General features: G+C 69.9%; 51 protein-coding genes and 7 pseudogenes (1 of these 58 only partly in view). 28 read left to right on the top strand and 30 right to left on the bottom strand.

Translation table 11 applies throughout. The features are described from left to right. The 3 genes in view from ACZ5ON_RS31905 to ACZ5ON_RS31895 are tightly spaced (at most 29 nt apart) and all read right to left on the bottom strand, a layout consistent with a single transcriptional unit that may run on beyond the window. Positions 1-299: the 5' portion of an arsenate reductase ArsC gene (locus tag ACZ5ON_RS31905; RefSeq protein ID WP_465599970.1), read on the bottom strand. 121 nt of this gene lie to the left of the window's left edge; 299 of the gene's 420 nt are visible here — the first part of the coding sequence; it begins with the start codon at positions 297-299; its stop codon lies off the left edge, out of view. A gap of 29 nt (positions 300-328) precedes the next feature. After that, entirely contained in the window at positions 329-1075 is a 747-nt protein-coding gene (locus tag ACZ5ON_RS31900; RefSeq protein WP_465599968.1) for an aquaporin, read from the bottom strand. Then, positions 1072-1464: an ArsR/SmtB family transcription factor gene (locus ACZ5ON_RS31895; protein ID WP_465599966.1), complete on the bottom strand. Its 393-nt coding sequence runs from the start codon at positions 1462-1464 to the stop codon at positions 1072-1074. The genes ACZ5ON_RS31900 and ACZ5ON_RS31895 overlap by 4 nt, the downstream gene beginning before the upstream one ends. Positions 1465-1551: 87 nt before the next feature. Between ACZ5ON_RS31895 and ACZ5ON_RS31890 the strand changes: the two are divergent. After that, positions 1552-1925, top strand: a pseudogene (locus ACZ5ON_RS31890) (ArsI/CadI family heavy metal resistance metalloenzyme); the annotation flags it as partial. 82 nt (positions 1926-2007) lie between these two features. After that, positions 2008-2307: a hypothetical protein gene (locus tag ACZ5ON_RS31885; protein ID WP_465599964.1), complete on the top strand. Its 300-nt coding sequence runs from the start codon at positions 2008-2010 to the stop codon at positions 2305-2307. Between the two features lie 281 nt (positions 2308-2588). On the opposite strand, the gene ACZ5ON_RS31880 is transcribed toward ACZ5ON_RS31885, so the two are convergent. After that, on the bottom strand, positions 2589-2717 hold the full coding sequence (locus tag ACZ5ON_RS31880; RefSeq protein ID WP_465599962.1) for a hypothetical protein: 129 nt from the start codon (positions 2715-2717) through the stop codon (positions 2589-2591). On the opposite strand from ACZ5ON_RS31880, the gene ACZ5ON_RS31875 reads away from it, so the two are divergent. The 3 genes and pseudogenes from ACZ5ON_RS31875 to ACZ5ON_RS31865 form a co-directional block, all read left to right on the top strand. Then, complete coding sequence (locus ACZ5ON_RS31875; RefSeq protein ID WP_465599960.1) at positions 2716-4122, top strand: SWIM zinc finger family protein; 1407 nt, start codon at positions 2716-2718, stop codon at positions 4120-4122. The two genes, ACZ5ON_RS31880 and ACZ5ON_RS31875, sit on opposite strands and share 2 nt — an antisense overlap. Beyond that, entirely contained in the window at positions 4119-6698 is a 2580-nt protein-coding gene (locus tag ACZ5ON_RS31870) for a DUF7825 domain-containing protein (RefSeq protein ID WP_465599958.1), read from the top strand. Before ACZ5ON_RS31875 ends, ACZ5ON_RS31870 begins: the two co-directional genes overlap by 4 nt. 455 nt (positions 6699-7153) lie before the next feature. Further along, positions 7154-7842, top strand: a pseudogene (locus ACZ5ON_RS31865) (helix-turn-helix domain-containing protein); the annotation flags it as partial. 101 nt (positions 7843-7943) lie between these two features. Here the strand turns inward: ACZ5ON_RS31865 and ACZ5ON_RS31860 are convergent. Further along, on the bottom strand, positions 7944-8693 hold the full coding sequence (locus ACZ5ON_RS31860; RefSeq protein ID WP_465599956.1) for an SDR family NAD(P)-dependent oxidoreductase: 750 nt from the start codon (positions 8691-8693) through the stop codon (positions 7944-7946). 89 nt (positions 8694-8782) lie between these two features. Here ACZ5ON_RS31860 and ACZ5ON_RS31855 point away from each other — a divergent pair, with 89 nt between their 5' ends. Continuing rightward, positions 8783-9193, top strand: a complete 411-nt coding sequence (locus ACZ5ON_RS31855; RefSeq protein ID WP_465599954.1) for a winged helix-turn-helix transcriptional regulator — start codon at positions 8783-8785, stop codon at positions 9191-9193. A 220-nt stretch (positions 9194-9413) separates the two neighbouring features. Here the strand turns inward: ACZ5ON_RS31855 and ACZ5ON_RS31850 are convergent, their stop codons facing one another. Both ACZ5ON_RS31850 and ACZ5ON_RS31845 read right to left on the bottom strand, forming a co-directional pair. Then, a complete protein-coding gene (locus tag ACZ5ON_RS31850; protein WP_465599952.1) occupies positions 9414-10025 on the bottom strand; it encodes a lytic polysaccharide monooxygenase auxiliary activity family 9 protein in 612 nt (203 codons plus the stop codon). Positions 10026-10416: 391 nt separating this feature from the next. Then, positions 10417-11817, bottom strand: coding sequence for an IS1380 family transposase (locus ACZ5ON_RS31845; RefSeq protein WP_465599950.1), 1401 nt, complete (start codon positions 11815-11817; stop codon positions 10417-10419). Positions 11818-11974: 157 nt separating this feature from the next. Between ACZ5ON_RS31845 and ACZ5ON_RS31840 the strand changes: the two are divergent. Beyond that, a pseudogene (locus ACZ5ON_RS31840) lies at positions 11975-12275 on the top strand (transposase); the annotation flags it as partial. Positions 12276-12330: 55 nt separating this feature from the next. Here ACZ5ON_RS31840 and ACZ5ON_RS31835 read toward each other — a convergent pair. Continuing rightward, on the bottom strand, positions 12331-13320 hold the full coding sequence (locus tag ACZ5ON_RS31835; RefSeq protein WP_465599948.1) for a helix-turn-helix transcriptional regulator: 990 nt from the start codon (positions 13318-13320) through the stop codon (positions 12331-12333). 92 nt (positions 13321-13412) lie between these two features. Here ACZ5ON_RS31835 and ACZ5ON_RS31830 point away from each other — a divergent pair, with 92 nt between their 5' ends. The 4 genes from ACZ5ON_RS31830 to ACZ5ON_RS31815 all read left to right on the top strand — a co-directional run bounded on the left by ACZ5ON_RS31830 (position 13413) and on the right by ACZ5ON_RS31815 (position 15961). Beyond that, positions 13413-13811: a VOC family protein gene (locus tag ACZ5ON_RS31830; RefSeq protein WP_465599946.1), complete on the top strand. Its 399-nt coding sequence runs from the start codon at positions 13413-13415 to the stop codon at positions 13809-13811. A 132-nt stretch (positions 13812-13943) separates the two neighbouring features. After that, positions 13944-14363 carry a helix-turn-helix domain-containing protein gene (locus ACZ5ON_RS31825; RefSeq protein WP_465599944.1) on the top strand — a complete coding sequence of 140 codons (420 nt, stop codon included), beginning with the start codon at positions 13944-13946 and terminating at the stop codon, positions 14361-14363. Next, positions 14363-14935, top strand: a complete 573-nt coding sequence (locus ACZ5ON_RS31820; RefSeq protein WP_465599942.1) for a GNAT family N-acetyltransferase — start codon at positions 14363-14365, stop codon at positions 14933-14935. Before ACZ5ON_RS31825 ends, ACZ5ON_RS31820 begins: the two co-directional genes overlap by 1 nt. Before the next feature lie 87 nt (positions 14936-15022). Then, a complete protein-coding gene (locus tag ACZ5ON_RS31815; protein ID WP_465599940.1) occupies positions 15023-15961 on the top strand; it encodes a MerR family transcriptional regulator in 939 nt (312 codons plus the stop codon). A gap of 39 nt (positions 15962-16000) precedes the next feature. On the opposite strand, the pseudogene ACZ5ON_RS31810 reads toward ACZ5ON_RS31815, so the two are convergent. The 9 genes and pseudogenes from ACZ5ON_RS31810 to ACZ5ON_RS31770 form a co-directional block, all read right to left on the bottom strand. Continuing rightward, positions 16001-17255: pseudogene (locus ACZ5ON_RS31810) on the bottom strand (IS256 family transposase). A gap of 435 nt (positions 17256-17690) precedes the next feature. Then, positions 17691-18158 (bottom strand): hypothetical protein, encoded by a 468-nt coding sequence (locus ACZ5ON_RS31805; protein WP_465599938.1) that lies wholly within the window; start codon positions 18156-18158, stop codon positions 17691-17693. 122 nt (positions 18159-18280) lie between these two features. Continuing rightward, positions 18281-18547, bottom strand: coding sequence for a hypothetical protein (locus ACZ5ON_RS31800; protein ID WP_465599936.1), 267 nt, complete (start codon positions 18545-18547; stop codon positions 18281-18283). Continuing rightward, positions 18544-18747: a hypothetical protein gene (locus ACZ5ON_RS31795; protein ID WP_465599934.1), complete on the bottom strand. Its 204-nt coding sequence runs from the start codon at positions 18745-18747 to the stop codon at positions 18544-18546. Before ACZ5ON_RS31795 ends, ACZ5ON_RS31800 begins: the two co-directional genes overlap by 4 nt. Further along, the gene (locus tag ACZ5ON_RS31790) at positions 18725-19186 is read right to left on the bottom strand and encodes a hypothetical protein (protein WP_465599932.1); all 462 of its coding nucleotides are present in this window, start codon (positions 19184-19186) and stop codon (positions 18725-18727) included. The genes ACZ5ON_RS31795 and ACZ5ON_RS31790 overlap by 23 nt, the downstream gene beginning before the upstream one ends. Positions 19187-19435: 249 nt before the next feature. After that, positions 19436-19597: pseudogene (locus tag ACZ5ON_RS31785) on the bottom strand (DUF4097 family beta strand repeat-containing protein); the annotation flags it as partial. Between the two features lie 79 nt (positions 19598-19676). After that, positions 19677-20486 carry an alpha/beta fold hydrolase gene (locus ACZ5ON_RS31780; RefSeq protein WP_465599931.1) on the bottom strand — a complete coding sequence of 270 codons (810 nt, stop codon included), beginning with the start codon at positions 20484-20486 and terminating at the stop codon, positions 19677-19679. Between the two features lie 104 nt (positions 20487-20590). Further along, positions 20591-21253: a DUF4097 family beta strand repeat-containing protein gene (locus ACZ5ON_RS31775; RefSeq protein WP_465599929.1), complete on the bottom strand. Its 663-nt coding sequence runs from the start codon at positions 21251-21253 to the stop codon at positions 20591-20593. 444 nt (positions 21254-21697) lie between these two features. After that, positions 21698-21865: a hypothetical protein gene (locus ACZ5ON_RS31770; RefSeq protein WP_465599927.1), complete on the bottom strand. Its 168-nt coding sequence runs from the start codon at positions 21863-21865 to the stop codon at positions 21698-21700. 1077 nt (positions 21866-22942) lie between these two features. Between ACZ5ON_RS31770 and ACZ5ON_RS31765 the strand changes: the two genes are divergently transcribed. Next, on the top strand, positions 22943-23866 hold the full coding sequence (locus ACZ5ON_RS31765; RefSeq protein ID WP_465599926.1) for an NADP-dependent oxidoreductase: 924 nt from the start codon (positions 22943-22945) through the stop codon (positions 23864-23866). Positions 23867-24044: 178 nt separating this feature from the next. Continuing rightward, the gene (locus ACZ5ON_RS31760) at positions 24045-24959 is read left to right on the top strand and encodes an NADP-dependent oxidoreductase (RefSeq protein ID WP_465599924.1); all 915 of its coding nucleotides are present in this window, start codon (positions 24045-24047) and stop codon (positions 24957-24959) included. 162 nt (positions 24960-25121) lie between these two features. Here ACZ5ON_RS31760 and ACZ5ON_RS31755 read toward each other — a convergent pair. Then, positions 25122-25527 (bottom strand): annotated as a pseudogene (locus tag ACZ5ON_RS31755) (winged helix-turn-helix domain-containing protein); the annotation flags it as partial. Positions 25528-25932: 405 nt separating this feature from the next. Here ACZ5ON_RS31755 and ACZ5ON_RS31750 point away from each other — a divergent pair. Together ACZ5ON_RS31750 and ACZ5ON_RS31745 are read left to right on the top strand one after the other, a co-directional pair. Next, complete coding sequence (locus ACZ5ON_RS31750) at positions 25933-26934, top strand: LamG domain-containing protein (RefSeq protein WP_465599922.1); 1002 nt, start codon at positions 25933-25935, stop codon at positions 26932-26934. Between the two features lie 377 nt (positions 26935-27311). Then, a pseudogene (locus ACZ5ON_RS31745) lies at positions 27312-27569 on the top strand (MFS transporter); the annotation flags it as partial. 76 nt (positions 27570-27645) lie between these two features. Here the strand turns inward: ACZ5ON_RS31745 and ACZ5ON_RS31740 are convergent. Next, positions 27646-28284: an NAD(P)-dependent oxidoreductase gene (locus tag ACZ5ON_RS31740; protein ID WP_465599920.1), complete on the bottom strand. Its 639-nt coding sequence runs from the start codon at positions 28282-28284 to the stop codon at positions 27646-27648. Positions 28285-28320: 36 nt separating this feature from the next. Further along, positions 28321-29223 (bottom strand): EamA family transporter, encoded by a 903-nt coding sequence (locus ACZ5ON_RS31735; RefSeq protein WP_465599918.1) that lies wholly within the window; start codon positions 29221-29223, stop codon positions 28321-28323. A 133-nt stretch (positions 29224-29356) separates the two neighbouring features. Between ACZ5ON_RS31735 and ACZ5ON_RS31730 the strand changes: the two genes are divergently transcribed. From ACZ5ON_RS31730 to recD2, 9 genes are all read left to right on the top strand, one after another. Beyond that, positions 29357-29854 carry a MarR family winged helix-turn-helix transcriptional regulator gene (locus tag ACZ5ON_RS31730; protein WP_465599916.1) on the top strand — a complete coding sequence of 166 codons (498 nt, stop codon included), beginning with the start codon at positions 29357-29359 and terminating at the stop codon, positions 29852-29854. A 281-nt stretch (positions 29855-30135) separates the two neighbouring features. Beyond that, positions 30136-30543, top strand: coding sequence for a YciI family protein (locus ACZ5ON_RS31725; RefSeq protein WP_465599914.1), 408 nt, complete (start codon positions 30136-30138; stop codon positions 30541-30543). A gap of 7 nt (positions 30544-30550) precedes the next feature. Further along, positions 30551-31696 (top strand): RNA polymerase sigma factor, encoded by a 1146-nt coding sequence (locus ACZ5ON_RS31720; RefSeq protein ID WP_465599912.1) that lies wholly within the window; start codon positions 30551-30553, stop codon positions 31694-31696. A 186-nt stretch (positions 31697-31882) separates the two neighbouring features. Further along, positions 31883-32413 (top strand): hypothetical protein, encoded by a 531-nt coding sequence (locus ACZ5ON_RS31715; protein ID WP_465599910.1) that lies wholly within the window; start codon positions 31883-31885, stop codon positions 32411-32413. Between the two features lie 86 nt (positions 32414-32499). Further along, a complete protein-coding gene (locus ACZ5ON_RS31710; RefSeq protein WP_465599908.1) occupies positions 32500-33153 on the top strand; it encodes a TetR/AcrR family transcriptional regulator in 654 nt (217 codons plus the stop codon). 240 nt (positions 33154-33393) lie between these two features. Then, positions 33394-34653, top strand: coding sequence for a serine hydrolase domain-containing protein (locus ACZ5ON_RS31705; protein ID WP_465599906.1), 1260 nt, complete (start codon positions 33394-33396; stop codon positions 34651-34653). A 675-nt stretch (positions 34654-35328) separates the two neighbouring features. Next, the gene (locus ACZ5ON_RS31700; RefSeq protein WP_465599904.1) at positions 35329-36060 is read left to right on the top strand and encodes a hypothetical protein; all 732 of its coding nucleotides are present in this window, start codon (positions 35329-35331) and stop codon (positions 36058-36060) included. A 395-nt stretch (positions 36061-36455) separates the two neighbouring features. Continuing rightward, positions 36456-37556: an alpha/beta hydrolase gene (locus tag ACZ5ON_RS31695; protein WP_465599976.1), complete on the top strand. Its 1101-nt coding sequence runs from the start codon at positions 36456-36458 to the stop codon at positions 37554-37556. 1022 nt (positions 37557-38578) lie between these two features. Further along, a complete protein-coding gene (gene recD2 / locus ACZ5ON_RS31690) occupies positions 38579-40903 on the top strand; it encodes an SF1B family DNA helicase RecD2 (RefSeq protein WP_465599902.1) in 2325 nt (774 codons plus the stop codon). Between the two features lie 511 nt (positions 40904-41414). Here recD2 and ACZ5ON_RS31685 read toward each other — a convergent pair. Both ACZ5ON_RS31685 and ACZ5ON_RS31680 read right to left on the bottom strand, forming a co-directional pair. Continuing rightward, a complete protein-coding gene (locus tag ACZ5ON_RS31685; protein ID WP_465599900.1) occupies positions 41415-41696 on the bottom strand; it encodes a hypothetical protein in 282 nt (93 codons plus the stop codon). A 263-nt stretch (positions 41697-41959) separates the two neighbouring features. Then, positions 41960-44134 carry a potassium transporter Kup gene (locus ACZ5ON_RS31680; protein ID WP_465599899.1) on the bottom strand — a complete coding sequence of 725 codons (2175 nt, stop codon included), beginning with the start codon at positions 44132-44134 and terminating at the stop codon, positions 41960-41962. 509 nt (positions 44135-44643) lie between these two features. Here ACZ5ON_RS31680 and ACZ5ON_RS31675 point away from each other — a divergent pair. Next, a complete protein-coding gene (locus tag ACZ5ON_RS31675) occupies positions 44644-45210 on the top strand; it encodes a hypothetical protein (protein ID WP_465599897.1) in 567 nt (188 codons plus the stop codon). 135 nt (positions 45211-45345) lie between these two features. Here the strand turns inward: ACZ5ON_RS31675 and ACZ5ON_RS31670 are convergent, their stop codons facing one another. From ACZ5ON_RS31670 to ACZ5ON_RS31640, 7 genes are all read right to left on the bottom strand, one after another. Next, positions 45346-45681: a hypothetical protein gene (locus ACZ5ON_RS31670; protein ID WP_465599895.1), complete on the bottom strand. Its 336-nt coding sequence runs from the start codon at positions 45679-45681 to the stop codon at positions 45346-45348. 219 nt (positions 45682-45900) lie between these two features. Further along, positions 45901-46749: a GNAT family N-acetyltransferase gene (locus ACZ5ON_RS31665; protein ID WP_465599893.1), complete on the bottom strand. Its 849-nt coding sequence runs from the start codon at positions 46747-46749 to the stop codon at positions 45901-45903. Positions 46750-46952: 203 nt separating this feature from the next. Beyond that, positions 46953-47210 (bottom strand): hypothetical protein, encoded by a 258-nt coding sequence (locus ACZ5ON_RS31660; protein ID WP_465599891.1) that lies wholly within the window; start codon positions 47208-47210, stop codon positions 46953-46955. Next, positions 47200-47430, bottom strand: coding sequence for a hypothetical protein (locus tag ACZ5ON_RS31655; RefSeq protein WP_465599889.1), 231 nt, complete (start codon positions 47428-47430; stop codon positions 47200-47202). Before ACZ5ON_RS31655 ends, ACZ5ON_RS31660 begins: the two co-directional genes overlap by 11 nt. A 364-nt stretch (positions 47431-47794) precedes the next feature. Continuing rightward, positions 47795-48304 carry a hypothetical protein gene (locus tag ACZ5ON_RS31650; RefSeq protein WP_465599887.1) on the bottom strand — a complete coding sequence of 170 codons (510 nt, stop codon included), beginning with the start codon at positions 48302-48304 and terminating at the stop codon, positions 47795-47797. 33 nt (positions 48305-48337) lie between these two features. Next, a complete protein-coding gene (locus ACZ5ON_RS31645; RefSeq protein WP_465599885.1) occupies positions 48338-49927 on the bottom strand; it encodes an MFS transporter in 1590 nt (529 codons plus the stop codon). Positions 49928-49934: 7 nt separating this feature from the next. After that, complete coding sequence (locus ACZ5ON_RS31640; RefSeq protein ID WP_465599883.1) at positions 49935-50654, bottom strand: TetR/AcrR family transcriptional regulator; 720 nt, start codon at positions 50652-50654, stop codon at positions 49935-49937. A gap of 236 nt (positions 50655-50890) precedes the next feature. Between ACZ5ON_RS31640 and ACZ5ON_RS31635 the strand changes: the two genes are divergently transcribed. The 3 genes from ACZ5ON_RS31635 (at position 50891) to ACZ5ON_RS31625 (ending at position 54286) form a co-directional block, all read left to right on the top strand. Then, positions 50891-51100, top strand: a complete 210-nt coding sequence (locus tag ACZ5ON_RS31635) for a hypothetical protein (RefSeq protein ID WP_465599881.1) — start codon at positions 50891-50893, stop codon at positions 51098-51100. 165 nt (positions 51101-51265) lie between these two features. Then, on the top strand, positions 51266-51781 hold the full coding sequence (locus ACZ5ON_RS31630; protein WP_465599879.1) for a DinB family protein: 516 nt from the start codon (positions 51266-51268) through the stop codon (positions 51779-51781). A gap of 1551 nt (positions 51782-53332) precedes the next feature. Next, positions 53333-54286 carry a hypothetical protein gene (locus ACZ5ON_RS31625; protein ID WP_465599877.1) on the top strand — a complete coding sequence of 318 codons (954 nt, stop codon included), beginning with the start codon at positions 53333-53335 and terminating at the stop codon, positions 54284-54286. Between the two features lie 99 nt (positions 54287-54385). On the opposite strand, the gene ACZ5ON_RS31620 is transcribed toward ACZ5ON_RS31625, so the two are convergent. Next, on the bottom strand, positions 54386-55552 hold the full coding sequence (locus ACZ5ON_RS31620) for an alanine--tRNA ligase-related protein (RefSeq protein ID WP_465599875.1): 1167 nt from the start codon (positions 55550-55552) through the stop codon (positions 54386-54388). Positions 55553-56094: the final 542 nt, after the last annotated feature.

Raw genomic sequence — 56094 nt, 5'->3', positions numbered from 1 at the left:
AGGTACCGCTTGCCGGGGAAGTACGGGCAGGCGTCGCCGCAGCCCATGGTGATTACCACGTCGGAGGCCTGCACGGCCTCGACGGTCAGGACCTTCGGGGTCTCGGCGGAGATGTCGATCCCGACCTCCTTCATGGCCTCGACCACGGCCGGGTTCACGGTGTCGGCCGGGGCGGAGCCGGCCGAGCGAACCTCGACCCGCTCGCGGCCGAGGTGGGTGAGGAAGGCGGCGGCCATCTGGGAGCGGCCGGCGTTGTGGACGCAGACGAACAGCACAGACGGGACGACGGGAGAGCTCACGGGTTCTTCCTTCAAGAGCGGGGCGGGGTTCAGCGGCCAGAGGCGACCGGATGGTGCTCGCCGTGCGGAACCAGGACGTCCTCCGCGGCGGGTGCGGGGCGGCCGAACAGCACGGCGACCAGGGCGACGCCGACGAGCAGGCCGACGAGCTGGGCGGCGATGAACGGCAGCACGGAGGCGGGGGCGATGCCGGCGAAGGTGGGGGTGAACGCCCGGCCGATCGTGACGGCCGGGTTGGCGAAGGACGTGCTGGAGGTGAACCAGTAGGCGGCGCCGATGTAGGAGGCGACCGCGACCGGCGCGAAGTGCGCCCGGCCAGCGCGGGCCAGGCCGAAGATCAGCAGGACCAGCCCGGCGGTCGCCACGACCTCACCCAGCCACAGGTGCGGGGCCCACCGGGCATGGGTGGACCAGCGCACCAGCGGCTCGGCGAACATCGCGTCCGCCAGCAGCGCCCCGCCGATCGCCCCGAGGATCTGCGCGGGCAGGTATACGGCGACCTCCCGCAGGGTCGGGCCTTCGCAGCCGCGGCGACCGGTCCACCAGGCGGCCAAGGTGACGGCCGGGTTGAAGTGGGCGCCGGAGACGGGGCCGAGCAGCGCGATCAGCACGCCAAGGCCGAAGACGGTGGCCAGGGAGTTGGCCAGCAGTTGCACGCCGACGTCCTGGGACAGCTTGGTGGCCTGGATGCCGGAGCCGACTACGACGGCGACCAGCGCCCCGGTCCCGACGAACTCGACCGCTGCCCGGCGCCCGAGCGGAGCTATCTGGGTCATCTCACAACTCCCGCCGCCGCGGCAGTGGTGTCGGCCGGGGCCTGGAGCAGGGAGGAGAGCTGGGCCAAGGCGGCGGGCAGCACCCAGTAGTAGACCCAGGTCCCGCGGCGCTCGGAGCCGACCAGGCCGGCCTCGCGCAGCACCTTGAGGTGGTGGGAGATGGTCGGCTGGGACACGTCGAACGGGCCGGTCAGGTCGCAGACGCACGCCTCGCCGCCCTCGTGCGAGGCGATCAGCGACAGCAGCCGCAGCCGCACCGGGTCCGATAGCGCCTTGAACATCCGGGCCAGGTCGACGGCGGCCTCCTCGCCCAGTGGCTCGCGGACCATCGGCGAGCAGCACACCATGGCGTTGTCCTGCCCGAGGACGACCAGCTCTGATTTCGACATACGCCTATGTTGACAGCCATCTAATCAGAGAGCAAGGTCGCTGTATCGACAGATGTCGACACAAGACCTCGGATCGGAAAAGCCCCCGTGTCCCGTGTTCAGCTCGCTCTGCGCGTCGCCAACCTCGACTCGAAGGCTCCGTCGCCTTCTACTCCGAGCTGTTCGGCGTCGAGCCGGCCACGCGCCGTCCCGGCTACGCGAACTTCGCCATTGCCGAGCCGCCGCTCAAGCTCGTCCTCATCGAGGGCGAGGCCTGCGAGGACACCCGGCTTGACCACCTCGGAGTCGAGGTCGAGTCCACCGAGCAGGTCGCCGCCGCCACCGCCTGGCTGAAGGATTCCGGCCTGGCGACCTTCGAGGAGAACGACACCTCCTGCTGCTACGCGCTCCAGGACAAGACCTGGGTGACCGGCCCGGGCAAGGAGCCGTGGGAGGTGTACGTGGTCAAGGCCGACGCCGACATCTCCTGAACCGCACCGGCCCGGCCCGGCCCGTACCCTCATCCTCGACGAGCTCACCCTCACCCTCACCCTCCTGCAACGGATGCTGCGCGAACGCCACCGCCGCTGGCCGCGCTGCTCCAACCTCCACCTGATCACCAGTCAGATCACCGCCGCCAATCCCGCCGGCCCGCCCGCGGGCCTGTCGTTCTTCTACGACCTCTACACCGCCGCCGGCGTATCGGGCCAGCACCTGCGTCGCGACCGCATCCTCGACGAGGCCCGCCACACCGGCGACCCCGTCCACCTCATGCACCTGTTCGCCGTCTCGGCCAGCACAGCCGTCGCCTACACCCGCGCCGCCCACCCCGAACGCTTCACCACCGACCCCGCGCAGCCGTAGGCCCCCACGCCGAGGGCGGATGACACCGGGCAGGAGAGGCTTGGGCGGGTTGGAGGAGTAGGGCGGCCGAGCGGGCCTACGTGGAGCCGTTGCCGTTGTTCTCTGGGCAGATCTTCTTCGGCTGCCCGCACCGGAGGCCGCACGGCCCGTACCCGTACAGGCCTCTGCCCCGGGGCAGCGCGGGCTCGTTCCCGCTCGTGATCAGGTGGTCTGGAACTTCCACGTACCGAGGGTGGCCCAGTTGCTCCAGGTGCTGCCGCTGGCGCTGTACGCGTGGGAGATCAGGCTGTCTGCGCGATGGCGAAGACCTCGGCAGCGTTCGAGGCGGACTCGTAGACCGCGGCCGGGGCGCCGGCGAACTTGTACTGGCGCCGAGCGCTGTCAGTCCCCTGCTCTAGCGTTCCCGACATGACGCAAGCCGCTCACACGTACCGCTATCTGCGCTCCTCCGTGCTGGACGACCTGCACGGGCGCCTCGGGCTGGAGACCTCCGGCGGGGCCACGCCCTTCGGCGAGGTCGCCCATCCCCACTTCTTCGAGGGGGTGCTGACGGCCCCTTCAGCGGTGGCCGCCGGGCTGCTCGCGGTCGCGGACGTGGCCGCCGCACGCTACTACCAGCCCCGGCTGCCCGCTTCGCTGGACCCGGTGGTCACCGCCAACGGCGACCGGCTGCGCTTCGAGTCCTTCTCCGGCTGCGGCGGCGTCTACGCCCGGCTCGACGTGCTCGAGTCCGGCCTGGACAGCGGCGAGATGGGCCACGGAACCACCAATGTCGACATCAACGTTCCGCTGCGGGACGCCCTCGGCCGCATCGGCCCGGCCGAGCCGCTGCGGCTCGCGGTCGGTCCGGAGGCGCTGGAGGTCACCACGCTGGACGGACCGCTGGTGGAGAAGAAGGTTCCGCTGCCGGACCGCTGGCTGCGCGGCTTCGCCGAGACGCAGGTGGTGGCCGCCGGTTTCGACCTGCGCGCCGAGTTGCCCGCCGCCGAGGCGGTCCGCTTCCTCCGCTCGCTGACGGCGGGAAGTGCGGGGAGCGCGCGCGGCACGGCCGGCCCGACGCAGTGGGTCATCCCCACCGGGCGTCTGCTGCGGCCGACCAGCCGGCCCGTGCCCGGCGCCGTCTGCCTGCCCGGCCCGCAGCGGCTGGTCGCGCTGCAGCGGGTGCTGCGCCACGCTCGCGCGCTGCGCATCTACGGCCCGCCGCTGACGGCCGGAGACAGCCGGCCGACCAGCTCAGCCTGGGAGGTCGAGCTGCCCGGCATGCGGCTGACGCTCATTCTCTCCCCCGACCCGGCCCGCGGCTTCTCCGGCGAGGGCGGCGTGCTGGACGCGCTGGCCTCGGCCGGCAGCGAGCAGGACGCGGAACTGGTCGCGGTGCTGCTGGCCTGGGAGCCGCGTATCGACGTGGGGGAGCTGGCCGAGCAGGCCGGCCTGTCGTCGCAGCGGGTCCGCGCGGCGTTGACGCGGCTGGGCACCGCCGGGCAGGTCGGCTACGACACCGCCGAGGCGGCCTTCTTCCACCGCCAGCTCCCCTATGACGCGGGCCGCGCCGAGTCCCGCAACCCGCGGCTGCGGGCCGCCCGCACACTGGTCGCCGCCGGGGCGGTCCGCCCGGAGGCGGACGGCGGCGCACTGGTGCACGTGGAGGATCATGTACAGCGGGTCCGCCGCGCGGCGGACGGCTCGCTGGGGTGCACCTGCCTCTGGTGGGCCAAGTACCGCGGCGGGCGCGGACCGTGCAAGCACGTGCTGGCGGTCGGGTTGGCGGCGGAGGCGACGGCCTCCGCCGAGCTGAAGGAGGTGGCGGCGCGATGAGCCTGCTGGACTGTGTGGACGCCGGGGATGCCAACGGCGTCGTGGCTGCGCTGGCCGCACTGGGCCCGGCGGAGCGCCGCGCCCTGCTGCCTGAACTCAAGCGCCGCCGCAAGGAGATGTCCGTCGCCTGGTGGGAGCACTCGGGAGGCCACAAGCTGGCCCTGCTGGTGGCCGGCCTCGGCTGTCACACGGCGCCTTCCTCCGCGTTCTCCTGGGCGAACGGCATCGGCTCCCCCGCCGGGATCGTGGTCTGGCAGAACGAGACGGTCCTGGCCGTCGTCGACCGGCAGAGTCCGCAGTGGCAGGCGGAGGTGCTGCGCCGGATCGCCGACCGGCGGCCCGGTTGGTTCGGCGACGAGTACCCGGCCGTCGAGCGCCTCGCCCGCGCCGCGGGTGAGCCGGTGCCGGTCACTGACGGAGTGGTACTTGCGTGGCAGCACCACCACGTCCCGCCGTACGCGACCGAGGAGTACCGGCGCGAGCTGGTGCCCCGGCTGGCCCAGGTGCCGTCGACCCCCTCGCTGCTCCTCGGGATGTTCGACGTCGTCGGCGCGGGCGACCAGCTGGGCGAGGCGTGGCGTGGCGCGGTCCTCGGGCTGATCGAGGCCGGCGTGGTCGAGCGCGACGAGATACTCGACCGCTGCCTGGCCCGGCTGGCGCGCAGCGGACGGCCGGGCGACCAGCGCGGCTTTCAGCGGCTGCTGGAGCAGCTCGCGCCGACCCCGGAGGAGATCGCCGCACGGATCCGCGCCTACCTGCCGCTGCTGGACAGCCTGTCGCCGGTGGCCGCCCTCGGCCAGGCACAGCTCGCAGAGGCGGACGCCGCGGGCCTGCTGGAGCCGGAGCACCTGACCGAGGCCTCGGCCACGGTCTTCTTCCGCAGCGAGAAGAAGCTGCTGCGCGCCCAGCTCACCTGGCTGGACCGCTCCGGTCGGCGCTCCCCGGACTGGGCGGCGGCGGCCGTGCGCGGCGCGGCCCTGGCCTTCGGGCAGAGCGACGCGGAACTGCAGGAGCGGGCGCTCAAGGTGGCGGCGCGTCACCTGAAGGTGGCGGGTCCTGCCCTGCTGCCCGAACTGCAGGCGGCGACCGAGCTGCTCGGTCCGGCCCAGGCCGCCAGTGCGGTGGCGCTCTTCGGCCTGGACGCCCCCGCCGCGTCGGACGCGGCCGCGCCCTACGAGGAGTTGCTGCCGCCGCTCCCCCAGCCCCTGCCGCTGGCCGAGCCGCTGGACGGTCCCGCCGCCGTGGCCGAGGAGCTGGCCGCCGTGCTGGCGGGCGACGGCAGTGTCGCCGCCTTCGAGCGGACGCTGGCCGGCCTGGTCCGCGAGGCGTTCCGGGACGGAGAGGCGCTCCGGGCGGCGCTGAAGCCGGTGCTGGGCGAGGAGCAGTGGGCCGAGACGCTCAGCGTCTGGTCTCCGGACTACACCTGGATCGCCCTCGCCGCGGCCGCGGCTGCAGGTCAGGTCACCGAGGCGCGGGCGCACGCCATGCTGCAGGGGCAGGGCCCGCTCCGGACGGAACATCAGGAGCGCCTCAGCGCGGTCCACGCCACCCGGGTGCACGAGGCCGCCGCTCTCATCGTGCTCGGACGCACGCCTTTCCTCGTCGCCACGCCCAGCTACGCGGACGGCGGGCTGGAGGCGGCCGTGCTGGTGGAGCGCCTCGCCGCCCTGGAGGCGGCGGAGGGCGAGGTCGGCGCGGCCGACTTCAGCCAGGCGCTGCTCCGCGTCCTGCCGACGGACGATCCGGAGGTGCAGGCGGCAGCCGTGCAGCTCCGCTCGGCGGAGGGCCGACGGCTGGCTCGGTGGCTCGCCCAGGGCGGGCTGCCCGGCCAGCGTACCGAGCGGCTGCCGGCCGGGGCGGGGCCGCGTGCGTGCCCGCGCGTCACCCAACCCGGGCTCGCGCCGGATCAGGAGCCCCTGCTCCACCCGGACATACGCCGGATGCTCAACCCGATGCTGGACGGGGAGGGGCGCCACATCCCCTCCTACGGCGGCATCGCGACGCCCTACGCCCTCGCCGTGCTGCCCTGCCACCGCGAGGAGCTGGCGGTGCGGCTCGGCAGCGCGATCATCGAAGCCGCCCAGTATGGCGCCAAGGGCGCGCAGCTGCTGCCGCAGCTGGTCGAGGCGGGCGGCCCGGCCGGCCCCGGGGTCCACCTGACGGTGGCGTGCGCACTCGGCGCGGCGACGGCGGAGGACCGCACGGCGGCCGTCGACTCCCTGCTGCTGCTCGCCGCCCAGGGCGCGCTCGACGCGGACCGCCTGGGCTCGGACCTCGCCGAGGCGGTCCGCTGCGGCGTGGCCCCGCTGAACCGGCTGCCGCTCAGCCTCCGCCAGGCCGCCGAGTCCGGCGCGTACGGGACGGTCTGGTCGGTCCTCCGCTCCGCCCTGCCGGGCCTGCTGGCGCCGGAGCCGATACGCGGCGTCCCGGAGCTGCTGGCCATCGCCACCGACTGCGCCGCCCGTAGCGGCGCGACCGGCGCGCTGCCGGCGGTCGAGGCGCTTGCGGCGCAGCGCGGCTCCTCCCGCCTGCTGAAGGAGGCCCGAGCACTGCACGCCGTGCTGACGGCGAGCTGAGAGGCGGCTCACCCCAGCAACGCGTAGACCGCCGTCCCCTGCGCGGCGAGGGCGCCTTTGCCCTCCGGCGCGACCGGATACCCACCGAGGTCGGTCGAGGCGCGGCGAGGCGGCAGAATGCGTTGTGGCCCGTTCCCGGCAGCTCTAAATGCCGGGAACGGGCCCATGTGCTCTCCTCCTGGTCGGGCCCTACGGTTCCATGACGCCGGCCATGTCGTGCAGGTGGTGGACGACGTCATCCCAGCCCTGGCCGTACCAGTGCGGGCTGGTCAGCGCAGTGGGTACGTCCGGGACGGCCGCGATCTGGTCCGCGGCCTGCCTCCACGCCGTGGCACCTAGCTGTACTGACCACGGAGGTTGGTGACAGGGGTCACGGCTTGGTGATCTTGAAATGAGTGAGGGCCTCCTGGCTCGGTGTGGATTGCGACATCCACCCGGCGACCAGAAAGGCCCTCATGCCACACCGTAACTCCCCGCTGACCGACCGGACGCCTACGTCTGGCACGCTGCGCGGTCGAGGACGGCTGGCCGCTGCGGCGGGCCGCCGGGCGCTTCCAGGTCTCACCGACCACCGCTAAGCGTTGGGCGGACCGCTACCGCGCGCTCGGCGAGGCCGGCATGAGCGACCTCTCCAGCCGGCCGCACCGCAGCCCGCACCGGACCCTGACACGCACTGAGCGACGGATCATCAAGATCCGTGTGCTCCGCCGCTGGGGACCGGCCCGCATCGCCTACCTGCTGCGACTCAACCCCGCCACCGTGCATCGCGTGCTGACCCGCTACAAGCTCGCCCGCCTCGCGCACCTCGACCGGGGCCACGGGCCGGGCGATCCGACGCTACGAGCGTTCCGCGCCAGGCGAGTTGGTCCACGTCGACATCAAGAAGCTCGGCAACATCCCCGACGGCGGCGGCCACCACGTCCTCGGCCGCGAGGCCGGCCGCAAGACCCGCTCCGGGGTGGGCTACAGCTACCTGCACAACGCCGTCGACGACCACTCCCGCCTGGCCTACAGCGAGATCCTGTCTGACGAACGCAAGGAGACCGCCGCCTTCTGGGCCCGCGCCCAGGCGTTCTTCGAACAGGCCGGGATCACCGTCCAGCGGGTGCTGACCGACAACGGCTCCAGCTGTGCGGGCCACGCCGCGGCCACCGCACGCACCTCCTGCGGACGATCACCGATTGGGCTGCAGGAGCCTGCCGACTGCAGGCAGGCGGCGGAGCCCGTAGCCGAACGGACGGGGCGTCAGCGCATGCCGCCGGAAGCGAGGATGACATCCCCGGTGATCCAGCGCGCGTCGTCGGAAGCCAAGAAGGCCACCAGCGGCCCGTAGTCGTCCGGGGTACCCGTTCGGCCCAGCGGGGTGCCGGCGATCGCCTGTGCTTCCTGAGCCGAGCCGGGGAATCCCATGGCCCTGGTGCCCTCGGTGTCCGACGGTCCGGGCATGATCGCGTTGACCCGGATGCCACGCGGGCCCAGTTCCTTGGCCGCAACGATGGTGAACGCGTTGACAGCGCTCTTGGACGCGACATAGAGCGAGGCGTACGGCGGGTGGGTGAGCGTGCCGGCCGTCGAGACGTTGATGATCGACGCGGCGCTGATGTCGTCCTGCGCGGCCAGGGCCTGCGTAGTGAGGATCGTACCCAGCAGGTTCGTGGTCATCTCGCGCTGGAACTCCTCTTCGGTGATGCCCGACAGCGGCGCGAAGGCGGCGACGGCCGCGTTGTTCACGAGCACCTCGACCGGTCCGTACTCCTCGCGCGCCCGATCGAACAGACGGCGCACATCGTCGCCGCGGGCCACGTCCGCCCGGACCGCGATCGCCCGGCCGCCCTTGGCTGTGATGCCCTCGACGACCCGCTCGGCGCCTTTCGCATCCTCCCGGTAGTTCACCACGACGGCTGCACCGGTCCCGGCCAGCGCCTTGGCGATCCCCGCACCCAGGCCCTTCGATGCGCCCGTGACGATCGCCGTACGTGCGTTGCTGCTGCTCACAGTGACTCCTCGAACGTTGGTGCTTGCGAAGTCACCGTAGGAAAGCCCGTTACTGCTGGGAAGTACCTACTTTTTTGTAAGCTCCTGCGGTGATAGAAACTCAGCAGGTCGCGACGGCCACCCGGCTCCTGGCCCACGACACGTTCGACAACAAGTGCGCGCTCAGGCCGATCATGGACCAGACGACAAGCCGCTGGGCGACACTGATCATCTCGGCCCTCATCGCTGGCCCGCACCGCTTCGCGCAGTTGCACCAACGAGTCGGTGGCATCAGTCAGAAGATGCTGTCGCAGAACCTCAAGGCACTGGCCCGGGCCGGGCTCGTCGGCCGCCATGTCGCGCCCACCAACCCGCCCCAGGTCACCTACAGCCTGACGGAACTCGGTGTCAGCCTGGCCGGGCCGCTGACCGAACTCATCCGATGGTTCGGCCAGCACGGAGCCGAGCTCCTCGCCGCCCAGGAGCACTACGACAGCCAGCAGTCGTCACCGCGCGGGTAACGGACCGGTCCCATGGGTCGGGTCGGCGGAGTCTTGCGGCAGCACCAGCCGCCCTAGCCGGAGAGCACAGGTCCCGTCCGCCAGCTCCAGGGCGCGGGCGAGGACGGCTTCCCGCTGTGTGGTGCAAGCACCCATGTCAGAGGAGGCGCCGCTGCCGCCTCGTTCAGGCGGCGGCGGGGAGGTTGCCTCTCCGTAACCGGGGGCAACCTCCCCTGCGGAATTACCGGGTGAAGTTGACATCAATCACCTGGTAGAAGGCATGACCTGTGTCGGCAACCTCCCACACGCCAAGGATCACGTGATAGCCGGAACGCTCCGGCAGCTTGATCGGGTGCGGCTTATCGAGGTGCGGATCGTCCTTGGCCGGCGGCATTTCCGGGTACGGGAGGTCGCCGTACGGCTTGTACGTCGCGAACGGCTCAGGCTCGAACTGGGCGCGGCCCAGCGGAGCGCTCGGATCCCAACCCTCCTTGGTCACGAAGTAGTTGTAGCGGCGCGTCCTGTGCTTCATCGAAAAGTTCCACTGGAAGGGAACCTCCGTGCCCGACGGAAGATCGACCTTCGGCCAGTCCCGCAGCTCATCGAGCGCCGCACCGGCTGGCTCACTTCCCCCGCTGGCGATCAGGCCGTCCGGCGGCACGGGCTTGGGCCCACTCACGACATCCGTCGGCACGTCCGGGTCCGTCAGCCCGACACGCGTCGCCGGGAAGAACTTGCCCGCTTCCAGACCGTTGGACGGCCAGCCGCCGTTGAACAGAATGTCGGCGCGAGAGCGAGGATTTGTCATCCATCCGTGCCTGGGGGCCGCCTCGCCATGATTTTGCGCAGCCACTTCCGCTTCCTCTCCGAGTCGACAAGCAGGGCAAGGTCACGGCTGTTCAGTGGACCGAAGAAGATTCAGCTGGTGAGCAGTAGCCCTTTGCCCGGCCGAGATTGATGCTTCGGAGACTATCTATCCGCACGACTGAAAGTGCGTCATGTCACTCATAAGAGGCCATCGTGTTGTGACCATCACCCGGGAATCCGCCCTCGGACAGCATGCTCGGCGAAGCCGCCCAACAGCACTAACCTCCGCCTTTCAGTTGGGTCTGACTGAGCCGGGTTGATGGCGGTGATGGCGCCTTCCTGGTGGTGTGCGGTGGCTGGGCATGCCAAGGGCCCGACGCGCTGGCCGGGGGCCCCGAGGGTCCTTGGTCGTTGGTGGGCAGCGCCAGGGTGCCGGTTCAGGTGACGGGTCGAGGTAGGGCCTGGAGCCGGGTGAAGGCGGCCGCGAGGTCGTGGCGCCAGGGCCAGGTGGCGGCGATCCGCAGGTGCAGTCGGCGGGCGCCGTGGCTGATGCGGGCGGCGGCGTGCAGCAGCCGGTAGCGGAGCTTCTTCGGCTCAGCGGTGGCCAACTCACCGTCCAACAGGAGGGTTTGCATCCAGGCGAGGAGGTCGATGGCGGCCAGGGAGAGTTCCAGCCAGGCGGTGTTGATCGGGAAGTGGCGGGAGGGGAAGCGGCCGAATCCGGTGGTTTTGCCGCAGCGGATGCGGTCCTCGATGCGGGCGCGCGCGGTGGCGGACCTCCAGTAGTTGCAGGGAGCCTTGGCCGTAGGGGGTGTCGGTGAGGAAGACCTGGTGGCGCATGCCCTCGTCCAGGTCGAACAGGGACAGTTGGGCGCCGGGGTGGGGTCGCTCGCGGCGGACGATGATCCGGGTGCCCTCGGGCAGCCCGGGCGGGTTGACCATGGCGGTAGTTCGGCGACCTGGGCGCCTTCACGAATGGAGCCGTCCTGCTCGAGGGCCGGGTGCCAGACCTGGTCGGGCAGGTGGCGGATCGCCCGGGCGAACCGCTCGGTGATGGACCATCCGACCGAGAAGCGGGTGTGGATCCCGCGCGAGCGCAAGGCGCGTATGTGGGTCAGGAAGGTCTTGGCGGATCCGGCGCTGTCGGCGCGGACGAGGATCTCGGTGCCGTGCCGGTGGGCGTCGGGGATCTGGGCGAGCGCGGCATCGAGCACGCTGACGTGGTCAGCGGCGGTGTTGGCCGAGGCGTTTCCCGGCCGCAGCACACCGGCCAGGGCCTCACCGGTGTTGTCGAGGAAGCACAGCAGCGGGTGGTAGCCGAAGCCGTGCTTGTAGGTCGGCGCGGCGTTCTCCTTCTCGGAATGGCAGGTGACGAGGGTGGCGTCGATGTCCAAGACCAGGCCAGGCGGTTCGCGTCCGCCGGCATGGGCAGCGGGTATGCCGTCGCGGGTTTCGCCGGCCTGGAGCCAAGCGATCTCGCGGGCCGCGGCGCGGGCAGCGCGCAGGGCGCGCAGTGCGGCCGCATCGAGGCCGGCCAGCAGCCGCCAGGCGGTCGGGGTGGAGGCGATGGGGCCGAACGCCTCGGGCTGGTCGCGCAGTAGGGCCAAATCGGTGATTGCTTCGCCGCCGTCGGCGAGCATTACCGCCAGATCGACCGTGATGCGGCCCGGATCGTGGCCGGTGCCGCGCGGCCGAAGCCGGCGCAGGGCATCGCCGAAGCCGTTCGTGAGGCCGGTGGCGTCGGCGAGATCGGCCAGCAGGCGGGATCCGGCGTGGTTGATCACCCCTCGGCCGTCGGCAGAGACGACGAGCCGGGGACGCGACCCGGTAGTCTTCACGTAGAAAGTGCCTTCCTGCTGGGCTGACAGAGACCTTCGACAAGCCTCATCATCCCAGCACAGAAGGCACTTTCGCGTTCACGCTCACGTTCGAACGCCGACGCAAGTGAAACGCGCAGGCTAACGAATGTTGCCACCCGCAACACACCCGGACTAGGCCTACTCGTCCCGCGGCAATCGTGCCCACCTGCGTAAACGCCACATCAAGGCGGTCATCCCGGAGAAGAAGGACCAGACCGCCAACCGGAAGAAGAAGGGCAGCCGAGGCGGTCGCCCCGTCAGCTACGACGCCGAGCTCTACAAGGAGCGGAACACCGTCGAGCGCCTGATCAACAAGCTGAAGGCCTGGCGAGGCATCGCGACCCAGTATGAACAAGAGCCCGGAAAGCTACCTCGCCGGCCTTCACCTCCGCGCCTCGATGATCTGGATCGATGATCTCCTGCTGACCACTGATTGATCACAACACCACACAGGCCCTAGGTGTGCCATCTCATGACATTGGTTCCTCGCTGTCAGGCTTGGCGGGCGTAGGACGCGAGGCGATCGGCGAGCTCGATGACGAGGTCGCGTAGTTCATCGGGGCGCTCGATGACGAACGGCCGGTCGAGTGAGGCGAGTGCCGGAGGCAACCAGTCGAGCCGCTCCGCCCGCAGCTCAACGCGCAGCCAGCGCTCGGTTGCCCGGTCCTCGCATGCCGCGGGCCCGTGCTCCTCCAGGCTCGCGACGCTGGCGGGAAGATGGGTGCGGATCTGCTCAACCGTCCCGTGGATCCGCAAGGTCACCTCATGCTGGTACTCAGCCGTGGCGAACCCTGACAACACCCGCTGTGCCGGACCGGGACCCGCCGGCGCTTCGAATGAGCCGGGCAGGGTCCGCGCGTCTGTGATGCGATCGAGCCGGAAGGTTCGGTCCTCGCCGATCCGGACGTCCGTGCCCGTGACGTACCACCGGCCCGCATGGGCGACGATCCCGTACGCGTGTAGTGTGCGTTCGCTGCGCCGTCCGTCGCGGTCGGTGTAACGGATCGAGACCGGTCGGCGGTGGCGCACCGCATCGGCGATGGTGAGCAGGACCCCGGCGTCCGGGGTGTCGAACTCTCCGGGCTGTTCCGTGAAGGCGAGGGATTCCAGGAGTGTGTCGAGTCGGCGGGCGATGTGCTTGGGCAGCACCCGCCGGATCTTGGCCGATGCAGTCTCGTTTGCCGTGTGCTGCGTCGTCATCAGCCCTGCCCGGCGGCCAGCGACCAGGCCAAGCAGCACGGCCAGCGCCTCGTCGTCGCTGAGCATGAGCGGAGGCAAGCGGTACCCGGGGGCGAGCCGGTACCCGCCGTAGCGGCCGCGCACCGATTCCACGGGCACGTCCAGGTCGATCAGCTGGTCCACGTACCGCCGCACGGTGCGCCCTTCGACGCCGAGCCGGTCTGCGAGTTCCGCCACCGTCTGGGTGCCGCCCGACTGCAGCAGCTCCAGGAGTGTCAGCACGCGGCCAGTGGGTCGAGGCATGTGCACAACATAGCGCGAATACAGGACCGATTCTGTCCACTATTTCTCCTAGCCTGCGACGTGCACGCCTCCACACAGCCAAGGAGATCCCCATGGACTTCGTCTCGATCCGCATCATCACCAGCGACGTAGCGCGCCTCGTCGAGTTCTACGAGCGAGCCACCGGGGCGCGGGCGACGTGGGCCACCGAAGACTTCGCCGAACTCAAGACCGCGGGCGCCACCCTCGCGATCGCCGGCACCCGCACCGTCCCGCTGTTCGCCCCGGGCTCTGCCCGCCCGGCGGACAACCACAGCGTGATCACCGAGTTCCTCGTCGACGACGTGGACCGCGTTCACCAGAACCTGACCGGCTTCGTCACCGACTTCGTCACCGAGCCCACCACGATGCCCTGGGGCAACCGGTCGCTGCTGTTCCGCGACCCCGACGGCAACCTCGTCAACTTCTTCACCCCCGTCACCCCGGCGGCTATGGAAAAGTTCGCACGCTGACGCCACGCACAGCCGCTCACGCGGGGGCCCTGAGATCCCAGGGCCCCCGATGAACGCGGCCACCGAGTCCAGGAGCGCCACCGCCAGGGGACATCGGAACGCATCGCTGACCCCCGAAGGACGTCTGCGCTCGTGCCTGCGGATCGCCGCCGGACGTCCGATCGCACACGTCGCTGCCGAAGCCGAATCTCCCGCCGCTGCCTGGCCAAGTGGTACGCCCGCTGGCGCGCGCACGGCGAGAACGGACTGCTCGACCACTCCTCCCGCCCCGCCACCAGCCCCGTCCGCACCCCCGAGGACATCGCCGACCTGGTGAAGGTGCTGCGACGGCAGACCAAGCACGGGCCAGCCCGGCTCGCCGCCGACCTACAACGGCTGCACGGCGTCACACTCGCGCCGGCGACCGTCCACCGCATCCTGGTGAGGCGAGGACTCAACCGGCTCCGGGGCCTCGGTTCGGAGCAATTGTCAAGACTTGTGGATGCAGTGATAGTGGACCACGGGCATGGTTCGTCGGTGTCAGGGAGTGCGCTCTCACATACGATCGATTGATGCATAACACCGTCGTACTGCATGCGGCCGCGATGCCGACCGCTCCCGCCCTCCTGCTTCGTCCCTGGTGCATGGAGGACATTCCCGCGCTGGTAGAGGTGTTCCAGGATCCGGTGTTGCGCCGCTGGACGAACTCCGTCGTGAAGGACGATGCCGACGCGATGCGGTGGGTTCAGACCGAGCAGCGGGGCTGGGCGACGGTAGGCCGGTTCGGCTTCGCGGTGCTCGAAACGCACCCCGGTTCACCGCACGGGCAGTTGGTGGGCAACGTTGTCCTCAAGGAGGCGGCCCCCGGCAAACCGTCCGCGGAGGTGGGCTATTGGACCGCGGCGCACGCCCGTGGAAAGGGTGTGGCGCCGCGCGCTCTGGAGGCTCTCACCGGCTGGGCCTTCGACACCCTGGGGCCCGATGGGCTGAAGCAGCTCGAACTCCTGCATCAGGTGGACAACCCGGCCTCGTGCCGAGTCGCGGAGAAGAGCCGGTATGACTTCGACAGAGTCCTTGCCGCGGCGCCGCCCGCCTTCCCTCGCGACGGCCATCTGCACATACGACGCAGAGACGCCGTCGAGTAGTCGGCGAGACTTCTGGACGAGGGCCGGTCTGCCGCTGCCAGCCGATGGGCTTGAGTCTCCAGTAGGGGGAGACGCAAAGCTGAGGGCATGGACGGCGACACGCTCTACTCGATCGGTGACCTGGCTCGGCGGACCGGGCTGACGGTCAAGACCATTCGGTTCTATTCCGATTGCGGGATCGTGGTGCCGACTGATCGCAGCCCGTCCGGCTACCGCCTTTACGACATCGAAGCTGTCGCCCGCCTGGACCTCGTACGTACGTTGCGCGACCTGGGACTGGACCTTGCCACGATCCGGAAGGTCGTGGACCAGAAGCTCTCGCTTCCCGAGGTGGCGGCAGCGCATGCCGAAGCCCTGGCGGTGCAGATCAGCACCCTGCGCCTGCGGCGCGCGGTGCTGACAGCGGTGGCCGAGCGCGGGGCCACCCTTGAGGAGATGGATCTTATGCACAAGCTGGCCAAGCTCTCCGAAGACGAACGCCGACGTCTGATCGGAGACTTCCTCGACGCCGTCTTCGGCGGGCTGGATGCCGACCCCCAATTCACGGGGGTCAGGCGCTCGATGACCCCCGAGCTGCCCGACAACCCCGAGACCGAGCAGATCCAGGCCTGGGTGGAGTTGGCCGAACTGTCCCAGAACCCGGACTTTCGCACCAGCGTGCGGCGGATGGCCGAGGACGGGTCGGTCGAGCGTGCCCAGGGCGACATCGCGGTTCTGCACCGCGACCTCGTCGCGGCCGTCCGTGACCAGGTCGGTCCAGCACTGGTGGCCGGCCTCGCACCGGCCTCGCCCCAGGCCGATCCGACCGTCGCCGCGCTGACGGCCCACTACGCGCACGTCGTCGGCCGCCCCGACGACGTAGGGCTCCGCAGGCAGCTGCTGGCCCGCTTGGAGACCGCGAACGACCCCCGCAGGCAGCGGTATGTGGACCTGCTCGCAGTGGTCAACGGCTGGCCTGCTCCGGAGAATCTGGTCCCCGTGCTCACGTGGTCCATCCAGGCCCTTCGTGCCCGGGTGCCGGGGTAGCGAGCCGGACGGAGGCGGCGTGGGCCGGACCAGTGCGGGTCACGCCACCTTCACCTCATCTCGCTCCACCAGCTGGCCGCGTTCGAAGCGGGCTCCGGCGCGGACAAGCGGAACGAGGTGGGCGCCGTTGACGGACCGCCAGCGGGCCTGAGCGGACTCGACGAGCTTGAACACCATCGCCAGCCCGGCGGCGCGCGGAGCCGGCGCCCTTGGTGACCTTCGTGCGAAGTCGGACGGTGGCGAAGGTCGACTCGATCGGGTTGGTGGTCCGCAGGTGGATCCAGTGCTCGGCCGGAGACTTGTAGAACTCCAGTAGCTCGTCCTGGTCATCGGTGATCTTCGCGACGGCCTTGGGGAACTTCGGGCCGTAGAGCCTGGCGAAGGTCTTGACCCCCTGCTCGGCGTGCTCGCGGTCCTCGGCGTTGTAGATGTCCTGGATGGCCTTCTTCGCCGCCGGCTGGGCCGACTTCGGCATGGCGTCGAGGACGTTGGCCGTTTTGTGAACCCAGCACCTCTGTTCGCGGGTGTCGGGGAAGACCTCGCGCAGGGCCTTCCAGAACCCGAGCGCGCCGTCGCCGACCGCCAGCACGGGCGAGCGCATGCCCCGGCGCGCGCAGTCCCGCAGCAGGGCGGCCCAGGACTCGGACGACTCCCGGTAGCCGTCCGTCATGGCCCCCAGTTCCTTGGTGCCGTCCGCACGGACCCCGATCACGACCAGGACGGCGGCCTTGGCCTCGTCCAGGCGTACGCGCAGGTGGATGCCGTCGACCCAGACGTAGACGTAGTCGATGCCGGACAGGTCGCGGTCCTGGAAGGCGGCGTGGTCGGCCTGCCACTGGGTCGTCAGCCGGGTGACGGTGGCCGGGGACAGCCCGGCCGCCGAGCCGAGAAACTGCTCCATTGCCGGGACGAAGTCGCCGGAGGACAGGCCGTGCAGGTAGAGCAGAGGCAGAACGCCGGCGATCTTCGGGGTCTTGCGGCACCAGGGCGGCAGGATCACCGAGGAGAACCGCTTACGCTCGCCGGTGGCCTCGTCGACGCGCTTGTCGTTCACCCGCGGGGCCTTGACCTCGATCGCGCCAGCCGCGGTGGTGACCTTCCGGGGCTGATGGTAGCCGTTGCGGACCACCAGGCGCCGCCCCGTCTCGTCCTTCTCGTGGGCCAACTCGGCGATGTAGGCGTTGACTTCGGCCTCCAGCGCGGCGGCCAGCATCCGCCTCGCGCCTTCGCGGACGATCTCGTCCAGCAGGGAACCGTCTCGCGTTGAACCGTCGGCGTTGACTACGGTGAGCACGGGCGTGCCTTCCCGACCGACGCTGCAACGTCGGCCTACTCGATGACCATCACAGGATCATTCGGGAAGGTACGCCCTCCGCGTTCCTCCCGGAACTGATCCACAGGTCTTGAGCATTGCTCTCGGTTCGCCAACTGGGTCGCAACGTTGCAGGTCTCAGCCACGTGACGCTCGGTTATGAGTATGAGTGATGATGGGCTCCTGCCGCGGTCGGCACTGTGATGTAGCAGCTTCATCGAGCAGACCTGCCGCTGGTAGAGAAGGGTGAGCATCACCCGCGCCGCATCGTCGAACAGCGGTTTGGAGCGCTGGTTGCCGGTGGCCCGCCGGGCGCGGCCGCCACGTTGCTCGCTGTAGCGTTCCTGAGCCCGAGCCGCCTGCAGTTTGCGCGCCGGAATTACAGGGCGGCCCCGGGTAGCCTGCGCATCGCGCGGGTCAGCAGGACTCCATGGGCCGGGTGCTGAGGCGGCTGATGCGCCAGGTGCCGTCGGGCATCTGCCGGGCCTCGGCAGTGGCCGGCACGCGCGGCGGACTGCCCGGAGCCTTCGACACGGAAGCGGTGGAGATGGCGTACGGATTCCAGTCGGACACGTCGATGCAGTCCTTGAGCTCTACGACCGGCGGCGTCGAGGACAGGTCGACCCGGACCACAGACGGGTTCACGATCTTCTTGCCCTTGAACCGGTAGCCGGAGGTCTTCTCCCGGCTGGTGTCCGCCAGTTGGTTCTGGTATGCCTCCCCGATGGCCAGCTCCGCCAGACGCCCGGTGTTCTCCTCGCCGGTGCGCCCGGCCTCCTGGCGGTAGGCGTCGAAGGCGCGGTACACCACCAGCACCTGCTCCCCGGCGGAGGCCGAGGAGCTGGCGGTGCCGGACGCCGGCTGCGCGGCAGGGCTCGCGCTCACGGTGCCCGCCTGCCCTGACGCTGCCGCCGTCGGCGCGGTTCCGGAGCCGTCCGAGCATCCGGCCAGCGCACCGGCGGCAATCGCCGCCGACAATGCCAGCCTCAATCCTGTCCCCCGCGCCATCAGATCCCGTCCCCCCGCACTGCGTTCCTGGTCTGCCTCGCGATTCTGGCAGACAGCACCGTGTCGCCCGCCTCCTGGTTGGCGAACACCTCGATCGAGAAGCGCTCGCCGGGTTTGACGGTGAGTGGTCCCGAGGTCGGGGTGAACATCGTGCCGTGGTCGAGTTTGCCGGTGGTCATCTTGTGGACGGCCACCGCACCCACGGTGGCCGCGACAGCCGGCACCGCGGCCACCGTCAGCAGGACTCGGCGCCACTGCCGCTTCATGGGTTCCCTCTCGGTGAGTGACGGGCCAGGGAGTCCATCGGCTCCTGGTGGGCCGTCTGTTGCTCGCGCTCGCGGACGGCCTGGCGCTGGTCGTAGGCGGCGCGGGTGTTCGGGTTGTCCGGTGCGTCGGTGAGGGGGTGCCGGCCGGGGCGGCCGAAGCGCCGCCAGACGGGCTGGTCACCGTCCCAGGTGGTCGGCAAGGGCCTCGATGGTGCGGCGCCGGGTGGTGTACATCGAGACCGCCGAGCCATCGGCGAAGTGCAGGCGGAACCGGGCCATCGCCTGCCACCTCGGGCGCCGCTCGATCCGGGCGACGAGGTGCCGGGGCGCGTGCCACAGCAACTGGCCAGCCTTGCGGATGTCCAGCGCAGTAACGAAGGCGGTCCGGCGGTCGGTGACCACCAGCAGTCTGGACATCGCGCCGCCCGTCGTGGTGGGAAAGCCGTCCGCGAGGCTGCCGGAGCCTCCCGATACCCCGCCCAGCTGCCCCAGCGCGTTGCCGACCCGTGCGCCCACGCCGTGCCCAACGCCCTTGGCGCCCGCCACGGGTACCACCGTCGCCACGTCGAGCAACTGCTCGCCGGGCTCCAGCAGCGGTTCTACGGCGAGGCGGTAACGGTTCATCAGTGTCTCTGTCACCGCGGCAGAGTAGCGGGCGGCGATCACCCCACGTTCAGGCGGGTCCGCCGGATGCGGCGGCTCCCCGTGTACCCGCACCGGTCGATCGACAGCAAGAACGAGAGCCAGCGGTGGTGGGCATGGGGGCTGTGAGGAGCTGGCACGTTCGTGGCAGTCGGGGTTCCAGCAGGGTGGCCTCGTGGCTGGGCCAGGCCGTCAGGCTGAGGGACAGGTGGTCGGTCCGCCTCACCCTGTTCTCGGCGCTCAAGCGACGGTGGTCTGCCCGGCGGTCTGGACATAGCGGCTCTTGGAGGGGTTGGCGGACAGGACCTCGACGGTGGTGTCGACGCGGTCGGCGGCGATGAACCGGATCCGTCCGGCGGGGATGTCAAGGACGGCGGTGATCGCGGCGGGGATGTCGAACTTCAGCATGCTGCTGGCCCGGATGGGTCTTCACCGTGACACCGGCGAACGCGCAGCCTGGCCGATGGTGATTCCGTCTGCCACGTTGTCAGTGGAGGGCGTTGGCATCGGAGGCTTCGCGGACCGCGGTGGCGATGGCGCGGTAGTCCTTGCGGACGACGGTGGAGTGGTTGCTGGGGACAGTGGCGCTGACCTTCACGTGGGGGTTGCGCTTGAGGACGGGGTCGAGGGTGGCGCGCATGGCGGCGTGTCCTTCCTCGGTGCTGCCCAGGCTCTTGCCGGAGGCGACGATGAACCGCATCGGGCACGTGACGTGGTCGAAGGCGGGGTCGCCTGCGGCGACGATTTCGTTGAGTTCGATGTTGATGTCGGCGTGCTGGTCGGCACTCATGTGGGCGGACAGGCCCAGGCGGCGGGTCAGTGGCATCGTCCAGCGGAACTTGCGGAACAGCCGTCGGATCTCCTCCTTGCCGGCGTCCCGGCCACCGTCGACGGTGGCGAGGTAGTCCCAGGGGTAGCCACCGTCGACCATGACCACGCCGGCGAGGCGGTCGCAGTGGCGGGCGGCGTAGTGCAGTGCGAGGGCCGCGCCGTAGGACCAGCCGACCAGCAGCGGGCCTTCGGCCCCGGTGGCTTCGATGACGGCGTCGATGTCGCGCAGACACGCTTCGAAGGAGTAGTCGCAGGACTTCCGGGAGCGGCCGCGGGCGCGCTCGTCGAAAGTGATGTGCCGGTAGCCGTCGCCGAGTTCGGCGATGACGGGCTTCCAGTTCTTCTGGGTGGCGTAGGAGCCGTTGAGGTAGATCACAGGCCGGCCGGGTCCACGGGTGTCGGTGACGGCCAGGGCGGTGTCGTCGACCGACACCATGCCGGTCCAGGCGGAGTGCTTGCTGGTCATGGTGTGCCTCTCTCCAGGGTCAGAGGTGGATCAGGAGCGGTGGACGGTGATGCCGCCGTGACAGGTGCGGCCGCGGTTTCGAGCGCGGCCGCACCGCGGGCTCCTCACAGGCTGCGGGCGGTGATGTCGCCGTTGGAGGTGGTGGCGCGGATGTCGAGTTCGGCGGTGCCGTCGTTCCTGAGGGCGTTGTGGATCCGGCCGTGGGCGGTGCCGGCGTCCAGGGCGGCGGAGACGCCGGCGGCGGCGCCGATGGTGATGCTGCCGGACTGGGTACGGAGAACGACCGTGCCGCGCACGGCCTCGGTGATCCGGATGTCGCCCCTGGCGGTGCTGATCTCCGCGGGACCGGTGAGCCGGCCGACCTCGACGTCGCCGTCGGTCGCCGTGAGGCGCAGGCTCGCGGCCTCGTCGATCCTGATCTGGCGGTACGCGCCTTCGAAGACGACCTCGCCCAGGCGGCCGACGCCGCGCAACTCGCAGGCGGCGGCCCTGGCCTCGATGCGGGAGCCGACGGGCAGCTGAACGGTGACCTCCACGGATCCGCTACCGAGGAGCACGTTCTTGGGCTCGGGGACGTGGATCCGCAGGACGCCGTCCGCGTAGGCGACGGCGGTCTGCTCGGCGGTCTGGACATCGCGGCTCTTGGAGGGGTTCGCGGGCAGGACCTCGACGGTGGTGTCGGCGCGGTCGGCGGCGATGAACCGGATCCGTCCGGCGGGGATGTCGAGGACGGCGCGGATCGGGGCGGGGGCGTCGAACTTCAGCATGATGCTCTCCTGTGCTCGCTCGTTGTTTCTGACGTTGACGATCCCCGACCGTCCTGACACCGGACAGCCACCGCACTGACACCGCCCCTGACACGGTGCCACCTCAGGGAAGTCGTGGACACAGGATGCAAATGGAGGGCTCTACCGAAGGACTTTCCGCTTTGGCGGACAGCTTGGGGCTTCAGGGCGAGGTGGGCGGCGTGTCAGCTTCCTGTAACCGCTCCACGAGACGACGACCAAAAAACAAGCGCCGACGCCGGATCAGGTCTGCCCTCGGCGGCCGCAACGGGGACTCCTGGGTGCACTCGCCCGCCCTGGCCCAGGGGTCGTCCTGCTTCCGCAGCTCCCACCTCTCGCTCCCGCCGCTCGGCGTACGCGCGCTCCTCGGCGATCGTGGGGATGGAGGCGATGGCCTCGGCCGGGCGGCCGAGTCCGGATAGCCACTCATCGCTTGACGCGTTCGCGAACGGCGAGGACGACGAGGGCCAGCAGGGTGGGTTCGAGGATCCGGGCAGCCAGCTCGATGTCGGTGGCGATCGGGGTGAGGTTCTGTTCAGCGGAACGGAATACGACGGCGTTGAACGCCTCACGGATGGCAAGCGGGCCGAGCAATGCTCAGGACTTGTGGATCGGCCTGACGGACGAAGGCGTACCTTCCCGATGGATCGATCGATAAGTCATCGAGCAAGGCCGACGTTGCGGCGTCGGTCGGGAAGGCACGCCTGTGCCCACGGTAGTCAGCGAGGACGGCGCCATGGCAGCCCGCCGCACCGTTCGGCGTCGTGCCCGGTTGCTCCTCCGCGCGGCGAGCCGTAAACCCCGCCGGAGTCGGCGTGGACCTGCTGGATTCTCCCGGTCAACTCGATGTCCATGCGGCGTCGTTCGCACGGCTCGGCCTCGGCGCGACGCCAGCGGTAGTAGGTGGAGGAGGGGATGTGAAGTTCCCGGATTACGGGCTCGATCCCCAGGTGCGGGTGCTCGTCGAGGAGCGCGGTCGCCTGGGCCGGGGTGGGTCGAGCTGTGCGGCGAAAAAGACCGAGGCCGTCCGCAGGACCTCGTTGGCACGGCGCAGTTCCCGCACCTCGCGCCGCAACTGGGATGGGGGCACCCGCCTTTACGCCGTCCACGACCCCTCGCGTCGGTGGTGCCCAGCCGCGGAGTTGGACTTCGGGCGAGGCCGAGCCCGGCGCCGATCGTGAAGCCGGCTTGGGGTCATGCCCACGTACTCGCCGACCGTGTCGACCAGCCTTCGGATGTGCGATGAGGCCGCGGAACAGCCCATGGCGCCATCACTCATTCGGACGCGGTTGATGGGCACCTTGTCAGCGGCCTTGCGACACTCGTCTTCGGGGACCTGTGGGACTGGGAGGCGCGGGCTCCGCTGTCGCTCGTTGTGCGCAACGGCGACAGCCGGAAGATCCGCCCGTACCACTTCTCGCGGGTCGGCGACCGCGACCATGGCGTGGCCTGGCTCACCGGGCCAACGCGACGTGGAGCAGTGCTCCTCGCTGGGTGCGGCAGAACCCGACCAGCGGACACCGACGGGAGGTCCTGAGGTGATGACCAAGCGGGCCTTCGACAAGGCCCCCGGCGCTGGCGCCGCAGGCACGGCGGCTGCCTCAGTCGAGGCCGGCCCCGCGCACGGTCGCGCGGTCGTGCTGCTGCACGGTTGGCCGTAGGGGATCTGGCATGCAGGCCGTCGTCGTTCGGGACCGCGCCGCTGGCGTCCGCGGCATGACCCTGACGGAGTTGCCCTACCCCCACCCCGCCGAGAACGACGTCATCGTGCGGGTGCATGCCGCTGGGTTCACCCCGGGGGAGCTTGCGTGGCCGGGAACGTGGACGGATCGCGCCGGACGCGACCGGACGCCGAGCGTGCCTGGGCACGAGCTGTCGGGTGTTGTCGCCGAACTCGGGTACGGCACGACCGGTCTCACGGTCGGCCAGCGGGTGTTCGGGCTGGTCGACTGGGCCCGGGACGGCTCGCTGGCTGAGTACACCGCGGTGGAGGCCCGCGATCTGGCCCCGCTGCCGGCGGATGTCGACCACACGGTGGCCGCTGCCCTGCCGATCTCGGGGCTGACCGCCTGGCAGGCACTGTTCGACCACGGTCGGCTTACCGCGGGGCAGACTGTCCTGGTCCACGGGGCTGCGGGCGGTGTGGGATCGATCGCGGTGCAGCTCGCGCGTGAGGCAGGGGCCCGGGTGATCGGGACGGGCCGGGCCGCCGACCGGGACACCGCTCTCGGTCTGGGCGTGGCTGCCTTCGTGGATCTGCAGACCGATCGGCTGGAGGACGTCGGCGAGGTCGACCTGGTCCTCGACGTGATCGGCGGCGAGATCCAGGAACGCTCGGCCGCACTGGTACGCGCCGGGGGCACGCTGGTGACCATCGCCTCGCCGCCCGAGGTCGGTCCGAGGCACGGCCGTGCCGTGTTCTTCGTCGTCGAACCCGACCGTGCGCGGCTCGCGGATCTAGCCCAGCGGCTCAGGGACGGACGGCTCAAGCCGATCATCGGCGAGGTGAGGCCGCTGGCCGAGGCAGCCGCCGCATTCACCCGCGGCCGACACACTCCCGGCAAGACCGTCATCCGGGTCACGGACGGCGGATAGCCAGCCGCAGGACTGCTGGACGGGGCGATCGGCTCAGCACACCGCGGCATCGACGATGGACAACTCCGGGCGGTCATGCCGACGGCCCGCGATGGTGAGCAGGAGGTGGGCTCGTGGCTGGGGCAACCGTCCCGGGGATCCCCCCTCCCGGCGACCGAACCTGAGAAGAGGACCCGTGATGAAAGCAATCGGAGTCTCTGCGCCCGGGGCGACGGAGGTCACCCTCCTCAACCTTCCCGAACCTCCGCCGCCCGGCACAGGCCAGGTACTCATCCTGGTCGAGGCCGCCGGAGTGGGACCGTGGGACAGGCTGCTGAACACCGGCGGCTGGGATGTCGGCCTGCGTCCCCCCGCCGCACTGGGCGTCGAGGGCGTCGGCCGGGTACGCGCCGTCGGCGCCGGTGTCCACGGAGTCTCCGTCGGTGACCGTTTGGTGGCGCATGAGGCGCCGCTTCCGGGCGGCAGCGGCTTCTGGGCCGAGCAGGTCCTTGTCACCGCCGCCCACACGGCCCCCGTACCCAACGGACTGGAACCCGCCGCGGCGGCCGCGCTCCCCGTCAACGGCCTCACCGCACTGCAGGCCCTGGAGGCGCTGGGGCTCACCACAGGGCAGCGCCTCCTGCTCACCAACGGGGGCGGCAGCACCGGCTCCCTGGCCATTCAGCTGGCGGCGGCCGCCGGCGTGGAGGTGACGGCAACAGCCTCGCCGTCCGCCGAGGAGCGTCTTCGCAGTCTCGGAGCTGCCGAGATCATCGATTACCACGACCTGGCGTGGCCTGCGCGAACACAAGGCGGGTTCGATGCGGCCCTCATCGCCGCGGCCGGTACGGCGGCGGCCGCCTTGCCTCTTATCCGCGACGGCGGGCAACTGTGCTCTCTGACCTCCGACGCGCCCGACCCCGAACGAGGGATCACCAGTACGAACCTCTATGTGCGGCCTGACCCCGCGCAGCTCGCCCGGCTCACAACCGACCTCGCGCAAGGGCTGCTCCGCCTCTCCCCCGAACCTCTGCGACTGACGGAGGGACCAGTCGCATTCGAACGGGTGACCGCCGGCCGAACAGCAGGCCGGAAGCTGGTGCTCGTACCCTGAGCCGCGCGCATGAGGACAGCGCGGGAAACGAGACCGAACTGTCCAACGGCAATGTCACGTCATGACACCAAAATAGCCGCACGAAGATGTCACCACTCCCCCACCGACCAGTGAACATCCAGTGTCAACCTCCGCACGAAACAAGCGTCATCCACCTGCAGATTCGCAGGCTCGGCGGGCCGGCTGCTGCCACGACCACCCGTGCCGCTGAAGCAGGACCCAGGTGCCCTCCACGGTGCAGGAGACGTGGAACAGTCGGCCGATCAACGTCTTCACCCGTGCAAGAGTCCATCGCTGGTCCTCCCAGCCATGAGCCAGCGGTCCGCGTTCCAACTCGTGCTCCAGACGTTTGACTTGCGCCTCGGACAGCTTCGACCTGCCAGGTGAGCCCTTCGAGGCGACACCTGCTGCACCCCCTTCACGCCACTGCCGGCGCCAGCGCTCCACCGAACGCACGCTCACCCGCAACGCGACCCCCGCCCTCGAAGCGTTCTACGGCCTGAAGCCGGATCCGCTCCCGTGCGGCCCTCTCGACGTTGGTCAAACCGCCGCCCTGCGCATACCTCACAGCACGGGGCTACCGACAGCACTCAACGACGAACTCGACGGCCACGTGTCGGGCAGGACGATGCCGCGGATGCCCGGGTCCCCGTTCTGGCCGTGCCCGTGGGGACCGAGCCAGGCGAAGACCCGTTCATCGCCCGCGGCCCGTCATCTGCTGTTGGTGACAGCAGCGGTAGGTCCACGTCGAGTCGGGCCCCCGGAGGCAGGTGGGCGGTCGGTGGGCCAGTGAGCCTGGTTATGTCACCCGCTCGCCCAGGACGTGCGGTGGTCGCCAAGATCGAGCCGGAGCCTGTCCAGGGCTGATCCACGGCTCGTCCACGGCGCTGATCCGCCGCCAACACCGCGCTCCCGTCTGCCGAGGCAGGCCGGATCGCCGGTTTCCGACAGCCATGGCCTAGCATGTCGATCCATGAGCATTGGCGGGGGCGTACCTGGCGGTAACGGTGGCAGTGGCTGGGGCAGGCCGGAGCAGCTGCCCCCGGTGAGCGGGCAGCAGTGGCCGCAGAACGTGCCGGACTGGGAGACGCTGGCCCGGCAGCACGAGGCGGAGCAGAAGAAGCGCCGGATGCTCCAGATCGGCGGCGGTGCGGCGGCCGTGGTGGTGGTGGCCGGCATCGTGACCGCCGCCATCGCCCTGTCGAACCCCGCGCACCCGAAGCGGGTGGACGCCGTCGGCCCGGCCACGCCGTCCGCCTCGGCCTCGGCCTCGGCGGGCAGCTCCGCATCGCCGTCTCCGACGCCGACCCTGACACAGTTGGTGGACAAGTACGGCAGCAACGCGATCGTGCTGAGCAAGACGGTGAAGCCGGGCCAGGCGGACGGCCACAACGGCCCGGCCGTTCTGATGGCCGGCAAGGACACCGACCACGGCGAGAGCAACGGGCCCGTAGTCGACACCAGCAAGAGCTTCACCGTCTCCGCGCTGGTCGACAACAACGCCCCGAAGGTCGGCAGGTGCGTCCTCAGCCAGGGCAGCGGCAACTACTACACCTTCTATCTGGGCCGCGACGACTGGGGCATCCACAACCAGTGGGTTTTCAAGGTGCAGACCCTGCCGGGCGGTGAGGACAGGAACGCCCGCCAGGCGTTCTCCAAGCAGCCGTCCTGGACCGGCAAGTGGGTGCTGCTGACCGGCGTGTACGACGCCTCGGCTAAGTCCATCACGCTGTACGTCAACGGCGAGCCGCAGGACACGACCAAGGTAGACGGAATCTGGAACTCCGCAAGCCGGATGCAGCTCGGCCGGGCGAAGTACCACGGGGCGTGGGTCGACAACTGGGACGGCGCGATCTCCAACGTCCTGGTGTGGAACCAGGCGCTGTCAGCCTCGAACGTCGCCCAGCTGCAGAAGAGCGGCGGTACGAGCGCGGGTGCGGCGCCGATGGCCGGCTGGCTGCTGGGCGAGGGCTGAAGCGCGCCTGAGCCATCTGGACGAAGCCTGCCGCAAGATGACTGAACTCTCCCGCCTTGCAAGAGAGTTCGCGTAGCTGCTGACCTCGGCTGAAGGCAACGACGCCAAGCTCACCAACTGGATCGCGTTGGCGATGCCCAGGCCCAGGTAGCTGACGAAGAAGGCGGCCACGAAGAAGGTCAGCAGCACCGGGCGCGCCCCAGAGGCGAACGGGATCAGCAGCGGGCCGGCGAAGACCAGGGCCATCGAGACGGCATCTCACGGACGAGGCCCGCGGCGCCGTCGGTCGCCTGGCGGCGGAATGGCGGGCGACCGAGGCCGCCCTCGCCGACGTCGGGGCCGAGATCCCGTATCCGCTGAGCCGGGTCGTCGCCGACATCGCCGTCTGCTACTTGATCGACGCACTCACCTTCGCCGCCGCGTTCTACGGTGCGTTCGGCCTGCCCCAGCTGAGCCCCGGAGACGAGCCCGCCCGGGCCGGCCTGCGGGGCGTCGCGAACGGCCTGACCTTCCTGGTCCGCACTCCCGTCATTCGCGGGGACCTGCTCACTGACGTGGCCACCACCGTGCTGTCGATGCCGATCAGCCTGTTCCCGCTGATCAATGCCGAGCGGTTCGGTGACAACCCACGCACTCCCCAGGACCGCAGTGCAGCAAGGGACCCCACCGTGAAGGTCTCAGCAGCGCCCCGGACGGATTGTGTGTCCGTACTCAGTAGGCCGCGGTGAAGCGGGTGCGGCGATGGGCGGGCTGCTCGGCCTCGTCGAGCAGGACGACGGCGAGGTCTTCCATGGAGATGGCGGAGTTGCCGTCTGCGTCGACCAGCAGCTCGTCGTGCCCGAGGCGGAAGCGGCCGGTGCGGACACCCGGTTCGAGTAGGGCGGCCGGGCTGAGGTAGGTCCAGTCGACCTGGTCGTCGGCGCGGTAGAGGTCGAGCTGCTCGCCGCAGGCGAGGGCGATCGGCCGGATCTCGGCGGGGAATTCCGGGTCTTCGACGACGGTCATGCCGCCGGCCCCGGGGATGGTCAGGCTGCCCGCGCCGCCGACCGCGAGCAGGCGCACGCGTGTCCCAGCGAGGCCGGCCAGCAAGCCCTTGGTGGCGACGGCCAGCTCGCTCTCGCTGCCGGGCACCGGGCGGGTCGCGGTGATCACCAGGTCCTGTCCGACGGCCAGCCGGGCCACGTCCTCGGCGTTGCGGGCGTCCCCGACGGCTATGGCGGCGGCGAGCGGGAGGCCGTGCGGCTTGTCCGGGTCGCGGACGACGGCGGTGACCTCGTGGCCGCGGGCGAGCGCCTCGGCCGTCACCCGGCTGCCGACGCTACCGCTCGCGCCGAATACGGTGATACGCATGGGGGGTTTCTCCTTGGTCGGTGAGTGTGAGTCGGGTCAGGCCTTTTTGAGGACGGGGGTCGTGACGGGCTGCGTCGTGTCCGCCGGGGTGCCTGTCGGGGTGGCTGTGCGCGGGCGCTGGGTCTGGGCCACGATCAGCGAGCCGAGGACGATCAGCGCGCCGAGCGCCTGGAGCGGGGTGAGGTCCTGCCCGAGGACGAGCCAGCCGAGCACGGTGGCGACGACCGGGCTGAGCAGCGCGAGGAAGGAGACGGAGGTCGACGGCAGCGACTTGAGCCCGCGGAACCAGAGGAAGTACGTCAGCGCCGCGCCGATCAGGCTGAGATAGCCGAAGCCGAGCAGGTTGGTGGCGGTCAGCTGGGAGGGCGGGGCGCCCTCGACGACCAGCATGACCGGGACCAGCAGTAGCCCGCCGGCGGTGAGCTGCCAGCCGGTGGTGGCGAGGACGGGCGCAGGGGAGACCCAGCGTTTGGAGAGTACGAGGCCGGAGGCCATGACCACGGCACTGCCGAGCGCGGCGGCGAGGCCGAGCGCGTCGAGCCGGGCATTGGCCCGCAGGACGAGCAGGCTGACGCCCGCGACGCCGGCGATGCCGGACAGGACGGTCCGCAGCGTGAGCCGGTCGCCGAGCAGTACGGCCGCGAGCACGGCGGTGATCAGCGGCTGGACGGCGCCGACGGTGGCGGCGATCCCGCCGGGGAGGCGGTAGGCGGCGACGAAGAGCAGGGCCTGGAAGGCGCCGATGTTGAGCACGCCGAGGACCAGCGAGCGCCACCACCAGCTGCCCTTCGGCAGTGTGCGGGTGACGGCTATCAGCAGCAGCCCCGCTGGCAGGCACCGCAGGACGGCCGCGAGGAGCGGGCGGTGGGGCGGGAGCAGCTCGGTGGTCACGAGGTACGTCGACCCCCAGACGGCCGGGGCACTGGCCGTGGCAAGCACGAGTTCGAGTCGATTCCTTAGCACTAAGCCAATATATCTCAGCACTAAAACATCTGAGAGGAGTGCGGCCGTGACGTGGCTCACAGCTACCTCATCGCTAAGCGACCTCATGGGGATCCCCTACGCTTGGCATGTGGCAGATCATGTGGACCGCGTAGTCTCGCAATGGGGCGCCGAGCGCCCCGACCTGGACGCCTCCCCAATGGAGGTGTTCGGCCGACTCAAGCGGCTCCATCACTTGGTGGTCACCGAGCTCGACCGCACCTTTGGCGAGCACGGCCTGGACGCCCCCTCTTTCGACGTCCTCGCCACCCTGCGCCGCAGCGGCCCGCCCTACCGCCTCACCCCCACCAACCTGATGCAGTCCGCGATGGTCACCTCCGGCGCCATCACCCAGCGCCTCGACCGACTGGAGGCCCGCGGCCTGGTCACCCGCACACGCAGCGAGACGGACGGCCGCAGCCGCGAGGTCGCCCTCACACCGGAGGGCTTCGCCGTGATCGACCGCGCCCTCCCCGACCACCTCGCCACCGAGCGCCGCCTTCTCACCGGTCTCGACGAACCCCAGGCCGCCGCACTGGTCGACGCCTTGCGGACGATGTTGGAAGCCCTCGGCGACAGCCCGAAGTGACGGCCCCGCGTACCGGCGGGCGTTGTTGAGCCACGCCGTCTGGTCCTTGGGGGCACCACGCCGCAGTCGACGCAGGCAGGGTCTTCATCCGCTCCTGGTGCCAGCGGTCGACCTCGGCCTCGCGCCACGCCATTGGCCCCGGACAGCACGAGACGGCACATCCAGGCTCATCCACGAGAGCCCAAAAAAATTCGGGCGGCGATGTCGAAAACCCGTGACTGGCTCCGTCCCTGCAGTGAACGCGACCACAATGGGTCGCACCAGCACCGAGGAGAACCCCCGTGGCCAAGTACTTGCTGCTCAAGCACTACCGCGGCGCCCCGACTCCGGTCAACGACGTGCCGATGGACCAGTGGACGCCGGAGGAGATCTCGGCGCACGTACAGTTCATGCACGACTTCGCGGCCCGGCTCGAGGGGACCGGCGAGTTCGTCTATGGTCAGGCGCTCGCCCCCGAGGGCACGTTCGTCCGGTACGACGGCGAGGGACGCCCGCCGGTCACCGACGGCCCGTTCGCCGAGACCAAGGACCTCATCGCCGGCTGGATGGTGATCGACGTCGAGAGCTACGAGCGCGCCATCGAGATTGCCGGGGAACTGTCGGCCGCCCCCGGCGCGGGCGGGAAGCCGATCCACGAGTGGCTCGAGGTGCGCCCATGCCTGGCCGAGCCGCCCACCATCACGGAGTGACCCATCGATGAACGAGGCCCTGCTCCGGAGCCTCACACCAGGCGTGCTCGCCATCCTCGTCCGCCGCGGAGCCCACTTCGCGGCGGCCGAGGACGCCGTGCAGGACGCACTGGTCGAGGCAGTCCGCATCTGGCCCACCGAGCTGCCACAGGACCCGAAAGGCTGGCTGGTCACCGTAGCCTGGCGCAAGTTCCTCGACCAGGCCCGGGCGGACACCGCCCGCCGCCGGCGTGAGGAACTCATCGACCAAGAGCCGCTGCCCGGGCCCGCGCGCGCGGCGGACGACACGCTCCAGCTCTACTTCCTGTGCGCCCACCCATCGCTGACGCCCACGTCCGCGGTCGCGCTCACACTGCGCGCCGTCGGCGGGCTGACCACCCGCCAGATCGCCCAGGCCTACCTGGTGCCCGAGGCGACCATGGCGCAGCGCATCAGCCGGGCCAAGCGCACCGTGGCCGGCGTGAGGTTCGACCAGCCCGGCGACGTCGCCACCGTGCTTCGCGTCCTCTATTTGGTCTTCAACGAGGGCTACACCGGCGACGTCGACCTCGCCGCCGAGGCCATCCGGCTCACCCGACAGCTCGCCACCGCGATCGACCACCCCGAGTTAGCAGGGCTGCTCGCCCTCATGCTGCTCCACCACGCCCGACGCGCCACCCGCACCGCGCCCGACGGCAGCCTGGTACCGCTCGCCGAGCAGGACCGCAGCCGGTGGGACACCGAGTCGATCGCCGAGGGCGTCGAGATCCTCCAGGCGGCCCTCGCCCGCGACCGGCTGGGCGAGTTCCAGGCCCAGGCCGCCATCGCGGCACTCCACGCCGACGCACCCACGGCCGAGGAGACCGACTGGGTGCAGATCGTCGAGTGGTACGACGAACTCACGCACCTGACCGACAGCCCCATCGTCCGGCTCAACCGCGCAGTCGCCGTCGGCGAAGCCGACGGACCCCGCGCCGGCCTGGCTGCACTCGCGGCACTGGACGCCTCACTCCCCCGCCACGCCGCAGTGGCGGCGTACCTCCACGAGCGCGACGGCGACCTGACGACGGCGGCACGGCTGTACACCGAAGCAGCCCACAAGGCACCCAACCTCGCCGAACGCGACCACCTGACACGCCAGGCCGCCCGCCTCAACACCCGCCACCGTCGCTGACGGGTGCTCACGGGCTGCTCCTGGCGGTACTGGTCGGGTAGCTTCCTCTCCGGACATCCGGCGCGCCGGACGGTGCCGACATGAGCGGCGGAGCAGGTGCGGCGCAACAGCGCCATCCGGGGCTCTCATCTCAAGAAGGTGGAGCCGACTGGGGGGGTGTCGGCGCGGGGCGTTAGAGTCCGACCCATGGACGAAGACACCGCCCTCTGGTACCGGATCGCCGATCTCCTTCCGGCGCCCGCCTCGAAGGGCGTCAAGGACTGCTGGGAGATCGGGGAGCAGGAGTGTGGGCTCGGCCTGCTGGTCGAGCGCCTGCTCGCCCACCAGGTCCCGATCAGCGGGGTGGAGCGGGCGCAGATATCCGTGCTCGCCGAGGAATGGGGCGAGCGCGAGCAGCTCACGCCCGGCATCGTGCGCTGCCTGGGCGACGGCGCGCCCGCCGCGGTGCGGCTGCTCGACGACGACGAGGTCGAGGTGGTGACGGGCTGGAGCGAGCCGGAGCTCGCCAAGCTGGTGCTGGTGCCGTGGATCGGCTGCACCCGCTGCGACCGGGTCCTGCTTCGCGCCCACGTCTGGGAGCCGTGGGACGACCTCTCCTACCTCGCCGAGCACTACGTGATCAGCACCTCGAACCACGACACGGCGCTGCGGATCTTCCCCGCTCACTCCGCCGGTGAGTCCTTCGCCGAACTCCTTCAGAGCTGCCCGGAGGCTTAGCCGGACGTTGAGGTCGTATCAAGGTCAGGACTTCGGCTCGACAGCACGCAAGAGGGCGAGCACGGTGCTGGCGTAGCCCCTGGCACTTGCCCATACCTGGTGGGCGCCACGGCCGGCGCGCCAGAACGTTGCCGGTCGCCGAAGTCCCGCCACCAATCGACCGCATCGCCAAGGCGGCGAAGACCAGCAAGGAGCGCGTCTACGCCTACTTCGGCAGCAAGGAGGACCTGTACAGGGCCGGCTCCGCCCAAGGGCTCGCGGCGGTGGCCGAGGCGACCCGCCTGGCCCCACCGACCTGCCCGGATACGCCGGCCGGATCCACGACTACTTCACCGCGCACCCCGGCCGGATCCACGACTACTTCACCGCGCACCCCGGCCGGATCCACGACTACTTCACCGTGCACCCCGGCCGTCTCCGGCCCATGGCCTGGGGTCATCGGGTTGGCGACGCACCTTTCGCGCGGCCAGTGCCGCCTGCGCCTGACGGCGGCCCTCCTCAGTCGGTTCACAGAAGACGCGAGCCGGGCGGCCCGGATGCGCGCCCTCCTCTACGTGAGGCATGACCCACTCCAGCGCGATGAGCCGGGCGAGGATCTGCCAGACCGTGCTCCTGCCAAGGTCGGCCCGCTCCCCATCCTCGCAACCCCACAGCGGACACCTCAACTGTCGTGCGGCTCATACGAGTTGCCGCATCATACAGCCCACGCCACCATCCGCCACGCCGTAGGTCAAGAATGAACTACGGCGTGGCGACTGACACCGCGATGACGATCAACGACTGACAACCACACTCAGACCACCACCCACGTCGTACCGCGAGCTCATGCCAGCGTCTGATGGCGGTCCTTCTCGAGGAGGATGCCGGAGTTGGCCCGGCTGGGGGAGGTGCCCGAGACCTCGGGCGGAGGCCTTGGTGGTGGGGCTGCGGGCAGGATGGCAGGAGCCGGAAGGGATCTGGCTCGACTGGGAGGGACCATCATGACCACCACCACGGCATACCCCGGGATGCACCGCCGCCGGGCGCGGGGGCTCGTTGGCCGTGCGGCCGTCGTCGCGCTGGCCAGCACGGGGCTGCTGGGCACGCTGGCGCCGGCGGCCCTCGCGGCAGGACCCGCGACGACCGCCGCGCCGCACCGGGCAGTCGCACCGTCGACGGTCGCCGAACCGGCCGCCCTGGAGAGCGCGCTGCGGGCCGTGGTCGAGGAGGGCGGCTCCTCCGCCGTGCAGGCCGAGGTCAGGGAGGACGGCCATCCGGTCTGGAGAGGTGCGACCGGGGTCGCGGACCTCGCCACCGGCGCGCCGGTGCCAGATGGTGCCCGGTTCCGGATCGGCAGCGTCACAAAGACCTTCGCCGCCACGGTGGTCCTCCAACTCGTCGGGGAGCACAGGCTCGGGCTGGACGACCCGATCGAGCGCTACCTGCCCGGTCTCGTCCCGAACGGCGGCGCGATCACGGTGCGTCAACTTCTGAACCACACCAGCGGCATCTACAACTTCACCGACGACCCCAGGTTCAGCACCGAGGGTGAAACCGCCCTGCAACGCTGGCTGACCGTCGGCCGCTGGACGACGTACCGGCCGCAGGACATCGTGCGCATCGCCACCGCCCAGCCGCCGTACGCGGCCCCAGGAGAGAAGTGGAAGTACTCCAACACCAACTACGTCCTGATCGGGATGATCATCGAGCGTGTCACCGGGCACACCTGGGTGGAGGAGGTCGACCGCCGGATCATCCGACCACTGGGCCTGCGAGGCACCTCGATGCCCACCACCTCGCCCATCGTCCCAGGACCGCACGCCCACGGATACATCCAGCGGGCGTCCGGCCACGCGGCCGACGTCACCATCGAGAACCCCTCGGCCTTCGGCCCGGCAGGAGCCGGGATCTCCACCACCATGGACCTCACCCGCTTCAACGCCGCACTGCTCGGCGGCAAGCTGCTACGCCCGGCGGAGCTCGCCGAGATGAAGAGGCAGGTGCCCGCCGAGAACGGCTCCACCTACGGCCTTGGGCTGATCCGCTATCCGACCGCGTGCGGGGAGTTCTGGGGCCTTACCGGAGGGATCGCCGGCTACGGCACGGTATTGATGGGCGACGCCGCCGGTCACCGCCAGGTGGCCATCTCCCTCAATCCCCTCCACGTGTCCGAGGCGACCAGCCGCACCTTCCAGACACTTATTGACACCGCAACCTGCGGCAGCGCCGCCGGACAGACCACCAGGGTGCCCGGGCGCTGACCCCAGCACCGCATGGCCTGCGCACGCTGCGACCCCTACACCCCCAAGGGCTCCAGCAAAGGCCAGCTGCTGGAGGCCGACCGCTGCCCCGCCTGCGGCCGCCTGGTCCACACGGCCAACAGCAACAGCATGATCGCGCGTATGAACGACCAGACACTCCACCCCACCCGGCGCCGGTCGACACCGCCGTCCCCGGCAGCAATACCCGTACCTCAACGGCCTCGATCTGTCCGATGACCTGGGCCTGCTCGCCCTGGAGGTCGCACCGAGCTACCTCGCCGACCGCCAGGCCGAGGAGGTGCTCGCCGTCCTCCGCCACTACATCGGCGCTCCGGTGGGCGAGCTGCTGGCCTGCCGCCGCTACGGGCTGTCCGGCGACGTCCGCAGCCCCCACAGGCTGACCGTTGGGCAAGGCGCGTGGAGAGCCGGATGCGGTGAGAGTCGCATGTCCGGTTCGGGCCGGCGGCTCAGGGAAACGGAGTAGCGGCAACGCTGCCACCGCGCCCTGAGCCGACCGCACATGCTCAAGGGCCGACCTCCCCCGCGAGGGTGAGCCGTTCCGTTCCCAGGGCGGATGTCCGCCCTTGCGCTCACTGCGATCTTCGATTCAGCGAGGCACTGCCCACAGGGCCGGCTATCCACACCGATCGGGCGTTCGAACCAGGAGGATTTCCTATGACGGCTCGCTCCATTCTGGCAAGGTTGCACGGCCGGACGGTGGCGGGTGTGCCCCGCTGGGTGATGTGGGCCGCGTACGCGACCTCCCTGACCGTGCTGCCCGCCGGTCTCTGGCGGATCCTGAGCGTCGACCTGCGGCTACCGCTGATGGAGGCCCCGACCGACGGCCGCCCGCCGCCGGCATGGTTCGGCGGCGAGTGGTGGTACGTCATCGCGCTGAGCTTGGTCAGCGAGGCCCTGGCGTTCCTGGCGGTCGGTCTGGTCAGCGAGTGGGGTGAGGTGTGGCCCCGGTGGATCCCAGGCCTGGGCGGCCGCCGGGTTCCGATCCTCGCCGCGGTCATCCCGGCCGGCCTCGGCGCGACGTTCAACACCCTGCTCTGGCCGTACTCGATGACCATGATCAGCATCGGACGCAAGATCAACGGTGCTGCCAACCCCGGTGCGAACACGCACGGCTGGCAGGCCGTCATCTTCTACGGTGCGTACTGGCCGCTGGCCGCCTGGGGGCCACTGCTCGGCATCCTCACCGTGCACTACTACCGCCGTCGCCGCGCTGCCGAGTCCGCCGGCGCAGAGGTCCCTCGGAAGGTTGGGGCGGCTCTCAATGCGGCATTACGACCCGTCGGCCAGTTTGAAGCTGGGGACGTCTTGGTGGCCCACCGCTCCAAGGAAGCCGTGGTGGTCCGCGATTCGCATCGGCCCACCGAGCATCGGTGCCAGCTTCCCTGAGAACGGCAAGCTTCCGTGACACGGGACACTGCCGCGTCGCCCGGTGAAACCTCGGTGAGGCGAAGGGCGCGGTACGCCGTCGGATCCCGGGCGGCGACGAGGATGCGGACGTGCGTGCGCGAGGCCTTCGTGCCCCTCGCGCTCGACGGACGCGGCAGGCGCGGCCGGGCCCTTCGCCGTGCGGCTTGGTGGATCGCGTCCGAAGAATGGTTCCGGATGTGACGCGGATCTCAGGTTTCTCTCAGGATCACGCGGCAACCAAACAGGCGTTCCAGGTGGTGTCTCCCGGTGCGGAACACTCCGGACATGTGGGGTCCGGGACGGTACAGGAGCGGGACAACGAAACGATGAAACTGACGGGCACTCCCTTCTTCATCCTCACGATCGTTCTCTTGGTGGCCTCCATAGGGCTGGCCATGCTGCAATGGACGACCAGAGGAACCTTCCGACGCGGCGGCGAGCCCGGCCGGGCCGAGGCAAGCGGCCGCGGACCGCTCAGGTTCCTCGGCTACCTCGGGACGATCCTGCTCTGCCAGTGCACCGCCGTGACACTGGTGTTCGTGATGGTCAACAACGAAAACCTCATCTACGGCAGTTGGGGCGATCTGCTGGGCACCTCCAACCATGTACGGGCCGTTCCCACTCCTCCGAAGGACGACGGCATCGCGGCAAACACCGGCACGCCCAAGGTGATCCAGTCCTTCCACCCCGTGGACAGCGACGTACCCAAGGACGTGAAGGAGACCGACCTCAAGGGCCGGCTCTCCGGGGTCGACGGCGAGGTACTGGTGTGGACCCCGCCGCAGTACGACGATCCCGCCTACAAGGACAAGACCTTCCCCGTGGTCGAGCTGCTGGCCGGCTACCCCGGTGAGGCCACCACCTGGTTCGGCACCATGAAGGTCACCAAACTCGCACCGCTGATGAAGTCCGGCCAGGTCGCGCCCTTCATCCTGGTCTCACCCCGGGTCAGGCTGCTGCCGAAGGGCACCGACACGGGCTGTGCGGACATCCCCGGCAAGGTCAACGCCGAGACCTGGCTCGCTCGGGACGTCCCGCAGATGATCCTGGACAACTTCCGGGTCGATGCCACCCCTGACCGCTGGGCGCTGGCCGGCTACTCGGCGGGCGCCCACTGCGCGACCAAGCTCGCGCTCTCCCACCCCAACCGCTACCGTGCCGCGATCAGCTTGTCCGGCTACAACGATCCGGCTGCCGAGTCCGACTCGCTGACCGGCAAGGACCCCCACCTGCACGAGATCTCCAACCCGCTGTACATCCTGACCCACGCGGCCACCCCACCGAAGGTGGCGCTGTACGAGTTCGGCAACAAGGGTGACGGCTACGAGGACGGCGTGGCCCTGCAGAAGGCGGCCAAGTCCCCCACCACGGTCAGCCTCTACGAGACTCACGGCCCACATCTGAGCTCCACCTGGGTCCCTCTTGTCGCACCCGCCTTCGAGTGGCTGACCGGGATCATCCCGGCCCAGCACTGACCCGGGAGGAGTCGTGGCCGGCCCGGTCGCGTCCGGCAGCCCGCACCGCCTGGACGACTGCCTCACCGATCAGCTCTCGCGCATCGCCGACCTTCACAGCCCGCCCCCCTCTCCCACCTCCGGCATCCGACCCGCCACCCGGAGACCGGACCCAGCTATCGCACACCCCGTCCCCGGCACGCCCGGGAACGACGGAACAACGCCCGCAAGGGCGGCACAGTCCTGACACCCCGGCCCTCACCGTGGCAGGCTCCATCAGGTTGGCCGCCAATAGCCGCAGGCGTACGCGGTCCGGCCCGGACGCCGGGCGTCGTCGTCCGGATCGGGCCCGTCGGCCTGGCGTGGTCGTGGTGCCATAACCCACCGTGCCGCAGGCCTGGACCATTCCCAAGGATTGGCCCCCGACTTCCACGCGGCTGGGAGACGACTCGGAGGCCCACGTCGCTGATCGGCCACTCCTCGAACCCGTGGCGTGCCGACGGTCAGCCAATTCGGCTCTGTCGTCAACGCCCTTGAGATGGCGGTGGCGGCCGCGGCGGCGAGGTAGCCGGGGTGGTGTTTCACTCCGATCGCGGGTTGCAATACACCTCGGCGGCGTTCGCGGACGTGTGCGACCGGTACGGGATCCGTCGCGGCATGGGTAGTTCGGGAACAGCAACGCACGACGGCTAACCCTCACTCGCTGCGTAAGCCCCTGTGTCCACAATCCGGTGGTCGCCTCAGTCACGAGGGTGTTCAGTTCTGTTGTCACAAACGGATCTTGAACGCCCTTTCCCCATGCCCGCAGACAGTCGGACTGATTCGTCTAGGGTTGGTGCCCGCGTCGCCGAGTGGCCAAGACAGGAAAATCATGGTCCGCGTCTCAGGCGTGGTGCTGTGCGGCGGCGGGGTGGGGCCGGGCCAGCCGAGACGACCCTGCCCAAGCGCGGAGTTGACGATTCGGTGGATCAGCGCGTCTCCACCCCGCTACGGTCGTGGTGATCAGGCTCGGCCGGTCGGCCTGGACCCCGAGGAGTACGTGCGTGGGCGAGCAACTGGAAACCGTCGAGGGCATCGTCGAACGCGTGGTGTTCGTACGCCGGGACGGCTTCACCGTCGTACGCCTGGGCGTGGCGGAGGGACAGAGCATCGGCGCGTCTGGGGAATGTCTGCTCGACGTCCAACCCGGCGAGACCCTTCGCCTGGAAGGCACCCGGTCCGTCCATCCGAAGTACGGCGAGCAGCTGCACGCCCGCTCCTGTCGGCACATCGCGCCGTCCAGCTGTCACGCGATCCGGGCCTACCTCTCCTCGGGCTTGGTGAAGGGCATCGGCAAGCGGCTGGCGGAGGCCATCGTCGACGAGTTCAAGGAGGACACCCTCGACGTCATCGACGAGACTCCCGAGCGGCTGTTGGAAGTCCACCTGATCGGCGCCAAGCGGTATGCCGACATCCTCGCTGCCTGGCAGCAGCACCAGGAGATCCGCCAGATCATGGTGCTACTGCAGGGCGCGGGCGTCTCGGCCACCCATGCCCCGCGCATCGTCCACCACTTCCGGGGCGTGCTGCAGGAGGCCACCGAGGTCTGCGAGGTGCTGGACATCGTCCGCGAGCACCCCTACCGGCTCACCGAGGTCAACCGACTCGGCTTCCGGACCGCCGACCGCGTCGCACTGTCCCTGGGTCTGCCAGAGCACGGTCCAGAGCGGCTCCAGGCCGCGATCCTCCACGTCCTGGACGAGGCCGCCGGACAACAGGGGCACTGCTTCCTCCACCAGGAGCAGCTCCTGCACGATGCGGCCCAGGTACTCGGCGGCGACCTGCGACACCTTCTGCCCGAGCAGCTCGACGTCCTGCGCTCCGAACGGCACGTCGTGATCGAGCCGCTGCCCGCCGACGACCGCCGAGAGGACCGAACGGCAGCGGAGAACGGTGGGCGCAGAGCCAAGCGGCGCGGGCCAGCGGTCTTCCACCGCAGGCTGCACGCCATCGAAGAGTCGGTGGCGCACCGCATCGGCAGGCTGTCACGCGCCAAGAGCCGACTCACGGGCATGGCTCGTTGGAGCGGCGGCGCGCTCCCCCTGCTGGACAGCGCCATCGAGCTGCATCCGGACCAGGAGAGCGCCGTGCGGATGGCCCTGACGCAATCGATCAGCGTGCTCACCGGCGGGCCGGGCTGCGGCAAGTCCTTCACCATCCGAGCGATCGTCGAGCTGGCGGAAGCCTCCGGCGCGCGGGTCAGCCTCGCAGCGCCGACCGGAAAGGCTGCCAAGCGGCTGAGCGAACTGACCGGACGCCAGGCCACAACCGTCCACCGGCTGATCTACCCGCCGCGCGTCAAAGCAACGGTGGAAGCGACCCTGTTCGACGCCCACGATCCGCTGGAAGCCGACCTCTTCGTTATCGACGAAGCCTCCATGCTGGACGTGCGCCTGTTCGACCTGCTCCTGGCGAAGATCCCCGCCGGCGCGCACCTCCTGCTCGCCGGCGACGTCGACCAACTCCCCAGCGTGGCACCGGGCCGGGTCCTGGCCGACCTGCTGCGCGTCAAGGCCATCCCCCGGGTCACGCTGACGCACATCTTCCGCCAAGCCACAGGCAGCAACATCACGACGAACGCCCACCGCATCCGCAACGGCGAGAGCCTGGCCAACGGCGGCGACTTCTGGTTCATCGAGGTGAAGGATCCCGACGCCCTCGCCGACGAGGTCGTCGACATCGTCACCCACCGGCTGCCCAAGAAGTACAAGGTCCCCCAGAGCGACATCCAGGTGCTGTGCGCCGCGAACAAGGGCGCCGTCGGCACCCATGAGCTGGGCCTGCGCCTGCAGGACGTCCTCAACCCCCAGCGCGAGGACGAGGCGGTGCACTGGAGCGACCGCCGCCCCTTCCGTGCCGGCGACCGCGTCATGCCCATCCGCAACAACCCCCGCAAAGGCACCAGCGGCGTCTTCAACGGCACCGCGGCCACGGTCACCGCCGTCGACACCAAGGAACGCACCGTCAGGATCCGACTGGAGGACGGTGACAGCGCCGACTACACCTTCGACGAACTCGACACCCTTCTCCACTCCTACGCCATCACCGTCCATCGCTCTCAGGGCAGCGAGTACGGCTTCGTCGTCGTCCCACTGCTCAAGGACTCCAGCACGCTCATGCTGCGCCAGAACCTGCTCTACACCGCGGTCACCCGCGCCAAGCGCATGGTCGTCCTGGTCGGCCAGCACGCCGCGTTGATGAAGGCACTCAACACCCCCGAACTCGGCCGCAACACCCGCTTGGCGGTCCGCGTCCGCGACGCAATCGCCGACGACGGCACCGCTCTCGGGCAACTGCGCGCCTCCGACGGCCAAGCGCCGCTGTACTGAGAAGCGATCCACGAACCCGTCACGGGGCTTGGGATTGGCACACGTGTTCCCTGGTTCCCGATTCGGGTGACCTCGGCGTTGTCGCCGCATGAAGACAGGGCCCCTGCGCAGCATGGAGGTTGTCGAGACCGAAAAGCCGCGAGGAGGCCCTGTTGCCGCTTTTTGCACGCCGCCGCCGCGGTCGGCGGCAACTCCGTTCCCCCAAGGTACGACTGCTTCGCGCACCGGTACGGAAACGCGGATGACCACGGCGAGCGTGTTCGACGCTACAACAGCGACATGACTGACGCCGAGTGGGCGGCGGTGCGGGACCTGCTGCCGGTGCCGGCGTGGATGGGCGGCTGGAGGGGTACTGCCACCGCCATGTGCTGGATACGATCCGTCACCTCGTCAACAACGGTGTCAAATGGGCCGCGTTTCGGCTGGCTCATACGCTCACGCCGCCTCGCCCGCGACTACGAGACCCGCGCTGACAGCGCCCAGGCCGTGATCCTCTGGTCCATGACCATGGTCATGGGTCGGCGCTTCGCCCGCCACCACCGCCGGGCGGGGGGCAGAGCGGGATGATGTCTTCGGTAGCCGGCGCACTTCGCCGCCATCGTCGCGGGGCCATCGTGGCGCGGTCCACCTCCACCGTCAGCACCGGCACCCCGATCTCCGGGGCCTGGAGCACCTCGTCCGCACGCACGTTGCGCCTGCCTCCACCGCCGAGCAGCGCGAACTCCACCTCCGTCGCCCAGAACGCCACCAGGCCGACCCCGCCCACCGAGTCAGGCGCGGTACCGCCACGCACGTGCGCGATACAAGCCCGCCCAGCCGGCTGCCCAGCATCGCCGGCCGGACCGAGCTCGCCGGCCTGAACGTGGTCGTCGTCCTGGTGGTCGTGGTCGAGCAGGGAGGGGCGCTGACGGGTGCTCGCAGGCGGCGTTCCGGTACGCGGCGATCAGCATCGCCGCCTGCGCTTGTCCCGCGTGCCGTGCCGGCGGGCGCGGGCGGCGCTCTGGCGGCCGAGCTACGCGGTCCGGTTGCCGTCCCCGCCTGCCGGGCCTTACCGCCTCACACCGAGACCTGGGCGCCCATGATGACGCACCTGTCGCTGGGGAGCCCGAAATACGCGACGGGGCTGCTCGTGTTGTTGGCGATGGTCATGAAGAGCTTCTTGCGCCAGCGCCGCATGCCCGGCGCTTCGGTCCTGATGATCGTCATCCGCGACAGGAAGTAGGACACCTCGTCCACCTGCAGCCCGTGGATCTGGCCCGCGTCAGGGTGCTGCGAGGCGAGCCGCAGGACCTGTGGGATGTTCGGCTCGTCCATGAAGCCGAAACGCGCAGTGAGGTGTGTGATGCCGTCATCGCTGTGGCCGAGGTCGTCGAAGACGCACCGCTCAGCTTCGGGGATGTGCGGCACCCGTTCCACCACGGCCGACAGGATGACCACGTTCTTGTGCAGGGTGTGGTTGTGCTCGACATTGGCACGCAGTGCCAGGGGAGTGGTCTCGATGTTGGCGTTGAGGAACACCGCGGTGCCGTCGACCCGGTGCACGGGCGGGTCCATCGCGTCGACCTCGTCGACGAACGCGCGCAGCGGGCCCTCTAGCGCCGTCCGGTTCGGGGTGACGATCTGCCGTCCCCGCTGCCACGTGATCAGGATCGTGAAGACCGTGAACGCGACCACCAGCGGCAGCCAGCCACCGTGCACGACCTTGGTGAGGTTCGCCGCGAAGAACGCGACCTCGCTGGTCAGGAAAACGACGGCGCCGAGCACGATCATCCAGACCGGCTTGCCCATCATGATGCGGGCCACGGCCAGGAAGAGCACGGTGTTGAGCACGAAGGTGGCGGTGACCGCCACGCCGTACGCGGAGGCGAGCGCGGCGGACGAGCCGAAGCCCACCACCAGGGCCACGACCGCACCGAACAGACCCCAGTTGATCACCGGCGCGTAGACCTGGCCGACCTCGTGCTCCGAGGTGTGCCGGATTGTCATGTGGGGAAGGACGCCGAGCTGCACCGCTTGGCGGGTGACGCTGAACGCACCGGAGATGACTGCCTGCGACGCGATGACGGTGGCGATGGTCGCCAGGATCACCATCGGGAACTGCGCCCAGCCGGGCATCAGGAGGAAGAACGGGTTCGCGATCGCCGACGGCGAGCGCAGGATGAGCGAGCCCTGGCCAAGGTAGTTGAGCGTCAGGGTCGGGAAGACCAGGAAGAACCAGGCGCGATGGATCGGCGCTCGGCCGAAGTGGCCCATGTCCGCGTAGAGCGCCTCGGCACCGGTCACGGCCAGCACGACCGAGGCCAGCGCGACGAACGCGATCATCCCGTGATCCAGGATGAAGCGCAGGCCGTACACCGGCGACAGCGCCTTGAGGATCGCGGGGTGGCTCGCCACCTCGCACGCACCGGCGGCGCCCAGGATGATGAACCAGACGGTCATGATCGGGCCGAACAGGTTGCCCACCAGGTTGGTGCCGTAGCGCTGGATCGCGAAGAGCAGCACCAGCACCGCGATCGTCGCCGGGATCACGAAGTCGCTCAGACCTGGAGCCGAGACCTTCAGCCCTTCGACAGCCGACAACACCGAGATCGCCGGCGTGATCATCCCGTCGCCGTAGAACAGCGACGCCCCGAAGATCCCGAGTGCCACCAGGATCACCTTGGTGTGCACCGACTTGAAGGACAGCTTCTGGACGAGGGCGGTCAGCGCCATGATGCCGCCCTCGCCGCCGTTGTCGGCGCGCAGGATGAAGGTCACGTACTTGACCGACACGATCAGGGTGATCGCCCAGAACACCAGCGAGATGACCCCGTACACCTGGTCCGGCGTCGTCCCGACTGCGTTGTCGTCGGCGGTGAAAACGGTCTGAATCGCATACAGCGGACTTGTGCCGATGTCGCCGAAAACGACGCCCAGCGCGCCGAGAGTCAAGGCTGCCATGCCGGGGCGGAGGCGACGGGGGCCGTTGCCGTCGGGCACACGGCCGGGTTCGGGTTCGGGGGCGGGGGCGGGTTCGGGGGCGGGTTCGGGGGCGGGTTCGGGTTCGGGTTCGGGGGCGGTCAGACTGTCAGGTGCGCTCTTGGCAAGTTCTATACGCATGATGAACGGAGATGATACGCATGGCGCGATCAGGCGACGGGGCCCCGGTACTCGAAGAACACGACGGGCTGCGGCCCGGGGCTCCACCCGGTTGAACCGGTCCGCGATTTGATCCATGACCTGGTCGAACATCGCACGCCAGCGGCCAGGTCCGTGACGGCGCCTAGGTCGCCGAGTCCGTCGGCGACGTCCTGAGGGGCTGACCAAAGGGCATGCGGCAATTGTCCGCAAGGAACGCCCGCACCCCGGCGCCCAGCCGCGCATCTCCGACGCTGAGGGAATGCGCCAAGTGTCGTTCTCGCTGCCGCACCCGAGCCGTTCCAGGGCGGGGTGCTCCCACGGGCGGGCGCAGGCCGCCAGTTGCGCCGTGGTTTGCTCGTCGCCGGTGCGGACATCGCCGTCCGCTTCGATGTCGGAAACGACCGCGACCCCGTCACGCTGCACCTCCACGTCACCCGCCTCGGCGAGGGGGCGCACTGGCTCGCCGGGGACTGCGACGCTACGCGCGTTGATCTAACGTTACTGACCAGTCATCAAAAGTTCTCCGGGTGTGGTCTGTCGAGACCTCCGGGCGGGTGATGCCATGAACACACCCGCCCGGCTGTCGTGTTCGGGCCGTTCATTCCTGGAGCTCACCCCACATGTTCTCCGCCAGACGAATCGTCACGCCCGTCGTCACGCTCACCCTCACCGCCGCCGGCCTCGCCCTCGGCACCGGCTCGGCCGGCGCCGCCCCGCTCGCCCCCACCGCGAGCGCCGCCACCGCCTCCTGCTCGCAGAGCTACCTGCCGCTGCCCGACCCCAACTGCACGCCGGGAGCCCTCAATCCGGACGTCACCCAGGACACCATCGACTCGACGATCTGCGTATCCGGCTGGACCGCGACGGTCCGCCCGCCGACCTCGTACACCAACAAGCTGAAGATCCAGCAGATAGCCGAGTACGGCTACTCCGACACCAACCCGGCGGACTACGAAGAGGACCACTACATCCCGCTGGAGCTGGGCGGTTCGCCGACCGACCCGGCCAACCTGTGGCCCGAGCCGCACTACGCGACCGACTCCAGCGGCATGGCCTCGTCCACCAAGGACTCGGTGGAGAACAAGCTGAAGCGCGCCGTGTGCAGCGGCCAGGTTCAGCTGGCGGACGCGCAGAACGCCATCGCCACCGACTGGACCACCGCACTGCAGAACCTCGGCCTGGCGTGAAAAGCCGCGGGGGTACGGGTGTCGTCTCCCGTACCCCCGCAGCGACACTCCCAGCGAGAACCGCATCATGGCCCTCATCGGCCACCGTTGGTCCCGATTCCAGGCGGTCCTGGCCTGCCACCAGAACGAACTCGCCTACCATGCAACCCAACTGCTACTCCAGGCGCTGAACTCATCAGCCAATACATGGACGCTGTCCGGCGAGGACCGTGCCGCCGCCCGCCCTGGCCGAGGAGCAGGCGGCAGTTCACCGGCTTTGGCCGTGAACGGGCCGAGGAGAGAGGTTCGGGCTTCCTGCGCGGTGCGCCGGAGCAGGATGGTGACGTCGTCGAGGTCGGGTCTTCCTTCGGCGAAGTCGCGGCCCCAGGCTGTCAGTTCCACGGCGATCGAGCGCATGTAGGAGCCGCCGCGGCCGGCCCACCACAGGGCCGTCGGGGACAGTGGTGCTGGGGGGTCGCCGGGGATCTGCATGGTTCCGATCTTCCGTCAAGTGCGCGTGGTCGCATGCCGGTATCACTCGACTTTCGGCGTTCCGGCCGGTTTGGGTGATCAGGCCGCGCTGGCTGCGGCCCAGGCCTGCTGGACGCGCGGATTTCCTGATCGATGGGTCGGCCTGGGCCGTTGGGCGTAATCGGGCGGCGATGATCACCCGGTGCGCTCGGCCAGGTTGCTCGTCACTGACCCACGCTCCTACTCGAAGTCCACGCCCAGCGCCTCCTGCACCACGCGGTAACCGAGCTTCCGATAAACGGAGTTGCTGGTGCGGTTCGCTACGTCGGCGAACAGCAGCACGTCCTCGGCGCCCTGAGCGGCGGCGTGCGCCGAGACCGCCGCGACCAGGCCACTGGCATAGCCGCGGCCGCGCAGCTCCGGCGGGGTGTAGACCGGCCCGATCCGGGACATGCCGGCGACCGTCGGGCTGGCCCCGGCGAAGCAGACCGGACGGCCCTCGTCGACCCAGAGGTGGAACGAGCCGTTGGCAATCCGCTGGCGGACCGCCGCATCGAGGTCCTCGCCGATCAGCGCGCCCGCCTCGGCAGCGAACGCGGCCGACCAGGCGACCAGCAGCTCGTGGTCCGCCTCGCCGGCAGGCTGCACGCCGCCGGCCGGGGCCGGGTCGGGCTCGACGGGCTCGGTCATCCGGTAGAGCACCTCGTGCATCCCGGGTTTCGAAGTGGTGCCGGTGAGCCCCTCCCAGGCGCGAGCGAAGATGGAGACCGTCATCTTCTCGCCGGCCGCGGAGTGCAGCGGTACACCGGCCTTGTGGAGGGCCCACGCCAGATCCTTGCAGGCCTGCCCGGACATCAGGCTGAGCCGCGGGCCGAACGGCGGGGTGTGCAAGAACGCACCGCGCACCGGCGCCTGCGGCTCGGGCCGCCACCAGCCGAACCGCGGCGGCTCGGAGCCGAAGGCGTGCAGATCGGCGGAGAGCCGATCCAGCACAGTGAGCAGTACGGTGTTCTGCACCGCTTCGGCCGCGAGGAAGTCGTACGCCGCGGCTCGGAAGTCGGCCAGCGAGGTCGTGAGGGTCCAAGTCATGCCCCATCGTCTCGCCGGTCCGCGGTCGGACGCACCCGAATTACGGCCGTGGTCATGCGCGCAGGGGAGGGATGTCTTTTCCCCCCCGCCGTTCACGGGTGCGTCAATGCGGACGGGTGGCCACCCAATGAGCAGCCGAAGGATGCCCCGCGGCAAGGCCGAAGCACCCCTCGGCTCGTTCGGGGAGATTCGAGGTACTGGCCTTAGACCTCGACGTACACCGCGATCACGATGCTTTTCAGGGCGGTCGCGACATAGATGACCCGGACGCCCTCGATCTCGTCTCGATAGTCGTGGATCGGCGCGTCAGCTCTCAACGTCCCAATGTCGGGGCGCACCGAGATGGCGACGAGTGCGCGGTCGAGGCGGTGCGTCTCGTCGGCGGTTAGCTTCTCGATCTGCTGGGAGGCCGGGGGGTGGAACAGGACCTGGGCCCGGCGGGGAGCATGGCTAGGCGACACGCTGCTCAGTCTGCCCGTTGGCGAGCTCGGCGAGGTGTCGATCGCGCAATTCCTCCCAGGGAACGCAATTCTCGGGGTCGGGCAGGCCGTTGACGGCAATATCTTCGATCACTTGAGCGAGCATCTCGGCGTCATGCCGCTCGCGGTTGGCCCAGGAACGCAGCGAGTCGGCCTCAGCCTGGCCGACGGGCTTCCGGCCGGTGTCGTCGTGCTCGGTCATGCTTCTTCTCCCGGTCGAACGGGTGACAGGCTTGCACACGCCTCGTGGGTGTGTGCGTCGCCACGCTATCCAAGCAGTGGCGGTCTCGGGGGACCACCTACCAAATTTCATAGGTGGTTCCGGCCGGGAAGCCGTCCATGCTGTGGAACCCACCTACCGACGGCGGAGGCTGATCCCCTCCGGTACTGCACCGTTCTCACGCCACGCCGTTCTGACGAGAAGCCGCTCGAGGCCTACGGGCCGTACCCAAATCTGGGTAAGGGGCTCCCTGGCCTGGAGGCCGTGCGTGCCGTGGGACCCCAGCGACCAAACTCGTCGTTGGGGTCCCACCCCCGTCAGGAGCGCCTACCGAGTTCGGTAGGCGCTAGCCGGCCCTGCCAGCCCGGAACTCCCGGACAGCCTGCGCCTCCTTGGGGAGGTTCTCGGCCATCACCACGGATGGCGCCGCCTGCTCAACGGCCGTGATCCACAGCTGCCCGACGTACGGGCCGCGATCCCCGTACTCCGGTTTCTCGCCCGCCACACTGGCGAGGGCTTCACGCCGGTCGGCCGGCACCTCGCTGAGGGCGGACAGAACGAGCCCGGCCAACGCGGTCTCGGCGGGACGGGCAAGCGTCAACCGCAGAGAGCCCTCGAGGTTACCCAGGAAGAAGTAGCCGTCTTGGCAGCGGCCGTCCTGCCGGAACTCGAGGCTGTCCTTCGGTGTCGGTAGTGCGGCGAAGAGGGACAGCACCCGCTGGTTGGCGGCGTGGACGGTGGGCCGCGCGGCATTAGCGGCGGCGAACTGCAGGGCGTGGCCCACCGTCAGGTTCGAAAGCTCGAGGTCTTCGGGGCAGTTGAGCGGATTCTCCAGGGTGGCGGAAGCCAGCTGCAATGGCTTCGGCCGCCCCTTGCTTTCGCGGTTGGCTCAAGCGGCGCCGGTCGAGGTCGCTGACAGGGCGAGTGGATCACGATGGTCCCGCCTGCGTCCGGGTAGCAGGGCCACGACCAGCAGGGCGCACCCGGCGAGTAGGCCGGCGGTCAGGGATGCGGCCTGCGCCATGCCGTGGACGTAGGCGTGATCTGCTGCATGGATGAGCTGTCGGCCACCCGTTGGGGAGAGGTGACGGGCGGCGTCATGGGCTCCGGCCACACCGGACCTGGCTGGGGTCGTGACCGCTGCGGGCAGGGTGCGCAGCGTGCCGGTGAGTTGTGCGCGGTAGCCGCCGTTCAACACACTCCCCAGCACCGCGGAGCCGAAGACGACACCGATGCCTTGGAGAGTGCGGGACATGGCGTTGCCGACCCCGCTCTGCTCCTCGGGCAGAGAAGCCAGCACCGTGTCCACCGACAGCGGGAAGACGAGGCCGAGCCCGAAACCGAAAACGATCAGTGCGAGGGCGGCGAGGCCGTATCCGCCCCCGGCCGGGACATGGGTGAGGATGCCGAGACCGGCCGCGCTGACCAGCATCCCGAAGGGAATCAAAACTCTCGGCCCCAGGCGTGGGGCGAGCACCTTCTCGCCGAGCGCTGCTCCCACCAGCATCGCAGCGATCAGAGGGAGCAACCGCAGCCCGGTGCCTTGGGCGTTGCTGCCCTGCACTACCTGCAGATAGGGCGTCAGCACGAACTGCGCGCCACTCAAAGCGAAACTGGTCACCGCGAAGGCTGCGGACCCCCAGGTGAAGCCGCGACTGGCGAACAGCGACAGGTTGATCAGTGGCGAGTCGGCACGCAACTGCCGTACCAGGAAGCAGGCCAGCAGCACACCACCGCCGATCAGCCCGCCTTGTACCGGCTCATCCCACCCGCGTATCGGTTGCTCGATCATGCCGTACACCAGCGCCGTCACGCCGGCCGCCGACAGCAGCGCGCCGGTCCAGTCCACCCGTGGCGCCGACGGATCCTTGCTCTCGGGGACCCACAGGACGACACCGATCAGGCCGAGCACGACGACCGGCCCGTTGATGAGGAAGATCGAGCCCCAGGCGAAGTGGTTGAGCAGCCAACCGGCGAGCAGCGGGCCCAGCGGCAGCCCGAGCATGGTGCCCATGGCGGTGACCGCGACAGCCCGACCGCGTTCGGCCGGCTCCGGGAAGAGCACCGGGAGCACCGCCAGCGCCATCGGCATGATCATTGCTCCGCCGGCCCCCATCAGCACCCGCATCGCGATGAGCTCACCGGCCGTGGTCACCTGGCTCGCGGCGATCGAGGAGGCGCCGAAGAGGACGAGACCGATCAGCAAGGTGGCGCGTCGGCCGAACCGGTCGCCCAGCTTCCCGGCTGGCAGCAGCAGGCCCGCCGAGGCGAGTGTGTACCCGACCGTGATCCATTGAAGCTGGCTGGTGGACGCGTCGAGTTTGAGCGACAGCGTGGGTAAGGCGGTCACCAGCACGTTGCTGTCCAACGCGACCACCAGGATGCTGATGGTGAGCGCCGCCAGCGCCCACCATCGTCCCCCTGGGCGCCGGGCCGTGGATGCCGCCCGGCGCCCGGGCGACGTCTGTGTGACGGACATTTTCCTCCTACTGGTATGCGCGCTGCAGTTGGGCGCGCTGGGTGTCGGTGATCGCGGTGAACATCGCAGCGACCTGGGCGTTGAGCGCGGCGACCGCCTCGGGCGGCTTGGGGCCCTCGGCCTCCAGTGCACGCTGGAGCACTCCTGACAGCAGGTCCGCCCGCTCCTCCAACGAAAGCCCGGCGTGTTCACCACGCACCTCGCTGGTCAGGAAGCCGCCCATGATGCTGCCCAGGACGTGACCGGCCGCCTCGGCGTCCAGGTCGGGGTGCAGTAGTCCCTGCCCACGCAGAAGTTCCAGGTAGTTGGGGTTCCCCGCCAGCTCGCGCTGAGCGGAGGCGACCGTCTCGTCCTTGGCGAGGCTGCCCAACACCTCGGTGTCAGACAGCAGCAGTGCCTGCACCAGAGGGCGGTCGACGACACCAAGAAAAATCGCCCGCATCAGCCGATGCGGCAGCGCCGACTCGGGCTCCTGGGACAGACCCGCGATCAGCTGGTCGAACAAGCGCATGGACTCGCGCTGCAGCACCGCCCAGAACAACGCCTCGCGCGTCTTCCAGTGCAGGTAGATCGTCCCCTTGCCGACCCCGGCCCGCCGGGCCACATCGTCGACCGACACCCGCCGGTATCCGTGCACCTGAAGCAACCCGGTGGCGGCATCGAGGATCCGCTCGGCTCGCAGCCGATGTGCGTCCGAGCCGCTGGACAGTCGTTGAGAATCACTCACAGCATCGACTGTATGACCAGATTTCAAAATTGGTCAAGCGTTCCATGGGTGATTACCCGCTCGAGGGTCGGCGAGGTGCTGGCTCCCGCGGACGAGAGCGGGCGAGGTCACGATCAGGCCGCCCGGGCGGCGTCGGCCAGCGAGGGGCAGGCCGTGGAGATGTCTTACCCGGACGCGGCTACGACCAGGGACGCGGACGGCGCCGCTGGCGTCGCCCGGACGCCGGCACCACGAAGGTGTTCCTGGAGGCCGACCTGCCCGGGTGCGCTGCGCCTCCAAAAGCGCTGGTACGCCGCCGAGGCGGTCTGGGCGGACACCCCAACGAGGAGACGGAGGAGGCCTTCGCCGCGGTTGGCGCCGAACTGTACTTCCACCCCTACTGGGACACCGTCGACAACCGGTTCGAGGCCACCGTCGCCGTACGGGAGACGGCCCGCGCAGCGTAGCCGGACGCAGCTTCCGAGGATGGCCGCCGAGCGGGGTTGCTCCCGCCGGCGCCGAATCCACATGTCCTCTGACAGGTGATCTTGACCGTTTGCCAGGTGAGTTCGACCGGCCCGGAGCCGGAAATTACCAGCGGCCACGCAGCGGACCCACTATTGTCAACTCCCATGGTGCTTCCATCCCGTACGCGTCCCGCCTACGACGCCGACGAGCGGACTCAACTGATCGCCTGGCTCAACATGCAGCGGGCGATCGTTCACTGGAAGTGCGAGGGGCTGCCAGCCGAGAGCGCCCACCGGGTCGTGATCCCCACGTCGCCGCTGATGACGGTCGCGGGCCTGGTCTCCCACCTGCGGTGGGTTGAGCACTGCTGGTTCGAGGTCATGTTGATGGGGCGTCCGGCGACCGGTCCGCAGTTCGACGAGTCGATCGAGGACGCGGACATGCGGGTCGAGAACGTGCCGCTGGAGCAGCTGCTGCGCGAGTACGCCCAGCAGTGCGCCGTCTCGGACGAGATCATCGCGGCCCACCACCTGGACGACGCCGGGCGCCAGAAGGACTTCCGGGCCGGGGCGGCAACCCTGCGCTGGACGCTGATGCACATGATCGAGGAAACCGGTCGGCACGCGGGCCATCTGGACGTCGTGCGCGAGTTGCTCGACGGCGAGAAGGGCTACTACTGAGCAGCGGCGCCGCACCCAGCGGGCAAGGTCCGTCCAACAGAGCGGTCAAACTCACTGGCAAACGGTCAAGATCTCATGCCAGACGTCACGCTCAGCTGACCTCCGAGGTGATCTCGACCGTCTGCCAGGAGACTTTGGCGGCTGGCGGTTCCCTGCCAGTTGATCCTGTCCGGCCGTGGTGAGAACTGCCGATGTTCGGCTGGCTTCGCGCGGGTGACTCCGCTCCACCGCCCCAGTTCCTCTGGGTGGCCACCGACCGCCATTGTGAGGACGACGGCTGCCGTCTGCTCCGGTGTGGGCTCGCCGTTGCGGCGGGAGAGCAGAGCCATCGGCCGGGCCGGGGTGCTCGGCTGCTCACCGTCGAAGGGGTGCCAGTTCCAGGCTGCGTCGAATCGCCAGGCATGCCCGTGGGGTCGGCGATTTCATCGCTATCTTGCGGATCTCAGTCATGTGACGCTGAGTTGCGATCAAGTCCGAAGACCTCGCCCTTGCCCTGGTGTGGCTGGCCGATCGTCTGGCAGCACAGCTGTGCCGTCGCCCGGCAGTGGAACGAACATGACTGAGTCCCCCAGAAGTTGCTCGGAAGCCCCGAGCGGTCGCCCGGAGCCGTAGTGCGGTAGTTCGGTCCATGCGGCCGTGCGTGCGTTGGTCTCCGCCCGTCCCCCGGTGTTACGCGGACACCGCCGACCTGTGAACCTGGCTCATCATCGCCGCCCACACCCAGCTCCGCCTCGCCCGCCCCCTCACCGAGGACCTACGCCACCCGGGGCTTCGGACTGGGGCGAGAAAGAGGAGCCCCCGGAATCAAGCCCCGGGCATCTCAGCCTGCCCATTGACAGGCCCAACCCTCATGGGTGCGATTCCCACGATGCACGCTGCTCAATGGACTCGACAGCGTCCACCCCGGCCTGCCAGGATGCGTCCATGACCTACGGAATCGAGTCCAACTCCGCCCGGTGAGCGCCCAGGAGGAGCGCGAGACGCTCACCAGCTCGCCCGCCCTCTACGAGTGGGCCCTGCGCCTGCTGCACGAGTCGCCCGACCGACTGCCGCCCGAGCGCGACTACCGCTTCCCCACTGCAACCGGCATCGGCGAGTCCGAGGAACCCGACGAGCCCGCGCTCGCCCGAGCCGTGGTCGGAGCCGCTGTCCGGGCCGCACTGACCCCACTCCCGCCCGACGCCGCCACACTGCACGGCAGGCTGGCCTCCCTCGTCTTGCCCGAGCGGCAGCTGTGGGTGATCCGGTCCGCCGTCCAGGCGTTGTCGCTGCCCGTGGAGGAGCAGGACGCCGCCCGCACGCTGGCCCGGGAGCTGGTCCGCACCGGCACCACCGTGGCCGCGGTCAGCGTGGGCGTGGCCCTGCTCGGCCGTGTCGGCGAACCGCAGGACGCGCTGCCGCTCTCGCTGCTCGGCGTCTTCCCCCAATTCTCCGGCCTCGCGGTGGCGGCCCTCGACCGGATCAACCGCCCGACCGCCGCCGCAACCTGGCTCGCCGCGACCCGCCATCGGCCGGAACTGCGTCCACTCGTCCGCGCCGTGCGGGGCCGGGGTGCTGCTGGACTGGGCACCCGGCGAGCGCGAAGCGCTGCTCGAGACGCTCGGCACGCTGCTCGCCGAACCCCGCTGGGCCGACGCCGTCGGCGCCGTCAAGGCGGTCAAGGCGGGCGCGGGCAGTGCCGAGCCCGAGCAGCGGCTACGGGCCGGCTGGATCCGGCGCACCGGGCGGCGACCTTTCGAACTGCCGTCTCCCGCACAGCGGTTGCGGTTCGAGGTGGTGGTGGGCGAGCCGGTGGACCGGGAGCCGGTGGAGGTCCGGATCCTGCTCGACGGGCGTCCGCTGGTGCCGGAGGCCTTCGGGCTCGGGCCCGCGAACGCCCCCGAGTACCTGCTGGACCAGGGCCGGCTCCAGGCGGGGCCCGAGCCGCGCGAGGTGCAACTCGCCGAGGCCTACTGCACCGAGGGCTGTTGCGGAGCGCTCCACGTCACCATCCGCCGCGAGGGTGACGAGGTGGTGTGGGACAACTGGCGCAGGCCCGCGCGGCATCCGCATCTTCCGCACACCAGGGCCGAGTTGCCCGCCTACCGGTTCGACGCCGCCTCCTACGACGCCGAACTCGCCCGGGTCACGGCCGACCGCTCCTGGTCCTGGCCCGCCCGGACCACGGCCCGCCTGATCACGGCAGGGCTGGCCGAGCACCCGGAGGTGCTGCTGCGCTGGGAGGCGCGAGCGGGCTGGGTGACCAGCGGTCACCAGAACCCGGACACCGTTGTGGTGACCTTCTGGTACCTGCCCGGGCTGGTGGTCGGCGACCAGCGCCCACTCAGCGACGGATTGCAGTTCTGGTGGGAGGTGCCGAACGACGGCCGCCCGCCCGAGGAGCAGGCGGCCGCGGTGCTTCGCCGGCTGGCCGAGGAGGACCCGAGGAACTACGCAAGGTTCTGCGGCGGCAACGGCGCGCTGGCCAAGGAACTGGGGTACTCCTGGCCGTCTCACAATTCGTGACTGATCGTCACTACGGCGCCGTCCGTCACATCACGCTCCTTCTGGGAGTGCTCATAAGCGCGGCCCGCTCCGGTGCTCAGGCTGTCAAGGGACGGACGGTCACTGCGACCGCAGGTTCAGGACGAGGTCGCGCGGCAGGCCGTGCGTGTCGTGGAGGTAGTGGAGGTCGTCCTCGCTGAGCGGCCCGCGGAATCGAGGGCGGGACAGCACCTGCCGGCCGCGCTCCAGGAGACGGCCGAACCGGCGCTCCTCGTCGAGCAGCACCTGGCGGACCGCGTCCGAGCCCATGTCCTGGCGGAAGTGGTCCAGGGTGTGCCGCACCAGCTCGTCCGGCAGGTTCCCGAGTCCGCGCTGCGGGTCGTCCCGGCGGAGCACGGTGAGCACCCGGCGCACCAGGCGGCGCAGCACGTAGCCACGGCCGGTGTTGGACGGGCGCACGCCGTCGCCGATGACGACGATGGCCGAGCGCAGGTGGTCGCAGACCAGGCGCAGTGACGGTTCGTCCAGCTGCCACAGGGTCGGTACGAGGCGGCGCCAGGGGTCGAAGACGTCGCATTCGAATACCGACGACCGGCCCTGCAGCAGCGAGGAGAGCCGTTCCAGGCCGAGGCCGGTGTCGATGTTGCGCTGCGGGAGCTGGACGAGCGAACCGTCGACGAGCCGCCGGTGGCGCATCATCACGTGGTTCCACACCTCGACCCACCGGTCGTCCCGTGTGGGCGTCGACTCCGGCGGGGTGTCGCCGGTCCACAGGAAGATCTCCGAGTCGGGGCCGCACGGGCCGGTCGGTCCGTTGGACCACCAGTTGTCCTCGACGGTGAGCTCGACCGGGACTCCGCGGTCCTGCCACAGCTCCAGGGAGGCGATGTCCGGGCCGACCTGGTCGTCGCCACCGAAGACGGTGACGTGGAGCAGGCCGGGATCGATGCCGAACCCGTCAGTGAGCAGTCCGTAGCCCCAGGCGAGGCTCTGCGGGCCCTCGTAGTCGCCGAGCGACCAGGTGCCGAGCATCTCGAAGACGGTGAGGTGGGTGCGATCGCCGACCTCGTCGAGGTCCGTGGTGCGCAGGCAGCGCTGCACGTTGACCAGCCGCCTGCCGAGCGGGTGCGGGTGCCCCTCCAGGTAGGGCGTGAGGGGGTGCATGCCCGAGGTGGTGAACAGCACTGGGTCGCCGGGCGGGGGCAGCAGGGTCGAGCCGGTGATCCGGCGGTGGCCGCGCTCCTCGAAGTACTCGATGAAGGCGCGGACGAGCTGGTCGGTGTTCATGGGGGTGGCTCCTTCGCGTGTGTGCCAGGGGGAGGCGCCGGACAACGAGTCCACGCGATCAACGGAACCGAGGAGGGAACGCCTCGAAACCACCACCGGCGGACCGTTTCCGGTCGCCGGGGGGAGAAGGACGTACGTCAGGCGGCGGCAACCGGCGAGCTGGTCGCTCGCGCGGCTGCGCTGATGCATCGGTCCATGACGTCCATGCCTCCGAGGCTAACGCCACGCGCGCACCCCGGGCCACACAATTTACGGTCAGTCACCGGCCCGGGCCCGGCGGATGCGGTACAGCCGTGCCAGACGGGCGGCCGCACCCGGGTAGCGTGCGGCGATCAGGTCGAGGTTGGCGTCCACGTTGCCGTCGGCGATGGCCGGAGGAGGTAACCAAGCTCGCCTTCGGCCCGTTCCACGCGTTCGGCGAGGACGGCTTTCCGGGTGAATGCGGAATGCCCGGAAATGCGGAAAGCCCCTCCCGGTATCCCCGGGAGGGGCTTTCACTAAAAATTGTTCGGCGGCGTCCTACTCTCCCACAGGGTCCCCCC

This window comes from Kitasatospora sp. NPDC032150, assembly GCF_055579945.1.
This window is presented reverse-complemented; position numbering and strand designations above follow the sequence as displayed.

What these genes read in the sequence shown, in the direction of transcription:
- ACZ5ON_RS31900 (WP_465599968.1), bottom strand. Translation starts at nt 1,075, where the DNA reads ATGACCCAGATAGCTCCGCTCGGGCGCCGGGCAGCGGTCGAGTTCGTC.
- ACZ5ON_RS31895 (WP_465599966.1), bottom strand. Translation starts at nt 1,464, where the DNA reads ATGTCGAAATCAGAGCTGGTCGTCCTCGGGCAGGACAACGCCATGGTG.
- ACZ5ON_RS31885 (WP_465599964.1), top strand. Translation starts at nt 2,008, where the DNA reads ATGCTGCGCGAACGCCACCGCCGCTGGCCGCGCTGCTCCAACCTCCAC.
- ACZ5ON_RS31875 (WP_465599960.1), top strand. Translation starts at nt 2,716, where the DNA reads ATGACGCAAGCCGCTCACACGTACCGCTATCTGCGCTCCTCCGTGCTG.
- ACZ5ON_RS31880 (WP_465599962.1), bottom strand. Translation starts at nt 2,717, where the DNA reads ATGTCGGGAACGCTAGAGCAGGGGACTGACAGCGCTCGGCGCCAGTAC.
- ACZ5ON_RS31870 (WP_465599958.1), top strand. Translation starts at nt 4,119, where the DNA reads ATGAGCCTGCTGGACTGTGTGGACGCCGGGGATGCCAACGGCGTCGTG.
- ACZ5ON_RS31835 (WP_465599948.1), bottom strand. Translation starts at nt 13,320, where the DNA reads ATGCCTCGACCCACTGGCCGCGTGCTGACACTCCTGGAGCTGCTGCAG.
- ACZ5ON_RS31830 (WP_465599946.1), top strand. Translation starts at nt 13,413, where the DNA reads ATGGACTTCGTCTCGATCCGCATCATCACCAGCGACGTAGCGCGCCTC.
- ACZ5ON_RS31820 (WP_465599942.1), top strand. Translation starts at nt 14,363, where the DNA reads ATGCATAACACCGTCGTACTGCATGCGGCCGCGATGCCGACCGCTCCC.
- ACZ5ON_RS31815 (WP_465599940.1), top strand. Translation starts at nt 15,023, where the DNA reads ATGGACGGCGACACGCTCTACTCGATCGGTGACCTGGCTCGGCGGACC.
- ACZ5ON_RS31800 (WP_465599936.1), bottom strand. Translation starts at nt 18,547, where the DNA reads ATGAAGCGGCAGTGGCGCCGAGTCCTGCTGACGGTGGCCGCGGTGCCG.
- ACZ5ON_RS31780 (WP_465599931.1), bottom strand. Translation starts at nt 20,486, where the DNA reads ATGACCAGCAAGCACTCCGCCTGGACCGGCATGGTGTCGGTCGACGAC.
- ACZ5ON_RS31775 (WP_465599929.1), bottom strand. Translation starts at nt 21,253, where the DNA reads ATGCTGAAGTTCGACGCCCCCGCCCCGATCCGCGCCGTCCTCGACATC.
- ACZ5ON_RS31765 (WP_465599926.1), top strand. Translation starts at nt 22,943, where the DNA reads ATGCAGGCCGTCGTCGTTCGGGACCGCGCCGCTGGCGTCCGCGGCATG.
- ACZ5ON_RS31760 (WP_465599924.1), top strand. Translation starts at nt 24,045, where the DNA reads ATGAAAGCAATCGGAGTCTCTGCGCCCGGGGCGACGGAGGTCACCCTC.
- ACZ5ON_RS31750 (WP_465599922.1), top strand. Translation starts at nt 25,933, where the DNA reads ATGAGCATTGGCGGGGGCGTACCTGGCGGTAACGGTGGCAGTGGCTGG.
- ACZ5ON_RS31740 (WP_465599920.1), bottom strand. Translation starts at nt 28,284, where the DNA reads ATGCGTATCACCGTATTCGGCGCGAGCGGTAGCGTCGGCAGCCGGGTG.
- ACZ5ON_RS31720 (WP_465599912.1), top strand. Translation starts at nt 30,551, where the DNA reads ATGAACGAGGCCCTGCTCCGGAGCCTCACACCAGGCGTGCTCGCCATC.
- ACZ5ON_RS31715 (WP_465599910.1), top strand. Translation starts at nt 31,883, where the DNA reads ATGGACGAAGACACCGCCCTCTGGTACCGGATCGCCGATCTCCTTCCG.
- ACZ5ON_RS31705 (WP_465599906.1), top strand. Translation starts at nt 33,394, where the DNA reads ATGACCACCACCACGGCATACCCCGGGATGCACCGCCGCCGGGCGCGG.
- ACZ5ON_RS31700 (WP_465599904.1), top strand. Translation starts at nt 35,329, where the DNA reads ATGACGGCTCGCTCCATTCTGGCAAGGTTGCACGGCCGGACGGTGGCG.
- ACZ5ON_RS31680 (WP_465599899.1), bottom strand. Translation starts at nt 44,134, where the DNA reads ATGTTCGACCAGGTCATGGATCAAATCGCGGACCGGTTCAACCGGGTG.
- ACZ5ON_RS31675 (WP_465599897.1), top strand. Translation starts at nt 44,644, where the DNA reads ATGTTCTCCGCCAGACGAATCGTCACGCCCGTCGTCACGCTCACCCTC.
- ACZ5ON_RS31670 (WP_465599895.1), bottom strand. Translation starts at nt 45,681, where the DNA reads ATGCAGATCCCCGGCGACCCCCCAGCACCACTGTCCCCGACGGCCCTG.
- ACZ5ON_RS31665 (WP_465599893.1), bottom strand. Translation starts at nt 46,749, where the DNA reads ATGACTTGGACCCTCACGACCTCGCTGGCCGACTTCCGAGCCGCGGCG.
- ACZ5ON_RS31655 (WP_465599889.1), bottom strand. Translation starts at nt 47,430, where the DNA reads ATGACCGAGCACGACGACACCGGCCGGAAGCCCGTCGGCCAGGCTGAG.
- ACZ5ON_RS31645 (WP_465599885.1), bottom strand. Translation starts at nt 49,927, where the DNA reads ATGTCCGTCACACAGACGTCGCCCGGGCGCCGGGCGGCATCCACGGCC.
- ACZ5ON_RS31630 (WP_465599879.1), top strand. Translation starts at nt 51,266, where the DNA reads ATGGTGCTTCCATCCCGTACGCGTCCCGCCTACGACGCCGACGAGCGG.
- ACZ5ON_RS31620 (WP_465599875.1), bottom strand. Translation starts at nt 55,552, where the DNA reads ATGAACACCGACCAGCTCGTCCGCGCCTTCATCGAGTACTTCGAGGAG.